Annotated in this window: 47 protein-coding genes and 2 pseudogenes (1 of these 49 running past the window's edge); 23 read left to right on the top strand and 26 right to left on the bottom strand. The window is 64.8% G+C overall.

Annotated features, from left to right (window positions below; all coding sequences use genetic code 11):
- The 7 genes in view from trbJ to trbI are tightly spaced (at most 17 nt apart) and all read left to right on the top strand, a layout consistent with a single transcriptional unit that may run on beyond the window.
- Nucleotides 1–262 carry the end of a P-type conjugative transfer protein TrbJ gene (gene trbJ, locus FHS78_RS15515; protein ID WP_167095287.1) on the top strand. The gene continues 539 nt to the left of window position 1, outside the view, so only the last 262 of its 801 coding nucleotides appear in the window; the start codon falls outside the window, past its left edge; the stop codon is at nucleotides 260–262.
- Nucleotides 259–459, top strand: a complete 201-nt coding sequence (trbK, locus tag FHS78_RS15520) for an entry exclusion protein TrbK (RefSeq protein WP_343041993.1) — start codon at nucleotides 259–261, stop codon at nucleotides 457–459. Before trbJ ends, trbK begins: the two co-directional genes overlap by 4 nt.
- Nucleotides 453–1,643, top strand: a complete 1,191-nt coding sequence (gene trbL / locus FHS78_RS15525) for a P-type conjugative transfer protein TrbL (RefSeq protein ID WP_167095288.1) — start codon at nucleotides 453–455, stop codon at nucleotides 1,641–1,643. Before trbK ends, trbL begins: the two co-directional genes overlap by 7 nt.
- A gap of 16 nt (nucleotides 1,644–1,659) precedes the next feature.
- Complete coding sequence (locus FHS78_RS15530; RefSeq protein ID WP_126280980.1) at nucleotides 1,660–2,319, top strand: conjugal transfer protein TrbF; 660 nt, start codon at nucleotides 1,660–1,662, stop codon at nucleotides 2,317–2,319.
- A 17-nt stretch (nucleotides 2,320–2,336) separates the two neighbouring features.
- The gene (gene trbG, locus FHS78_RS15535; protein WP_167095330.1) at nucleotides 2,337–3,161 is read left to right on the top strand and encodes a P-type conjugative transfer protein TrbG; all 825 of its coding nucleotides are present in this window, start codon (nucleotides 2,337–2,339) and stop codon (nucleotides 3,159–3,161) included.
- Between the two features lie 3 nt (nucleotides 3,162–3,164).
- Complete coding sequence (gene trbH / locus FHS78_RS15540) at nucleotides 3,165–3,617, top strand: conjugal transfer protein TrbH (protein ID WP_167095289.1); 453 nt, start codon at nucleotides 3,165–3,167, stop codon at nucleotides 3,615–3,617.
- Between the two features lie 12 nt (nucleotides 3,618–3,629).
- Complete coding sequence (trbI, locus tag FHS78_RS15545) at nucleotides 3,630–4,931, top strand: IncP-type conjugal transfer protein TrbI (protein WP_167095290.1); 1,302 nt, start codon at nucleotides 3,630–3,632, stop codon at nucleotides 4,929–4,931.
- A gap of 166 nt (nucleotides 4,932–5,097) precedes the next feature.
- On the opposite strand, the gene FHS78_RS15550 is transcribed toward trbI, so the two are convergent.
- From FHS78_RS15550 to FHS78_RS15565, 4 genes are read right to left on the bottom strand one after another with little or no spacing between them, the layout of a single operon-like run.
- Nucleotides 5,098–6,210: an ABC transporter permease gene (locus tag FHS78_RS15550; RefSeq protein ID WP_167095291.1), complete on the bottom strand. Its 1,113-nt coding sequence runs from the start codon at nucleotides 6,208–6,210 to the stop codon at nucleotides 5,098–5,100.
- 4 nt (nucleotides 6,211–6,214) lie between these two features.
- Nucleotides 6,215–7,345: an ABC transporter permease gene (locus FHS78_RS15555; RefSeq protein ID WP_167095292.1), complete on the bottom strand. Its 1,131-nt coding sequence runs from the start codon at nucleotides 7,343–7,345 to the stop codon at nucleotides 6,215–6,217.
- The gene (locus FHS78_RS15560; protein ID WP_167095293.1) at nucleotides 7,342–9,114 is read right to left on the bottom strand and encodes an ATP-binding cassette domain-containing protein; all 1,773 of its coding nucleotides are present in this window, start codon (nucleotides 9,112–9,114) and stop codon (nucleotides 7,342–7,344) included. The genes FHS78_RS15555 and FHS78_RS15560 overlap by 4 nt, the downstream gene beginning before the upstream one ends.
- A complete protein-coding gene (locus FHS78_RS15565) occupies nucleotides 9,111–10,124 on the bottom strand; it encodes an HlyD family secretion protein (protein ID WP_167095294.1) in 1,014 nt (337 codons plus the stop codon). Before FHS78_RS15565 ends, FHS78_RS15560 begins: the two co-directional genes overlap by 4 nt.
- A gap of 573 nt (nucleotides 10,125–10,697) precedes the next feature.
- On the opposite strand from FHS78_RS15565, the gene FHS78_RS15570 reads away from it, so the two are divergent.
- Both FHS78_RS15570 and FHS78_RS19615 read left to right on the top strand, forming a co-directional pair.
- Nucleotides 10,698–11,495: an alpha/beta hydrolase gene (locus FHS78_RS15570; protein ID WP_167095295.1), complete on the top strand. Its 798-nt coding sequence runs from the start codon at nucleotides 10,698–10,700 to the stop codon at nucleotides 11,493–11,495.
- Nucleotides 11,496–11,547: 52 nt separating this feature from the next.
- Nucleotides 11,548–12,210, top strand: a complete 663-nt coding sequence (locus FHS78_RS19615) for a TetR/AcrR family transcriptional regulator (RefSeq protein ID WP_167095296.1) — start codon at nucleotides 11,548–11,550, stop codon at nucleotides 12,208–12,210.
- Between the two features lie 333 nt (nucleotides 12,211–12,543).
- Here the strand turns inward: FHS78_RS19615 and FHS78_RS15580 are convergent, their stop codons facing one another.
- From FHS78_RS15580 to FHS78_RS15625, 10 genes are all read right to left on the bottom strand, one after another.
- A complete protein-coding gene (locus FHS78_RS15580; protein ID WP_167095297.1) occupies nucleotides 12,544–14,634 on the bottom strand; it encodes a heavy metal translocating P-type ATPase in 2,091 nt (696 codons plus the stop codon).
- A 38-nt stretch (nucleotides 14,635–14,672) separates the two neighbouring features.
- Nucleotides 14,673–14,822, bottom strand: coding sequence for a hypothetical protein (locus FHS78_RS19695; RefSeq protein WP_167095298.1), 150 nt, complete (start codon nucleotides 14,820–14,822; stop codon nucleotides 14,673–14,675).
- A gap of 216 nt (nucleotides 14,823–15,038) precedes the next feature.
- Nucleotides 15,039–17,420 (bottom strand): phosphoketolase family protein, encoded by a 2,382-nt coding sequence (locus FHS78_RS15590; RefSeq protein WP_167095299.1) that lies wholly within the window; start codon nucleotides 17,418–17,420, stop codon nucleotides 15,039–15,041.
- Nucleotides 17,421–17,557: 137 nt separating this feature from the next.
- Nucleotides 17,558–18,127, bottom strand: coding sequence for an HdeD family acid-resistance protein (locus tag FHS78_RS15595; protein WP_167095300.1), 570 nt, complete (start codon nucleotides 18,125–18,127; stop codon nucleotides 17,558–17,560).
- 56 nt (nucleotides 18,128–18,183) lie between these two features.
- Nucleotides 18,184–18,390, bottom strand: a complete 207-nt coding sequence (locus FHS78_RS15600) for a hypothetical protein (RefSeq protein WP_167095301.1) — start codon at nucleotides 18,388–18,390, stop codon at nucleotides 18,184–18,186.
- Between the two features lie 34 nt (nucleotides 18,391–18,424).
- Nucleotides 18,425–19,198 carry an enoyl-ACP reductase FabI gene (gene fabI, locus FHS78_RS15605; RefSeq protein WP_167095302.1) on the bottom strand — a complete coding sequence of 258 codons (774 nt, stop codon included), beginning with the start codon at nucleotides 19,196–19,198 and terminating at the stop codon, nucleotides 18,425–18,427.
- Between the two features lie 4 nt (nucleotides 19,199–19,202).
- Complete coding sequence (locus FHS78_RS15610; RefSeq protein WP_167095303.1) at nucleotides 19,203–20,387, bottom strand: acetate/propionate family kinase; 1,185 nt, start codon at nucleotides 20,385–20,387, stop codon at nucleotides 19,203–19,205.
- Entirely contained in the window at nucleotides 20,384–21,811 is a 1,428-nt protein-coding gene (locus tag FHS78_RS15615; RefSeq protein ID WP_425500306.1) for a bifunctional enoyl-CoA hydratase/phosphate acetyltransferase, read from the bottom strand. Before FHS78_RS15615 ends, FHS78_RS15610 begins: the two co-directional genes overlap by 4 nt.
- Complete coding sequence (locus FHS78_RS15620; protein ID WP_167095304.1) at nucleotides 21,795–23,588, bottom strand: PHA/PHB synthase family protein; 1,794 nt, start codon at nucleotides 23,586–23,588, stop codon at nucleotides 21,795–21,797. The genes FHS78_RS15615 and FHS78_RS15620 overlap by 17 nt, the downstream gene beginning before the upstream one ends.
- The gene (locus tag FHS78_RS15625; RefSeq protein WP_167095305.1) at nucleotides 23,585–24,232 is read right to left on the bottom strand and encodes a TetR/AcrR family transcriptional regulator; all 648 of its coding nucleotides are present in this window, start codon (nucleotides 24,230–24,232) and stop codon (nucleotides 23,585–23,587) included. Before FHS78_RS15625 ends, FHS78_RS15620 begins: the two co-directional genes overlap by 4 nt.
- Nucleotides 24,233–24,393: 161 nt before the next feature.
- On the opposite strand from FHS78_RS15625, the gene FHS78_RS19785 reads away from it, so the two are divergent.
- The 7 genes from FHS78_RS19785 (at nucleotide 24,394) to traR (ending at nucleotide 32,385) form a co-directional block, all read left to right on the top strand.
- On the top strand, nucleotides 24,394–24,729 hold the full coding sequence (locus tag FHS78_RS19785) for a phasin family protein (protein ID WP_167095306.1): 336 nt from the start codon (nucleotides 24,394–24,396) through the stop codon (nucleotides 24,727–24,729).
- 57 nt (nucleotides 24,730–24,786) lie between these two features.
- Nucleotides 24,787–25,854, top strand: a complete 1,068-nt coding sequence (locus tag FHS78_RS15635; RefSeq protein ID WP_167095307.1) for an HlyD family secretion protein — start codon at nucleotides 24,787–24,789, stop codon at nucleotides 25,852–25,854.
- On the top strand, nucleotides 25,851–28,643 hold the full coding sequence (gene rbbA / locus FHS78_RS15640) for a ribosome-associated ATPase/putative transporter RbbA (protein ID WP_167095308.1): 2,793 nt from the start codon (nucleotides 25,851–25,853) through the stop codon (nucleotides 28,641–28,643). The genes FHS78_RS15635 and rbbA overlap by 4 nt, the downstream gene beginning before the upstream one ends.
- A gap of 1 nt (nucleotide 28,644) precedes the next feature.
- On the top strand, nucleotides 28,645–29,757 hold the full coding sequence (locus tag FHS78_RS15645) for an ABC transporter permease (RefSeq protein ID WP_167095309.1): 1,113 nt from the start codon (nucleotides 28,645–28,647) through the stop codon (nucleotides 29,755–29,757).
- Nucleotides 29,758–30,268: 511 nt separating this feature from the next.
- Nucleotides 30,269–30,907 (top strand): TetR/AcrR family transcriptional regulator, encoded by a 639-nt coding sequence (locus FHS78_RS15650; RefSeq protein ID WP_167095310.1) that lies wholly within the window; start codon nucleotides 30,269–30,271, stop codon nucleotides 30,905–30,907.
- Nucleotides 30,904–31,545 carry an NAD(P)-dependent oxidoreductase gene (locus FHS78_RS15655; protein WP_167095311.1) on the top strand — a complete coding sequence of 214 codons (642 nt, stop codon included), beginning with the start codon at nucleotides 30,904–30,906 and terminating at the stop codon, nucleotides 31,543–31,545. Before FHS78_RS15650 ends, FHS78_RS15655 begins: the two co-directional genes overlap by 4 nt.
- A gap of 138 nt (nucleotides 31,546–31,683) precedes the next feature.
- Entirely contained in the window at nucleotides 31,684–32,385 is a 702-nt protein-coding gene (gene traR / locus FHS78_RS15660) for an autoinducer-binding transcriptional regulator TraR (RefSeq protein WP_246220538.1), read from the top strand.
- 13 nt (nucleotides 32,386–32,398) lie between these two features.
- Here the strand turns inward: traR and FHS78_RS15665 are convergent, their stop codons facing one another.
- On the bottom strand, nucleotides 32,399–32,719 hold the full coding sequence (locus FHS78_RS15665; RefSeq protein ID WP_167095312.1) for a transcriptional repressor TraM: 321 nt from the start codon (nucleotides 32,717–32,719) through the stop codon (nucleotides 32,399–32,401).
- A 287-nt stretch (nucleotides 32,720–33,006) separates the two neighbouring features.
- Between FHS78_RS15665 and FHS78_RS15670 the strand changes: the two genes are divergently transcribed.
- Nucleotides 33,007–33,819, top strand: coding sequence for an IS5 family transposase (locus tag FHS78_RS15670; protein WP_047170150.1), 813 nt, complete (start codon nucleotides 33,007–33,009; stop codon nucleotides 33,817–33,819).
- A 143-nt stretch (nucleotides 33,820–33,962) separates the two neighbouring features.
- Here the strand turns inward: FHS78_RS15670 and FHS78_RS19790 are convergent.
- The 5 genes and pseudogenes from FHS78_RS19790 to traA all read right to left on the bottom strand — a co-directional run.
- Nucleotides 33,963–34,166, bottom strand: a pseudogene (locus tag FHS78_RS19790) (methyltransferase domain-containing protein); the annotation flags it as partial.
- Between the two features lie 218 nt (nucleotides 34,167–34,384).
- Nucleotides 34,385–34,990, bottom strand: coding sequence for a TraH family protein (locus FHS78_RS15680; protein WP_167095313.1), 606 nt, complete (start codon nucleotides 34,988–34,990; stop codon nucleotides 34,385–34,387).
- Nucleotides 34,991–35,003: 13 nt separating this feature from the next.
- Complete coding sequence (locus FHS78_RS15685) at nucleotides 35,004–36,158, bottom strand: conjugal transfer protein TraB (RefSeq protein WP_167095314.1); 1,155 nt, start codon at nucleotides 36,156–36,158, stop codon at nucleotides 35,004–35,006.
- Between the two features lies 1 nt (nucleotide 36,159).
- The gene (gene traF, locus FHS78_RS15690) at nucleotides 36,160–36,690 is read right to left on the bottom strand and encodes a conjugative transfer signal peptidase TraF (protein WP_167095315.1); all 531 of its coding nucleotides are present in this window, start codon (nucleotides 36,688–36,690) and stop codon (nucleotides 36,160–36,162) included.
- On the bottom strand, nucleotides 36,687–39,989 hold the full coding sequence (gene traA, locus FHS78_RS15695; protein WP_167095316.1) for a Ti-type conjugative transfer relaxase TraA: 3,303 nt from the start codon (nucleotides 39,987–39,989) through the stop codon (nucleotides 36,687–36,689). Before traA ends, traF begins: the two co-directional genes overlap by 4 nt.
- Nucleotides 39,990–40,243: 254 nt before the next feature.
- On the opposite strand from traA, the gene traC reads away from it, so the two are divergent.
- The 5 genes and pseudogenes from traC to FHS78_RS15720 all read left to right on the top strand — a co-directional run bounded on the left by traC (nucleotide 40,244) and on the right by FHS78_RS15720 (nucleotide 43,950).
- Nucleotides 40,244–40,540, top strand: coding sequence for a conjugal transfer protein TraC (traC, locus tag FHS78_RS15700; protein WP_167095317.1), 297 nt, complete (start codon nucleotides 40,244–40,246; stop codon nucleotides 40,538–40,540).
- Between the two features lie 4 nt (nucleotides 40,541–40,544).
- Complete coding sequence (gene traD / locus FHS78_RS15705; protein WP_167095318.1) at nucleotides 40,545–40,760, top strand: type IV conjugative transfer system coupling protein TraD; 216 nt, start codon at nucleotides 40,545–40,547, stop codon at nucleotides 40,758–40,760.
- The gene (traG, locus tag FHS78_RS15710) at nucleotides 40,753–42,660 is read left to right on the top strand and encodes a Ti-type conjugative transfer system protein TraG (RefSeq protein WP_167095319.1); all 1,908 of its coding nucleotides are present in this window, start codon (nucleotides 40,753–40,755) and stop codon (nucleotides 42,658–42,660) included. Before traD ends, traG begins: the two co-directional genes overlap by 8 nt.
- A 569-nt stretch (nucleotides 42,661–43,229) precedes the next feature.
- Nucleotides 43,230–43,617 (top strand): annotated as a pseudogene (locus FHS78_RS15715) (thermonuclease family protein).
- A gap of 84 nt (nucleotides 43,618–43,701) precedes the next feature.
- The gene (locus FHS78_RS15720; protein WP_167095320.1) at nucleotides 43,702–43,950 is read left to right on the top strand and encodes a WGR domain-containing protein; all 249 of its coding nucleotides are present in this window, start codon (nucleotides 43,702–43,704) and stop codon (nucleotides 43,948–43,950) included.
- Nucleotides 43,951–44,001: 51 nt separating this feature from the next.
- On the opposite strand, the gene FHS78_RS15725 is transcribed toward FHS78_RS15720, so the two are convergent.
- Nucleotides 44,002–44,196 (bottom strand): hypothetical protein, encoded by a 195-nt coding sequence (locus tag FHS78_RS15725; protein WP_167095321.1) that lies wholly within the window; start codon nucleotides 44,194–44,196, stop codon nucleotides 44,002–44,004.
- A gap of 67 nt (nucleotides 44,197–44,263) precedes the next feature.
- Complete coding sequence (locus FHS78_RS15730; RefSeq protein WP_167095322.1) at nucleotides 44,264–44,578, bottom strand: DUF736 domain-containing protein; 315 nt, start codon at nucleotides 44,576–44,578, stop codon at nucleotides 44,264–44,266.
- Nucleotides 44,579–44,833: 255 nt separating this feature from the next.
- Here FHS78_RS15730 and FHS78_RS15735 point away from each other — a divergent pair, with 255 nt between their 5' ends.
- On the top strand, nucleotides 44,834–44,977 hold the full coding sequence (locus FHS78_RS15735) for a hypothetical protein (protein ID WP_167095323.1): 144 nt from the start codon (nucleotides 44,834–44,836) through the stop codon (nucleotides 44,975–44,977).
- A gap of 255 nt (nucleotides 44,978–45,232) precedes the next feature.
- Here FHS78_RS15735 and FHS78_RS15740 read toward each other — a convergent pair whose 3' ends face one another.
- The 4 genes from FHS78_RS15740 to FHS78_RS15755 form a co-directional block, all read right to left on the bottom strand.
- Complete coding sequence (locus tag FHS78_RS15740; protein WP_167095324.1) at nucleotides 45,233–45,526, bottom strand: type II toxin-antitoxin system RelE/ParE family toxin; 294 nt, start codon at nucleotides 45,524–45,526, stop codon at nucleotides 45,233–45,235.
- A complete protein-coding gene (locus FHS78_RS15745; protein WP_167095325.1) occupies nucleotides 45,523–45,828 on the bottom strand; it encodes a type II toxin-antitoxin system RelB/DinJ family antitoxin in 306 nt (101 codons plus the stop codon). The genes FHS78_RS15740 and FHS78_RS15745 overlap by 4 nt, the downstream gene beginning before the upstream one ends.
- A 54-nt stretch (nucleotides 45,829–45,882) precedes the next feature.
- Nucleotides 45,883–46,749 carry an adenine nucleotide alpha hydrolase family protein gene (locus FHS78_RS15750; protein WP_167095334.1) on the bottom strand — a complete coding sequence of 289 codons (867 nt, stop codon included), beginning with the start codon at nucleotides 46,747–46,749 and terminating at the stop codon, nucleotides 45,883–45,885.
- Nucleotides 46,749–47,059 (bottom strand): zincin-like metallopeptidase domain-containing protein (locus FHS78_RS15755; protein WP_246220539.1); only part of this gene is annotated, 311 nt, incomplete at its 5' end. The genes FHS78_RS15750 and FHS78_RS15755, both read right to left, overlap by 1 nt.

Genomic DNA, 47,059 nt, shown 5'->3' on the forward strand with positions numbered 1-47,059 from the left:
GACGATGAGCTCTCTCCGCACGATGTCCCAATCGGCCGACGGGCAGATGAAGGCGCTCCAGGTCGGTCATCAGATCGCCGCGCAGCAGGTCGCGCAGTTCCAGAAGCTTCGCGGTCTGGTCTCCCAGCAGACGACGATGATGGGAACGTGGTTCCAGTCCAAGCAGTCCGACAAGGATCTCGCACAGGCCCGGCGCGAGCAGTTCTTCAACGCGCCGGTGAACAACATTCGTGGCGGAGAAACCATGGAGCCGCGCTGGTGAGCCGGCCGGTCGTCATGGCGACGCTCGCAGCCGTCCTCGCTCTCTTTGGTCTCGCGGTGATCTGGTTCGTCGTCACCCCGCGGCCGGACACCGTGGAGTCGTCCGCGCAGGAGCAGCGCCAGCGCGCCGAGGGCTTTCTCGGAGGCGCCCCCAACCAACCTGTGCGCGGCGGACAGGAGATGAAGCCAAGATGGTAGTCACCCGTCCGTCACGCGCGATCGAGATTAGCTTCATCGTCATCGCCCTTATCCTGCTCGCCAGTGCGCCGGCGCTGGCCCAGCAGGGCAGCGTGCTGACGACGCTTGAGAACCAGGTCTCGACGGCCGCCAAGGGCTGGGAGACGACGGTGATGAACGCCGCCCGCTCTTTGTTCTGGATCCTCGCCGGCATCGAGGTGGGCATCGCCGCTGTTTGGCTTGCCCTGCAGGCCGCCTCACTCGATGCTTGGTTCGCCGAGCTCGTCCGCAGAATCATGTTCATCGGCCTGTTCGCCTTCATCCTCGACAGGGGACCAGCCTTCGCCAAGTCGATCGTCGACAGCCTGTTTCAGATCGGCGCCAATGGCGGCTCGGCCTCGCCCGCGAACATCTTCGATGCGGGCATTCGCGTCGCCTCCAAGATGTCGGAGCAGGCGAAGTTCGGCCTGTTCGAAGACAACGCGCTGGCGATCGCCGCCGTCTTCGCCATGGTCATCGTCGTCATTGCGTTCAGCCTGGTGGCGGCGATCTTCGTGGCGGTAATGGTCGAGATGTATGTCGGGCTTCTCGCCGGGATGATCATGCTCGGTCTCGGCGGCTCGTCCTTCACGAAGGATTTCGCGGTCCGCTATCTCGTCTATGCCTTTTCGGTCGGCATGAAGCTGATGGCGCTGGTGATGATCGCCCGCATCGGCTCGGACGTGCTGCTCGGCCTCGCCGAGGCGCCGACGGCGACGTCCGACCAGTTCATCACCACGCTCGCAATCGCCGGTATCTCGGTCGTGGTGTTCATCATCGCCATGTATGTGCCGCCGATCGTGCAGGGCGTAGTGCAGGGCGCCTCGATCTCCGGCGGCATGGAAGCGATCCGTCATGGCGGCCAGGCGGCGACCTTCGCTGCTGGCGGCGCTTTCCTCGGCGCGAGCGCGGCGATGTCCGGAGCGTCGGCGGCGAGGAGCGCCCGAGCTGGCGGCTCTTCGATGGCGGGGGCAGCGTTGCGCGGCATGGCGTCGGGCATCGGCAATGCCGGCTGGGCGGCGGGATCAGCGGCGAAGGAGAAGGCAATCGCGGCGCCCGGTGCCTATGCCGGATCCCTGCTCGGACTGGCAAACGCCAAGCTCGATCAGTCGCGGCAGAAATCGCCGGCGCCACCACCACCGCCACCGCCGATTCAGGACAAGTGAGGGGAGACGCATCAGCATGGCCGCCAGTCCGCCCGACAATCCCTACATCGCCGCCCGCCAGGAATGGAACGAGCGCTACGGCTCCTATGTCAAAGCCGCGGCCGCGTGGCGGCTCGTCGGCATCACCGGCATGCTGATGGCCGTGGTCGGCTTCAGCTACGCGCTCTATCAGAGCACGCAGGTGAAGCTCGTTCCCTACATCGTGGAGGTCGACCGCCTCGGCACCGCGGTAACGGCCGGCTTTCCGCAGCAGATCGAATATGCCGATCCCCGCGTCGTGCGCGCGACGCTTGGCACCTTCGTGTCGAACTTCCGCAGCGTGACGCCAGACGCGGTGGTGCAGAAGCAATACATCGATCGCACCTATGCACTGCTGCGCACCTCCGATCCGGCGACGGAGAAGATCAACGCCTGGTTTCGCGGCAATTCCCCGTTCGAGAAGGCGAAGAACGCGACCGTAGCGATCGAGGTCAACAATGTCGTGCCGCTCTCCAACCAGAGCTACCAGATCGACTGGACCGAATATGAGCGCGACCGGAAGGGCAAGGAGACCGCGGTGCGCCGCTTCCGCGGCATCGCGACCGTGACACTGACTCCGCCGCAGGACGAGGGCGTCATCCGCCTCAATCCGATCGGCTTGTATCTGCGGGACTTTGAATGGACCGCCCAGCTGTGAAAGGCCCGCGCACTCCGATGGCTAGAGAAGGAACGATCATTGCCGCAATCCTACTCGCCCTGTCGATGAGTTTCATCGCAGCGTCGGCGGTCGCCCAGGGTATGAGCGCAAACGAGGCCCGCGGGACGAACATTTCCGGACAGTGGCGCGGTTCGCGCGGGCTCGTCACGAGAGGCTCGGACGGGAAGGTGATCTTCCTCTATGGCGAGATCCAGCCTTCCGTCGTGTGCTCGCCCCTGCAGGTCTGCGATATCGAGCTACAGGCTGGCGAGGTGGTGCGCGACGTGCTCGTTGGTGACACGGTTCGCTGGAAGGTCGAACCCGCGACCTCCGGAGCCGTAGGCGGGCAGGCGATCCATCTGATCGTCAAGCCGGCCGAGCCGGGGCTTGTCACCTCGATGGTGGTGACGACGTCGCGGCGCACCTACCACATCCAGCTCAAGTCGCATCAAAGCCAGTACATGGCACGCATCGGCTTCGAATATCCCGAAGACGTCTCGACCCGCCTGTCCGACATCAACGCCCGGCTCGAGGCGAGCACGATCCCGGGCGCCGGCGTGCCAGCCGAGCAGCTGAACTTCCAGTACAGCGTGAGCGGCAGCGCCAGTTGGCGGCCGACCCGCGTCTATTCGGACGGAGAGAAGACCTACATTCAGTTTCCCCGTTCGGTGTCCGGGCAGGACGCGCCGGTGCTCTTCGTAGTCTCCGGCGGACAGAACCGCATCGTCAATTACCGCATGAAGGGCAACATGATGGTGATCGACTACAACGTCGATCGCGCCGTCCTCGTCTCGGGCGTCGGCTGGCACCAGGACAAGATCACCATCAGCAGGGGAGGGTAGGCGATGAGCGCCCGACACCTCCTCCCCCGGCTTCTTGGAGTCACTCTGGCCGCCGCGCTGCTCGCCGGCTGCCAGACCTTCGGAGCGGAAGGGCTCGTGGCCAGCTCCGCGCCGCAGGAGATCTCCGGCCCCGCCGCCAGCGCCATTGCCGGCGACATGGTCAGCCGCCTTGCCGAGCATGTCGGACCCGGAACCGGGACGATCCTGTTGAAGGCGGACGGCTCGCCGTTCGGCGGCGCGCTCGAGGCCTCGCTGAAGGCGTGGGGCTACGCGGTGGTCAGCGACCAGAAGGCCGAGGGCGAGAAGCTCATCCCCCTCGCCTATGTGATCGGAAGCTATGACGGCCAAGTGCTTGCGCGCCTCTCGACCGGTTCGCTCGACCTTGGGCGTGCCTACACCGCGACCTCTGCCGGTGCGACCCCGACGAGTCCGCTGTCGGTCATGCAGCGCGGGTAAGGGGAGGGGAGCATGGTTCAATCCCTCAAGCTCGGCGGGGAAGCGGCGGAGCCGAAAATCCGGCGGATCAATCGCCTGCCGATCGTGATCGCGATCGCACTCGTCGTCGCCTTTCTTGCCGTGATCATGTACGGTCTGAGCTCGCGCGGACTGTACTTCTCGCGCAACCCGTCGATCGAGCAGGCCGGGGGCGCGCCGGCTTCTACCTATGCCGACCAGCTGAAACGCGGCGTGTCGGACGGGATCATCGGCGATCCCGCGGAAGCGCCGGTGTTTCAGCCGACTCCGCCGGAGCGGATCGATCCGGCAGCGCCCCCGAAACCCGTCGCGGTGCAGCCTGAGCGCGCGACGGCCGAAGGCGAGCCCGAGGCCGTATGGCGTGCGCGGCTCAAGCGAGAGGCCGATGAGCAGTACTATCGCGAGCTCCAGCGCCAGCGCATGGCACGGATGCAGGCCAACGACACGGCCTACGACTCGCCGCTCGCGATCAATGTCGACAAGCTGCGCAGCAGTGGACGGACCGATCCCGGCGCTGCGCAGCCTGCCGGCGCCGGGGCCACAGGTACCGGCGCTACGGCTGACCTTTATGCCGCGGCGCTGCGAGCTGGCCTCGGCAGCCAGAACCTCGACCCGAATGCCCAGCGCACGAAGGAGGACTTTTTCAACGCCGACATCAAGGAGCTCGGCTACCTCCCCAACCAGGTCGTGCCGCAACGCTCCCCTTACGAGCTCAAGCGCGGCTCGGTGATCCCGGCGACGCTCATCACCGGCATCAACTCAGATCTTCCCGGCCGCATCACCGCGCAGGTCAGCCAGAACGTCTACGACAGTGCGACCGGGCACCGCCTCCTCATCCCGCAGGGGACGAAGCTCTTCGGTCGCTATGACAGCAAGGTGTCGTTCGGCCAGTCCCGCGTGCTCGTCGTCTGGACGGACATCATCTTCCCGAACGGATCTACCCTGCAGATCGGCGGCATGGCCGGGACGGATGCCGAAGGCTATGGCGGGTTCAATGACCAGGTGGATAACCACTATCTGAAGACATTTGGCTCCGCGATCCTGCTCGCGGTTATCGGCGCCGGCATCGACATGGCCGTCCCGCAAAACACCAACCCGTTCAACAACGGAAATAGCGCAGAGGATGCCGCACGGCGGAATTTCGCGGAGACCTTCGGACGGGTCGCAGAACGGACGATCAACAAGAATCTCGAAGTCCAGCCGACGCTTGAAATCCGGCCGGGGTACAAGTTCAACGTCCTTGTCGATCAGGACATCATCTTTCCCGGAATCTATCGCGGGCGGGGGGAGGAGTGAAGGATCGGTGGGAATCAGGATTTTCGGCCGCGATTGGTGACAGAGTCGTTGCCGAGCGAATCCAACACCCAGGACATGTCAGTGCGTTGCACGCCAGCCAAATCAACGTCGGGTGGCTGTCCCTCTAGCGAAGTTCAGATCCATCGCTCCCATGACGCCGATCAGTTTATCCAAGACGATTGCGGAACAGCCACGCAGCGAGCGGCAAGGTGACGGCGGCCACAGCCAGCAATGGCAAGAAATTGGAGGCGATATCGCCGAAGGTGGCGCCTTCCAGATAGACGCGGCGGACAATATCGATCCCGAAGCGCAACGGGTTCACATAGGTTGCGACTTGCAGTATCGCCGGCATGTTGCGCACGGGCGTCAGCAGGCCCGACAAGAGCATCAGGGGCATGACCAGCATGAAAGTATAGAGCATGGCCTGCTGCATGGTGAGCGAGACCGCGGAGATTGACAGACCGATCCCGACAGACGCCACCGTGAAGCAGAAAAGCCCGAAATACAGCAGCCATACCGACCCGTTCATCGGAATCTGGAACCAGAAAAGGATGATCAGAAAGATGATCGTCGACTGGATCAGGCCGATAAAGATCGACGGAAGTGCTTTCCCGATCAGGATCTGCAACGGCGTCAGCGGCGTCACCAGCAACTGGTCAAAGGTTCCCTGTTCACGCTCGCGGGCAACCGACAGGGCGGCGAGCATGAGCGTCTGGATCATGCTGAGCGAAGCGATCAGCGCCGGCATCATGTTCCAGCGGGATTCAAGATTGGGATTGAACCAGGAACGGCGGACGATGGTGATGGAGGACCTGTTGCCGAGCGTTTGATTGTAGGAGGTCACGATCGACGAGACATAGGCCGCGGCGGCGCCGGCCGTCGACGAGTTGCGCCCGTCGAGGATGACCTGAAGCGGCGCCTGCTGGTTTGCCGCCAGACGCGCCTCGAAATCCGATGGGATGCTGACGACGAGAAGGGCGTCACCCTTGTCGATCACGCCTGCGATCTGGTCGGATGACGTCAGTGTCGCAACACGCTCGAACACGCCGGTTCCGTCAAGCCGGGCCAGCAGTTGCGTTGCGGTCGCACCCCGGCTGTGGTCCAGGACCGCATAGGGCACATGCGTCAAGTCGTACGTCGCGCCATAACCGAAGAGCAATGCCTGCAGCAGGGCGGGTGCGAAGAGCAGCACGCGGCTGGACGGGTCCTTGACCAGCGCGAGGAGCTCCTTTCGGAACAACGCCAGCGTCCGGAAGAAATAGGTGATCACCGGGTTCATCGCGTCAGTCCAGCTTCTTCCTGAGCGAACGACGGGTCAGCCCGATCAGGACGACGGCGTAAAGCGCGAGGATGGCGCAATCGCGCAGGATATCGGGCCAGTAGTTGCCGGCCAGAAAGAGCGTCTTGATCAATCCCATGAAATGCGTGGCGGGAAGAACCTGGCTGATGATCTGAATGACCACGGGGACGTTGCGCAGGTCGAAGACGAAGCCTGACAGCATCATCGCGGGCATGAAGCTGGTGAGAAGCGCCATCTGGCTGGCGGCGAACTGGTTGCGCGTCGCGGCAGAGATGAACAGCCCGAGGCTGAGCGAGACCATCAGATAGAGAAGCGACGAGACGATGATGACGGGGAGCGAACCACGCATCGGAACATGGAACAGATACTTCGCGGCGAGCAGGCACATGATCAGGTCGATGCCGCCGATCACGACATAGGGCGCGAGCTTGGCCAGCACGAGTTCCAGCGGCCTAACCGGAGTGACGAAAAGCGATTCCAGCGTTCCCCGCTCCCATTCGCGCGCCACCAGCAGCGAGGTCAGGAAGGCACCGATCAGCGTCATCACCAGCACCAGCAGTCCCGGAACGAGATACCAGGTGCTCTCGCCGGCTTCGTTGAACCATGTCCTCTGCACGATGGTGATGTTCGGCGCCGCGGTCGGTTTGTTGCCTGCCTGGTCGGCCAGCTGTTGGGTCGGTATCGCAAGCGCCCCGGCGACATAACCTTCCATCGTCGAAGCGGTATTTGAATCGACACCGTTGAGAAGCAACTGCAATTGCGCATCGCCTGCAGCCAGCCGCCGGGAGAAATCGATTGGTACGCGCAGGATCGCATCGGTCTGGCCGGCCCGGATCATACGCGCGGCCTCAGCCATCGAGGTTACCCAGCTCGGCGCGAGATAGGGCGAGCCTTGCAGCCCGGAGACAACATTACGGGCGGTCGGCGAGCTGTCCTCGAGCACCACCGTCACACGCGCGTCCTTCACGTCGAAGGACAGGCCGTAGCCGAACAAAAGGATCAGCACGACCGGCAGCACGAGCCCGACGACCAGGTTGCTGCGATCGCGCAGCATCTGTCGGGTTTCCTTGCGCGTCAGCGCGACGAGGCGCGTGGAAAAGCCGGATTCGCTCATGCCGCCTTCTCCTTGTTCTCACGGGCGGCGCGACCCTGCTCGACGATCGCGATAAAGGCGCTGTTCATGTCGGCGCCAGCATCGCCCGCCTGCTCACGCACCTCGCGCGGCGTGCCGAGCGCCAGCATCTCGCCGGCGTCCTGAATGGCGATGCGGTCGCAGTATTCCGCTTCCTCCATGAAATGCGTGGTGATGATGATCGTCACCCCGCTCACGGCGAGCGACGTAATGGTGCGCCAGAAGGCCCGGCGGGCAAGCGGATCGATTCCGCTCGTCGGCTCATCCAGAAAGAGGATCTCCGGCTGGTGCAGCAGGCCGGTCGCCATGGCGAGGCGCTGCTTGTAGCCGGCGGGCAGGATGCCGCTTTGGGCCGCGGGATCGAGGCTGAACTGTTCGATCGACGCGGATATGCGGTTGCGCAACGCCTTTCCGCTCAAGCCGTAGGCGCCGCCGAAGAATTCGAGGTTCTCGCGCACGGACAGATTGCCGTAGAGCGCGAACTTCTGCGAGACGTAGCCGATCCGTGCACGTGCCGCGGCGCGTGCGCTGCGAAGGTTCAATCCTGCGACCTCCAGATGACCGCTGGTCGCCGGCAACAGGCCGCAAAGCATCCGGAAGGTCGTGGTCTTGCCCGCGCCGTTTGGGCCGAGCAGGCCGAAAATCTCGCCGCGCGCGACATCGAAGGAGGTGGCGGCAACCGCTGTAAAATCGCCGAACTTGCGCACAAGATCGCGCACGACGATGACCGGCTTGCCGTCATCTTTCGCGGTATGGGCAGCGGATTTCTCCAGTTCCTCCTTCGGCGTGGTCTTAGTTTCCGTTTCGCCTTCCTCTTCCCGCAGGAGCATCATGAAGGCGTCTTCCAGCTCTTCCGCGCGGGGCTCGACCGAAGTGCCATCGAGCAGGTCGTTCAGTCGCGCCTGCTCCGCCTCGGGCTGGCGAATGAAGCGCACATTGCCGCCCTTCGGCACCGCGTCGATGATCAGCTCGGGGACGTCGATCAACCGGGCCTGGAGTTGGCGCGCGGGCATATCCACGGGCGTCGCCGCCGTGAAAGTCAGGCCTTGCGCCCGCTTGCTCAAGGCGTCGGGAGCGCCGTCGGCCAGCAGCTTTCCCTTGTGCATCACGAAGACCTGCGCGCAGCGCTCGGCCTCGTCCATGTAAGCGGTGCTGACGATGACGCTGAGCTTCTCGTCGTCGATGAGTTGCTGCACGATCTTCCAAAGATCGCGGCGCGACAGCGGATCGACGCCGACGCTCGGCTCGTCGAGCAGAAGAAGGTCGGGAGAGCGCACCAGCGTGCAGGCAAGCCCGAGCTTCTGCTTCATGCCTCCGGAGAGCTTGCCGGCCGGCCGATCGGTGAAGCGCGCCATGTCCGTCACCTCGAGCATGCGCGCAAAGCGTTCCTGACGTTCGTCATGGGGAACGCCATGAAGGTCGGCATAAAGGTCGAGATTCTCCTGAACGCTCAGGTCCTCGTAGAGTCCGAAGCGCTGCGGCATATAGCTGATGCGGTCTTGAACCGATTGCGGATCGGCAGCGACGTCGATGCCCAATACACGCAGGGAGCCGGCGTCGGGCTTCAGGAGTCCGGCCAACATGCGCATGAGCGTCGTCTTGCCGGCTCCGTCCGGCCCGACAAGCGCCGTCAGTTCACCGGCCTGCACCGACAGCGAAATCCCGTCGACCGCGGCGATCTCGCCGCCATCGGGGCCCTGGAAGGTCTTGCGGAGGTTCTCGACCGTAACGGTCAAGTTCTGATCGCTCATGAAGCCGTCTCTTTGGGCACGGCCCCGGTCGATATCCGGACCGTCGCCGGCTGGCCAAGACGCAGAACGTTGTCGGTGTCGGAGACGACGATGCGCACCTCATAGACGAGATTGGTGCGAAGCTCCTCGGTCTGCACCGACTTCGGCGTGAACTCGGCAACCGACGAAATGTATCCGATCTTGCCGTCGACTGGCCGATCGGGATGGCTGTCGGTGAAGACGCGGGCCTCCATGCCGGGCCTGATCCTGCCGAGGTCCGGTTCGCTGACGTATACGCGCACCCATTTCGGTTCGGTGAGCGCCAGCGAGAACACGGCCGACGAGGGGGTCACTATGTCGCCGGGTTCATGCAGGCGAGAACGGACGACGGCATCGACCGGTACGCGAAGCTGGCCTTGGTCGATCTGGTGTTTCAAGAGCGCGAGATTGGCTTCCGCCGCCTTCAGTTGCGCTTCGGCACCGGCGATGTCCTCGGCTCGGGGGCCGGCTTGCGCAAGTTCGAGCGCTGCCCGCAGTTCATTGACCTTCGCCCGGGCGACCTGCGCATCCGCGCGCCGCTGATCTACGGTTTGCTGGGTGATCGCACCGCTTGCGGAACGCTGCAGGTCCGTCGCACGGGCGTAGTCCTGATCGGCACGCGTCGCCGACGCCTCGGCCGACGCGAGTTGGGCGCGTGCTTGCTCGATCTCCTCCGGGCGTGAGCCGTTGCGCAGGCGCAGCAGCGTTTGTCGCTGCGCCTCAACCTGACTTGCGGCCTGTTCGGCTTGGAGCGTCAGGGTCTTTGTATCGAGCAGGCCGATGATCTGCCCGGCCGTCACCCGATCGCCTTCCTCGACGCGCAACTCGGTGATCCGGCCGCCATTGTCGAAGGCGAGCGAAACCTGGCGGATGTCGACATTGCCGAAAACCGTCAATTCATTCGGATCGGCGCTGCTGCGATGGCTCCACCAGTACCAGCCGCCGGCGGCGAGCGCGGCTATCAGCAGGAGAATCACCGGGACTTTCTTCATGGCGCGGAGCCTTTGGACAACGCGGATGGCCGCGACAGCAAAGAGACTAAATCTAAATTGAATTTAGAGTTCCTGGCCGCTAAAGTCGAGACCGGCATGTGAGGAAATCGAGTTTGACGCCCGTCTTCCCGCCTATCGTTGTGGGTGCGTCCCATCCGCCCGAAGAGGTTCCTGGCACGGTACGCAGGGGCCGGCGCTGTCCCCTGTCCAAATCGCGCCCTACCTTGGAACATCCGGCCGGCACTGACAGGGGACGTCCTGAGTTTCGTCGAACTTGGATTCTTCTTGCCGTTGCGATAGCGCTCGCAGGATGCGCCACCCGGCCAGGCCCTGAGACGCTTGATCCCGTTGTGGGCCGCACCGCGGGTGCAAAGGCGATCACCGTCTTTGCCGTGACCGATCGTTCCCCGGCAGGCACCACGCCTGCCTTCGGAGCCGGGCGTGGTGCGTTGACCTACGAGCAGTTCACGATGGAGGCAGTCGGATCGGCCGCCGCCGGCAGGGCCGGGGCATCCGCGCTTTCCCGCGAAGGCGATCCTTCAAAAGACTTCATGACTGTCGGGCGGCAGGAGCTTGACCGGAAAACATTCGAGGCGAGCGTCAATCGAATGCGGAAAGCCGAGAGCGACGACGTCGTCGTGTTCGTTCATTCACAATTACAGCTATCAGGAAGCGGTGTTCCGGCTTGCGCAGCTGAGGGCAGAGGCGGGCGCTCAGGCTGTGCCCGTCCTATTCTCCTGGCCCTCGCAGGCCGACTTCAGAGGCTACGTCGCCGATCGGGATTCGGCGACCTACGCTCGTGACGACCTGGTTCAGCTTCTTACGATGCTCAGTCGTTCCCGGCCAAAGGGCCGCGTCACTGTCATAGGCCACAGCATGGGCGCATGGCTCGTCATGGAAGCGCTGCGCCAGTTGAGGCTCCAGGGCCGGAATGATGTCATCGCAGGGCTTCGGGTGGGGCTTGCCTCCCCCGATATCGATGTGGACGTTTTCCGTGCGCAGTCTGCCGTCGTCGGGCGATTGTCACCCCCTTTGACGGTGCTCGTCTCGCCCAACGATCGCGCTCTAGCCGTGTCGAGCCGAATCGCCGGGGGTAACCCCCGTCTCGGTTCGGCAAGGGTGGACGATCCGGAGATACAGAAGATTCCGCTCCTCAACGGTATGCAGATCATCGATATCGCCTCGCTGCCTGCCAGCGATGGCTTCAACCACGACCGCTTCGTGACCTTGGCCGCCCGGTATTCGACCGCGGAGCAGGGCAGCAGGGTGGGCGAGGTCAGGCAGGCCGGCGTCTTTCTGCTCGATGCGACAGGCCGCATCCTGTCGGCTCCGTTCAGCGGAACAGCGCAAATCATTTCGGGGAGGCGGTAGCTATCGCGATGGCCGCCGGGCCGAAGGATGAGTTTTGCAACGAGTGGATGCCATGAAGAAGACAGTTCGCACGCAACGCACCGATGGGGGGGTAACTCATAGCCGCATCCTGGATATGGCTGGCGAACTGTTTGCATCGACGGGTTTTGCAGAAACGACAAACAAGATGATCGCGGCGAAAGCCGGAGTGGATCTTGCCTCGATCAACTATCACTTCGGCAGCCGCAACGGCCTCTATCAGGCCGTGCTGGTGGAGGCTCATCGACGGCTCGTGAGCGTCGAGAGCCTGCAGCAACTGGCCTCGACCGACTTGTCGGCGCGAGAACGGCTGAAAGCGCTTATCCAAATGCTAGTGGAAAACGCTACCTCCGAGCACAGCTGGCACGCACGGGTTCTTAGCCGCGAGTTTCTGTCACCTACCTCCAATCTTCGGGCGCTGATCGAGAGCGAGGTACCGCCTAAGCTGGCGTCCATTCTCAATATCATCGAAGACATCACGGCAATCCCGTCCGGCGATCCAGCCTTACTGCGCTGCCTTGCCAGCGTCATAGCCCCTTGCGCGATGCTGCTGGTCGTCGGGCGAAACGTCTCTCCCGTCGCGGACGAAATACGCGGGATGCCGACCGAGGATCTAGTGGAGCATCTCTACGGTTTTGCGCTCGGCGGGCTTGAGGCGGTTGGTCACCATCGATCGCGCCCCGAGATTGAAAAATGAACGCTGTGCTCGGCGCCAGTGCTCACGATGGCGTCTCTCGATGTCCCGGTGAATTGCTCATCAGAGGCCTATTTGCGAGCGCGCTACCTCTCGCAACAGCTTGTCGAGATTCTCTGCCCGGTCGAGCGTATGCCAACGCGCATCGAGGAAATCGAGCGGGTCATCTTCGAGGCGCATTCTCAAAGTCGACGGCGGCGGTGCGGAGAAGCATCTTAGGGAAAAGCACCGGTGATAATAGATGATACTGACGACCGTCCCCGGCGTCTTTGAGGCGTCTGATTAAGGCCTTCATTGCGATGCGGCGAACTCAGACGGATTTGGTCACCAAGCGGCTCAGTTGGATCCCCTAAGCCTAAGCGCATTGCCGATAACGCTGACCGATGAAAGCGCCATCGCGGCCGCGGCGATGATCGGCGAGAGCAGCACTCCGAAAACGGGATAGAGCACGCCCGCCGCGACCGGCACACCGGCGGCGTTGTAGATGAAGGCGAAGACCAAATTCTGGCGGATATTGTGCATCGTCGCCTCGGACAGGCGCCGCGCCTTAACGATGCCCATGAGATCGCCCCTGAGCAAAGTCACCCCGGCGCTTTCGATGGCGACGTCCGTCCCTGAGCCCATGGCGATACCGACATCGGCGGCCGCGAGCGCGGGAGCGTCGTTTACGCCATCTCCGGCCATCGCGACCACGCGGGCTTGGGATTTGAGCCGGGCGACGACCGCGCTCTTCTGGTCGGGCAAGACATCGGCCTCGACCTCGTCGATACCGAGGCGGCGGGCCACTGCCTCTGCTGTGGTGCGGTTGTCGCCTGTCAGCATAACGATGCGGATGCCGTCGGCATGAAGCGCCTTCAGCGCCTCGGCCGTCGTCGCCTTGATCGGATCGGCGATGGCGAAGATGCCGCCGGCCCTGTCGTCGACACCTATATAGATCGCAGTGGCACCGTCATGGCGGAGCGCATCGGCCTGGCCCGACAGCGCCGCGGTGTCGATGCCGTTCTCCTGCAGGAAGGCGGCGTTGCCGAGCACGATCCGCCGGCCGTCGACCGTGCCGAGCGCGCCCTTGCCGGTCGGGGAATCAAAATCCGAGACGGGCGGGACGGCGAAGCCCCGCCTTTCGGCGGCGGTCACGATGGCGAGCGCCAGCGGATGCTCCGAGGCCGTCTCGACCCCGGCGGCGAGCCGCAGGATATCATCCTCCGCGAAGCCTTTCGCAGCGACGATCCCGGTGACGGCGGGCTTGCCTTCGGTCAGCGTGCCGGTCTTGTCGACGACGAGCGTGTCGACCTTCTCCATGCGCTCAAGCGCTTCGGCGTTCTTGATGAGCACGCCGAGGGCAGCGCCCTTGCCGACGCCGACCATGATCGACATCGGCGTTGCGAGACCGAGCGCGCAGGGGCAGGCGATGATCAGCACCGAGACCGCGGCAACGAGGCCATAGGCGAAACGCGGCTCCGGACCCCAGAGCGCCCAGCCGACGAAGGCGAGGAGCGCGACGAGCATCACAACCGGCACGAACCATCCCGAGACCTGGTCGGCCATGCGCTGAATCGGGGCGCGCGAACGCTGAGCCTCGGAGACCATCTGGACGATGCGGGCGAGCATGGTGTCGCGACCGATCTTCTCCGCACGGATGACCAGTGCGCCAGTCTGGTTCAGCGTGCCGCCGACGACGCGGTCGCCGGCCGTGCGGGTGACGGGCATGGACTCGCCGGTGACCATGGATTCGTCGAGCGAGGAGCGGCCGTCCTCGACCAGCCCGTCCACCGGCACCGTCTCGCCCGGCCGCACCCGCAGCCTGTCGCCGATCGCCACTGCCTCGACCGGCACGTCTTCTTCCGCGTCTACGTCGGTGAGGCGCCGCGCGGTCTTCGGCGCGAGATCGAGCAGCGCCCGGATCGCGCCGGAGGTCTGCTCGCGGGCGCGCAGTTCCAGCACCTGTCCAAGCAGCACCAGAACGGTGATGACCGCCGCCGCCTCGAAATAGACCGCGACCGAACCGTCGGCAGCGCGAAACGCGCCGGGGAAGATGCCGGGCGCCAGCGTGGCGACGACGCTGTAGATCCAGGCGACGCCCGTGCCCATGGCGATCAGCGTGAACATGTTGAGGCTGCGGTTGGTGAGCGAGGCGAAGGCCCGCTCGAAGAACGGCCAGCCCGCCCACAGCACGACCGGCGTCGCCAGCGCGAACTGGACCCAGGTCGAGACCGCCGGCGGCACGAGATGATGCAGCAACGGAACGAGGTGGGAGCCCATCTCCAGCGCGAAGACCGGTACGGTCAGCGCCAGGCCGATCCGGAAGCGGCGCGTCATGTCGGCGAGTTCGGGGCTCGGGCCGGCATCGGTGTTCGCCACCAGCGGCTCCAGCGCCATGCCGCAGATCGGGCAGCTTCCGGGTCCGTCGCGCCGGATCTTGGGGTGCATCGGGCAGGTCCAGATCGTGCCCTCGGGAGCGGATTCCGCTATGGCCGCCGCATGATGATGGGCGTGCGCGCCGTCGTGATCGCCAGGGGGGCCGGCATGGTGATGGTGCGAATTTGCGTGAGCATCTTTGCCGGTGGAGGCGACGGCCGCATCAGCAGCGCCGTGATGCCCGCCGCCGCCATGGTCATGCGCGGGGTGCCTATGCTCGTCAGACGGCATGTTGCGTCCTTTTCCCGGAATGGCCGATTTCGCCGGGATCGACAGCCCTTGTTATCGTCCAGGCGCGTTGAGGTCTGCCCGCGTGGCTCCTCCTGCTTCCGGAAGAGTGGTGCCTAGCATCGCAACTCATGTGGAGCAGACCTTGATCTCGATCAGGTGCTGAGGAGCGATGCGCCACCGGGCCCTCACGCGGTTCCAGGCCAGCGCCAGTCGCGCACCTCCGGCATGTCGACGCCGTGCTCGCGGATATAGCGCCCGTGCTCGATCAGCTTGTCGCGGATCGCCTGCTTGGCATAGACGGCGCTCGCCCCGAGTTTAGAGACCCGGTCGATGACGTCGGCAACGAGATGGAAGCGGTCGAGACGGTTGCGCACGACCATGTCGAAGGTCGTCGTCGTCGAGCCCTCCTCCTCGTAACCGCGGACGTGCATGTTGGCGTGGTTGGTGCGCTTGTAGGCGAGCCGGTGGATCAGCCAGGGATAGCCGTGATAGGCGAAGATCACGGGCTTGTCGGTGGTGAACAGCGCGTCGAAATCCGGGTCGGTCAAGCCATGGGGATGCTGCGATTTCGGCTGCAGCGTCATCAGGTCGACGACGTTGACGACGCGCACCTTCAGCTCCGGGACATGCTCGCGCAGCAAGGTGACGGCGGCGAGCGTCTCCAGGGTCGGCACGTCGCCCGCGCAGGCCATCACGACGTCGGGTTCTTCGCCGCGATCATTGCTGGCCCATTCCCAGATGCCGATGCCTTGCGTGCAGTGCTTGATGGCGGCATCCATGTCGAGCCATTGCGGCGACGGCGCCTTGCCGGCGACGATGACGTTGATCCGGTCCCAGCTCCGCAGGCAGTGATCGGTGACGTGGAGCAGGGTGTTGGCGTCGGGTGGCAGGTAGACCCGCACGATATCGGCCTTCTTGTTGACGACATGGTCGATGAAGCCGGGGTCCTGATGGCTGAAGCCGTTATGGTCCTGCTGCCAGACATGGGAGGTCAGCAGGTAGTTCAGCGAGGCGATCGGCCGCCGCCAAGGCACCTCCTTGGCCATCTTCAGCCATTTCGCATGCTGGTTGAACATGGAATCGACAATGTGGATGAAAGCCTCGTAACAGGAGAACAGGCCGTGACGGCCGGTCAGGAGATAGCCTTCGAGCCAGCCCTGGCAGAGATGCTCGCTCAGGATCTCCATGACGCGGCCGTCCAGGGCCAGATGGTCGTCTTCCGGGATCGTCTCGGCGTTCCAGGCTCGGTCCGTGACCTCGAACAGCGCCTGCAGCCGGTTCGAGGCGGTCTCGTCGGGGCCGAAGACGCGGAAGTTGCGGCTCGCCTGGTTGGCTTTCATCACGTCGCGCAGGAAGGCGCCCATCACCCGCGTCGCCTCGGCTGTGGAGCCCCCGGGCCTCTCCACTACGACGGCGAGGGTCGTGAAGTCGGGCATTCTCAGCGGCTTCTTGAGCGCGCCGCCATTGGCGTGCGGGTTTGCGCTCATGCGCTTTTTGCCTGATGGGGCTAGCGCGGCGATCTCGAGCCGGAGCGCGCCGGCCTCGTCGAACAGCTCCTCCGGCCGGTAGCTGCGCAGCCAGTCTTCGAGCAGCTGCAGATGCCCGGCCTTCGCCATGTCGCTGAAAGGTACCTGATGGGAGCGCCAGAAGCCTTCGGTCTTCAGGCCGTCGACGGTCTTCGGCCCGGTCCAGCCCTTTGGGCTGCGGAAGACGATCATCGGCCAGCGCGGCCGCCCCTTGAGGGCTCCGCCGCGCGCCTTGTCCTGGATCGCCCGGATCCGGTCGAAGGCCTCGTCGAGTGCCGCCGCCATCGCCTCGTGCATCGGGTCGGGCTCGTCGCCCTCCACAAAGATCGGCTCATAGCCGTAGCCTAAGAACAGCGCGCGCGACTCCTCCGGATTGATACGGGCGAGGATGGTGGGGTTCGCGATTTTATAGCCGTTGAGGTGCAAGATCGGTAGTACCGCGCCGTCGGTCGCGGGGTTCAGGAGCTTGTTCGAGTGCCAAGAGGCTGCGAGCGGGCCGGTCTCCGCCTCGCCGTCGCCGACCACGCAGGCCGCGATCAGGTCCGGATTGTCGAGCACAGCCCCGAAGGCGTGGGCGAGCGAATAGCCGAGCTCGCCCCCCTCGTGGATCGAGCCCGGCGTCTCGGGCGCGGCGTGGCTCGGGATGCCGCCGGGGAAGGAGAACTGACGGAACAGCTTCCGCACGCCGTCCTCGTCGCGGGAGATCTCGGGGTAGAGTTCGCTGTAGGTTCCGTCGAGATAGGTGCTCGCCACGACGCCCGGCGCGCCGTGGCCGGGGCCGGCGACATAGAGCACGTCGACGTCGCGCTCGCGGATCACGCGGTTCAGGTGGAGGTAGATGAAGTTGAGCCCAGGCGTCGTGCCCCAATGGCCGAGCAGGCGCGGCTTCACGTCCTCGATCTTCAGCGGCCGGCGCAGAAGCGGGTTGTCGAGCAGATAGATCTGGCCGACCGACAGGAAGTTCGCTGCGCGCCACCACGCGTCCATGGCGGCGAGCGTCTTAGCGTTGAGGCCTGCTCCACATTTCCGCTGAACGACCATTCGAATGTCCTTCCATTTGCTTTATATCTTTTGATTTCTTGAAGATGCGACGCAGAACCTTCGAAATTTGATATGTTTCAGGATAGATCGAGGAAATGATATGTATTTCAGGCGTTACTTCGTACGTCGTGCCTTCTTTATCTCTTGAGGCGCAGGCCCAGAATCACGTAGGCCCAGCCGTGCAGAAGCAGGTCGAGCGACAGGAACAGGCCGATCACCCACAGGCTGTTGACCGGCCAGCCCGTGGCAATGATCAGGCCGGCGATCAACGCGAGAACGCCTGAGGCGACAATCCAGCCCCAGCCGTTGTTCGGCCGGACGGAGAGTCCGACCCAGACGCGCAGCGCGCCCGAGATCACGAGTGCTATCGCAGTCGTCAGGGTGAAAATGACCGAAGCGAGCAGCGGATTCACAAAGATCAGAATGCCGGCGCCGACGTACAGCAGGCTGGCGGCCAGCCAGAGGAAGAACCGGCTCCAGGTCCGGGCGCGGAGGGACAGAACGACGTTCGCCGCGCCCCCTGCGATCATCGCCACGCCCACCACGAATATGGACGCGACTGTCGCCGCGAGCAGGTTCGCGGCGGCGACGAAGCCGCTGAGGATCAGCACGACGCCCAGCGCGACAAACCAGGTCCAGTTGGAGCGGACCCGGGCGAGAGCCTCGCCAAGGGAGTTCGGGCGCGTCGTGTCGGAGGGAAATGTCATGGAACGGCTCCTTCGGAAGGTCGATTGCTGCGAAAGCTGAGCTTCGTCTTGGCGGCTCAGGGTCTTCGGCTCAGGTTTCGGTAGAAGGTTTGGCAGGCGTCGCGCATCATCGGCCAGAAGGCCAGAAACCCGATACCGAGCGCCAGGAGGAGTATGGCGACGAAGACGTTGACGACGCCGAAATTCACGGCGTCGCGGGCGACAAAAAACGCCGTGACCCAACTCGCTAGAGCAAGCGAGAGCCTTGCGAACCAACCGAGCATTGCCACCTCCCTAGCAGAACTCTCGATCGCGCCGTCACGCGACCGTGTGGAAGCCGCCATCGGCATAGACGACCGAGCCGGTGAGAGAACTTCCGGCCTCGCTAGCGAGGAAGGCGGCGACGCGGCCGACATCCTCGACGCCGACCAGCCGGTTTGCCGGGGTGCGCTGGCGCACCTTGTCGAGCAGTTCGTCGAATCGGTCGATGCCGGAGGCGGCGCGGGTCCTGATGGCGCCGGCCGAGATGGTGTTGGCGCGGATCCCCCGCGCGGCGAGATCGGCGGCGAGATAGCGCACGCTCGATTCCAGCGCAGCCTTCACCGGACCCATCAGGTTGTAGTTCTCGATCACGCGGTCGGCGCCGTAGAAACTCACCGTCAGCAGCGCGCCGCCCTCCTTCATCAGCGGAGCGGCGAGCTTGGCCATGCGGATGAAGGAATGGCAGGAGACGTCCATCGCCAGCGCGAAGCCTTCGGCTGAACAATTGACGAGGCTGGTCTGCAGGTCCTCGCGCGGCGCGAAGGCGATGGAATGCAGCAGGAAATCGAGCTGGCCCCAGTCGCGTTCGATGCGCTCGAACACGGCTTCGAGCTGGCCGGGGACGCGCACGTCGCAGGGCACGATGATCGGCGCCGCGACCGCTTCGGCCACCGGCTGCACGAAGGGCAGGGCCTTCTCGTTGAGATAGGTCACCGCGAGCTGCGCGCCTGCCTGCCGGAAGGCCGCGGCGCAGCCGGCCGCGATGCTGTGCTCGTTGGCGATGCCGACGACGAGGCCTCGCTTGCCGGTAAGATCGATGATGGGACGCATGAGGTCAGGTCCTGACGGCGAGGATGGACAGGGCTTCGTCGGCGATCACCCGTTCCTCGTCGGTCGCGATCACGAAGGCGGCGATGCGGCTGGAGGGGCTGCTGATCCGCGCGGCACTGGCTGTGTTGGCAGCTTCGTCGAGCTCCAGACCGAGCCACCCGAGATGGGCGCTCGCATCGGCGCGGATGCGCGGCTGATGCTCGCCGATGCCGGCGGTGAACACGATAGCGTCGAGCCCGCCCAGCGTGGTCGCCAGTCGCGCGACCTCGCCCGCGATGCGGAAGGTGAAGAGGTCGAGCGCCTGCTGCGCCTCCGGCCGATTGCTTTCCAGCAGCTCCCGGCTGTCGGCGCTGATGCCGGAGACGCCGAGCAGCCCCGACCGGCGGTAGAGCAGGTCCTCGACATCCTTCGCAGTGCGGCCTTCCGTGCCGATCAGGTGCAGCAGCACGCCGGCGTCGAGCGCGCCGCACCGCGTCGCCATCGGAATTCCGTCGAGCGCCGAGAAGCCCATGCTGGTATCGCGGCTGGCGCCGCCTTCGAGCCCGCACAGGCTGGCGCCGCTGCCGAGATGGGCGGCGACGACTTTGGCCGTGCCAAGGCCGGGCTCGCGCCGCTCCAGCTCCGCCGCGATGAACTTGTAGGACAGCCCGTGGAAGCCGTAGCGCTTGATGCCCTGGTCGTGCAGCGCGCGCGGGATCGCGAAGCGGCGCACGACATCTGCATGACCGCGATGGAAGGCCGTGTCGAAGGAGGCGGTCTGCGGCAATTCGGGACGCAGGTGCCCCAGCGCCCGGATCAGCCGCAGGCCCTGCGGCTGGTGCAGCGGCGCGAGCGGTGTCAACGCATCGATCGCCTCGATGGCTTTGTCGTCGAGCAGCACAGGTCCCGCAAAGCCGTCGCCGCCATGCACGACGCGATGGCCGATGGCGGCCACGCTGTCCATGTCGAAATGCCAGGAGAGGCGATGGAAGGCCTCTGCCAGCACCGCGTGCAATTCGTCGTCTTCCGCCGCCTCCAGAGCGATGTCGAAGGTGTCCGGCCCTTCGCTCAGCGAGAAGCGCAGCGGCGCGTGGCGGAAGTCGATCATGCCCTTGCCGATGCGGCGCGCGCCGGCCGGTTCCAGCGCGAACAGGCCGATCTTCACCGTCGAGGAGCCCGCATTGAAGGTGAGCAGCAGCCTGTCGGTCATGCGGGCAGGTTCCCGGGGGCGCGCCGCGAGGCGACCAGCTTGGCGAGCGCCGCCGAGGCGATGCGGGTCTTCAGCGAATCCGAGCGGCTGGTCAGGATGATCGGCACGCGCGCCCCGAGCACGAGCCCGGCGGCATCGGCGCCTGCGAAATAGATGAGCTGCTTCGCCAGCATGTTGCCCGCCTCGAGATCGGGCACAAGCAGGATGTCGGCATGTCCGGCGACCGAAGAGACGATGCCCTTCGTCCGCGCCGCATCAGGGCTGATCGCATTGTCGAAGGCGAGCGGCCCGTCGACGCGCGCACCGGTGATCTGTCCGCGCGCGGCCATGACGGTCAGCGCGGCCGCGTCGAGCGTCGAGGGCATCTCGGCATTGACCGTTTCCACTGCGGCGAGAACCGCGACGAGCGGCTCGGGGTTGCCAAGGATATGCAGCAGGTCGATCGCGTTCTGGCAGATGTCGCGCTTATGCTCGAGCGTCGGCTGGATGTTGATCGCGGCATCGGTGACGATCAGCGGCTTGGCATAGGCGGGCACGCTCACGGCGTAGACATGGCTGATGCGCCGCTCCGTCCTCAGGCCGGAGCCGGCCGCCACGACGGCGGCGAGCAGTTCGTCGCTGTGAAGACTGCCCTTCATCAGCATCACGACCTTGCCGGCCACAGCGAGCTCGACGGCCCGCGCTGCGGCGGCGTGGCTGTGCGCGACGGCCTCGATTGCAAGGCCGTCGAGTGAGACCTGCGCGGCGTCGGCAGCGGCGCGGATCTTCGCCTCGGGGCCGATCAGCAGCGGCTCCAGCAGCCCCTCGTCGCGCAGCTCGACGGCGGCGAGGATCGCCTCCGGCGAGCAGGGATGCACGATCGCTGTCCGCAGAGCCGGCAGCGCGCGCGCCTGCCTGACGAATTCCTCGTAGCGGTCGTTGCGCCGGATCGCGACCTCCGGCAGGGCCGTCCTCGGCCAGGAGATCGGGTGCTCGGGCGCGATCACTGTGGCGGTGCCGCTCAGCACCTCCTCGCCGCGCTGGTTGGCGCAGCGTGTGTCCAGCAGGACGATCCGCTTCTCCGGCCGCTTCTCCTGCACCGTGACGGTGACGGTGATGGTATCGCCGGGCGCGACGGGTTTCCTGAAACGCAGATCCTGGCCGAGATAAATCGTGCCTGGACCTGGTAGTCTCGTGCCGAGCACGGCCGAAACGAGCGCTGCCGTCCACATGCCATGGGCGACGATATGGCCGAACAGATCGGTCGCGGCGAACGCAGCGTCGAGATGAGCGGGGTTCACGTCTCCGGAGACGGTGGCGAAGAGATCGATATCGTCGCGCCCGACGATGCGCACCAGCGAGGCGCTCTCGCCGATCGCGAGTTCGTCGAAAGTGCGGTTCGTGAGGATGCTCCGGTCCATCGGATCCTCAGCGTTGCAGGACATAGGCGCCGGGGGCGTCGTCGAGCGGGACGAGGCCCTTTTCGGCATTGCCCATGGCGGGTGGCGAGACGCGATCGTCGGCGGACTGCGCCGCGAGCCACTCCACCCAGCTTATCCACCACGATCCGTCATGAGACGTCGCGTTCTCGACCCATTCGTCCGGGCCGAGAATCGGGTCTTCGTGGGCCTTGGTCGCGATGCGAAAGCGCCGGCGGGGATGGCCCGGCTCGCTCACGATGCCGGCATTGTGCCCGCCGCTCGTCAACACGAAGGTGACGTCGGCATCCGTCAGGTAGTGGATCTTGTAGACGGAGCGCCAGGGCGCGACATGATCACGCTCCGTGCCGACCACGAAGAGCGGCGTGCGGATGTTTTGCAGGGCGGCCGGGCGGCCCTCCACCATCAGACGGCCGACGGCCAGCTCGTTGTCGAGATAGAGCTTCTGCAGATATTCCGCATGCATGCGGTAGGGCATGCGGGTGGAATCGGCGTTCCACGCCATCAGGTCGATCATCGGCGTGCGCTCGCCCATCAGGTAATCGTGCACAAGGCGCGACCAGATCAGGTCGTTGGAGCGCAGGAGCTGGAAGGCGCCGGCCATCTGGTCGGCGGCCAGATAGCCGCGATTCCACATCATACTGTCGAGATAGTGCAACTGGCTGTGGTCGATGAAGAGTGCGAGCTCGCCCGGTTCGCTGAAGTCGGTCTGTGCCGCGAGCAGCGTCAGCGAGGCAAGGCGAGCGTCTCGGGCCTTCGCCATCGCCGCCGCTGCGACCGAGAGCAGTGTCCCGCCCAGGCAATAGCCCGCCGCATGGATCTTCCGGTCGGGCACGATAGCTCCGACTGCTTCCAGCGCCGCCATCACCCCCAGGCGCCGGTAGTCGTCGAGGCTGAGCTCCCGGTCCTGCTCGGTCGGGTTGCGCCAGGAAATGCAGAATACCGTGTGTCCCTGCGCCACGAGATGGCGGATCAGCGAGTTCTGCGGCGACAGGTCGAGGATGTAGTATTTCATGATCCAGGCCGGCACGATCAGGATCGGCTCGGGGCGGACTGTTTCGGTCGTGGGCGCATACTGGATCAGCTCGATCAGATGGTTGCGGTAGACCACCTTGCCGGGCGTGACCGCGACGTCGCGGCCGACGACGAAGTCCTCCGTCCCGACCGGAGGCTGCCCGGTCACCAGCCGGCCGGTATCCTCGATCCAATTCTGGAAGCCCTGGACAAGGTTGGCGCCGCCGGTCTCCTGCATCTTCGCGAGGATCTCGGGATTGGTGAACGGGTTATTGGAGGGCGACGCCATATCGAGCAGCTGACGCGCCGTGAAGGACACCACGTCCTCGTGGTGCGGCGTCACGCCTGGAACCTCATGCGTGACGTTGTGCCACCATTGCTGGTTCAGCAGGAAGGCCTGGGACCAGATTTTGAAGGGGAATTGACGCCAGCTCTCGTCGCTGAAGCGATAATCCCCCGGCAGAGGCTGAATGCAGGGCGGAGCATTGACGTCCGGCGCCGTGGCGGCGAGATGCGCCAGCAGACGGCCCGCCTTGCGGCCAGCCTTGTAGGCGAGCTCGGCGCGCTTGCCCGGCGCCGCGGCGAGATGGATCGACCAGTCGAAGAAGGCGAGCGCCAGGGCCTGGGGTGAGAGGCCGGCGGTGAACTGCGCGCTCAGCGCCTCGCGCATGCGGTCGATCGAGCGGAAGGCCTCAAGGCCCAGCGCTTCCGAATTGGCCGGTGTGGAATCTGGATTGGGGACTATCTGCGACGGGCTCGGTTGTGTCATGACTGGCCTTTCGGACGCGATCTGGCCGCCATGGCGGCCATGCTCGGCAGCGTCTGGTGATCGTCGGGCGCCGCCGCCGGCTCGAGGCAGGCCTGAATCAAGCGGGCGACCATTTTTTCCATGTCTTGGCTGCTGGCATCGCGAAGGCTCGCGACGCCGAGAACGTCGCGCAGCAATGCAATGCCTGCGACACAGCCCATGGCCATGGCCGCTCCCAATTCGCCGTTCGGCTCGCTTTGCAACGCTAACGGCTCGATGAAGTCGTGTTGCACCAGCTCGCGAAGGATAGGGCTCGCGCGAACGCTGTTCAGAGAGCGTACGAAGAGATTGAGTGGGTCGATGCGCTCAGTCGCGGGGAGGCATCTCGCGCGTACGAAAAGCGCGGCCAGCGCAAGGACAGGCTCTTCCGCCTGGGTCGCTTTGTGGAAGTCGCCGTCGAGCGTCGCTCGCACCGCCTGCTTGAACAGCTCTTCCTTCGAGCCGAAGGCGCGGTGGACGAGCGCGACGTCGACGCCGACATCGCCCGCGATGTCGCGCAGCGTCGTGTCGTCGTAGGAATGCTGCGAGAAGCGCATCGCCGCCGCGGCGAGGATGCGGTGGCGCGTGGCATTGGCCGATCGTCTTGAGGTTGCTTCATCTGTCATTGGGGCGCCATCGAAATTGTTTGCCGCGCTGCACAATCTCCGGTATCACGGACTTAGTCAACAAGCGTTGACATGGATCAATGCGGCTATCGCGCGAACGCGAAATGTACTCGGGCTGCGTGGGTTCGCAGCCGTGACAGTCACTTGGAAAGGTCTTTTCGATGCCGACAGAGAAAGCTGCGCCGACCGAAGCCGCCGTAGGAGCGCAGGATGCCGCTTCAGTGCAGAGTCAAATTAATTCAGCTGCGGAACTGGCTAGCCAGTTCGTCGGGGCTCCGTTGCGGATGTATATGACGTTGTCTCGCGGCTGGCTCGAAACAGCATCACGATCTCTAAATGCGCAGGCAGAGCATATCGCTCGCCTTTCCAAGTGCAGGAATCCAGCGGAGGTCCTCTCCTGTCAGGCTGAGTTCACGAGGAAAGCGCTTACAACCTCTTTGGAGGACGGCCAGAAGCTTTTTGACTCCCTGCGGATGGACGACACGCCGAAACACTAGGAAGGAGATCCTGGTAATTTCAGATGCGATTGCGATCGCCAACCGGGGCCGCTTCCGATGAACGACAAAATCAAGAAATGGGGGGCGGCGGCCCTCGTTATCGTCGCCGCGGCGGGCGCATACGTCGCCTGGAGCAAGCTCGACCCCGCGGCTTTACCCGCAGGAATTGTTGCTGGAAACGGTCGGATTGAGGCAGTGGAGATCGATATCTCCACGAGGACCGCCGGACGGATCAAGGAAATTCTGGTCAACGAAGGCGATTTCGTCGAGGTCGGGCAAGTCCTTGCCGTGATGGATACCGAGCAGCTTGAAAGCAGGCGCCGGCAGGCCGAAGCCGATCTTCGGCGCGCGACCATCAGCATTAGTACGGCGCAAAGCCTGGTCGCGCAGCGGGAAGCGGAGAGCGAGGCCGCCGTTGCCGTCGTCGCTCAACGTGAGGCGCAGCTCGACGCAGCGGACCGAAAACTTGCCCGCTCCGAGCAGTTGGTAAAAACCCAAGCCACCAGCCAGCAAGTGCTCGATGATGATCGGGCAAACCAGCAAGGCGCGAAAGCCGCAGTCGGGGCAGCACGAGCCCAACTCGCGGCAACACAAGCCGCGATCAGCGCCGCCAAAGCGCAGGTCGTGGATGCCGAAGCAGCGGTCGAGGCCGCCCGCGCAGCAATCGCCAGTATAGCGTCCGATATCAACGATAGCTCTTTGCGAGCATCGCGGTCCGGACGCATCCAATATCGTGTTGCTCAACCGGGGGAAGTGCTGTCAGCCGGCGGACGCGTTCTCAACCTCGTTGACGTCGGCGACGTCTACATGACGTTCTTCTTGCCGACCACCCAGGCGGGCCGGATCGCGCTTGGGAGCGACGTCCGCATCGTGCTTGATGCGGCACCGCAGTATGTCATTCCCGCCAGTGTGAGCTTCGTCGCCGATGTCGCGCAGTTTACGCCCAAGACCGTGGAAACGAGGGAAGAGCGCGAGAAGCTGATGTTCCGCATCAGAGCGAAGATTTCGGAAGAGCTTCTCAGGAAATACGTTCAGCAAGTCAAGACAGGCTTGCCCGGCATGGCCTACGTCAAGATAACGAAGGAAGCCGACTGGCCTGCGAACCTTGCGAGGCCCGTTCAATGACGGAAACGGCGACCGACACCCCCCTCGATGGGGTGGAACGGGCCGTTCATATCGAGGGCGTCAGTCTTTCCTATGGTAAGACCCTCGCGCTCGATGGTGTCGATCTCGATATCCCCGCTGGCCAGATGGTGGGACTCATCGGCCCCGACGGCGTCGGCAAATCGAGTCTGCTTTCACTGATCGCCGGGGCACGCATTGTCCAGACCGGCAAGATCGAAGTTCTGGGCGGGGATATTGCGGACGCCAGCTACCGTCAAACCGCCTACGCACGTATCGCCTACATGCCGCAGGGCCTGGGAAAGAACCTCTATCCTACACTTTCGGTGTTCGAGAATATCGACTTCTTCGGACGGCTGTTCGGTCACACCAAGGATGAGCGAAAGCGCCGCATCCTCGACCTCACCGCCCGCACGGGCATGTCGCCGTTTGTCGACCGCCCGGCTGGAAAGCTCTCAGGCGGGATGAAGCAGAAGACCAGTCTTTGCTGCTCTCTCATTCATGATCCTGACCTCCTGATCCTCGATGAGCCGACTACTGGCGTTGATCCGCTCTCCCGCCGGCAGTTCTGGGAACTGATCGAAGACATCCGCCGCGACCGCCCCGGCATGAGCGTCATCGTAGCCACTGCGTATATGGAGGAGGCAGCGCGTTTCGATTGGCTGGTTGCGATGAATGACGGCAAGGTCCTGGCAACCGGAACCCCCGGCGAGCTGCTCGCGCGTACGTCCACGCAGAACCTCGACGCAGCCTTCATCGCTTTGCTGCCCGACGAGTTACGCAAGGACCACCGGGAGGTTGTCATTCCGCGGCGGGAAGCGGATGGAGATCTGGAGATTGCAATCGAGGCGGAGCATGTCAGCGTCCGCTTCGGCGACTTCACGGCCGTGGACAATGTCAGCTTCCGAATTCCGCGCGGCGAGATATTCGGCTTCCTCGGCTCGAACGGTTGCGGCAAGACGACAACGATGAAGGTCCTGACGGGGCTTCTACCCGCCAGCGAGGGCCGAGCGCGCCTGTTCGGCCGCGAGGTAGACACGAGCGACATCGACGTCCGTCGCCGTGTCGGATTCATGAGCCAGTCCTTCTCGCTCTATAACGAGCTCACGGTCCGGCAGAATCTCGAGTTGCACGCCAAGCTGTTTCGCCTGTCGTCCGACACGATACCTGAACGAGTCGACGAAATGGCTCGGCGCTTCGACCTTCCCGATGTGATCGACGCGCTTCCGGACGCACTTCCACTCGGTATACGGCAACGATTGTCGCTAGCCGTCGCGATGATCCATTCCCCGGACATCCTCATCCTCGACGAGCCGACATCGGGCGTCGACCCCGTCGCACGCGACGGGTTCTGGCAGATTCTCGCAGAACTGTCGCGGAACGACGGCGTAACGATCTTTGTCTCAACCCATTTCATGAATGAAGCCGAACTCTGCGACCGCATCTCGCTCATGCATGCCGGCAAGGTCCTCGTCAGCGATACGCCCGAGGCAATCATCGCCAAACGATCCGCGAAAAGCCTCGAAGAGGCGTTCGTTGCTTATCTGGAAGACGCCATCGGGGAAAGTCATGAACAGCCTGCTTCGTTCGCCCCCCGGCAGGCTCAGGCGGCGGGTGAGGCGACAGAGGCTCCGAAATCCTCTGATACCTCACCCGTCCGCCGCGTCTTCGATTTACGTCGGATGTTTGCTTATACCCAGCGAGAGGCCCTTGAGCTTCGGCGCGACCCGATCCGCGCCACGCTGGCGTTCCTGGGCACGATCATCTTGATGTTTGTCATTGGCTTCGGCGTCAGCATGGACGTCGAAAACCTGACCTTTGCTGTTCTCGACCGCGACGACACCACAGCGAGCCGCGACTACGTGCAGCAGATCTCCGGATCACGCTACTTCATCGAGCGCCCACCCATCACCGACTATGCCGATCTCGACAACCGAATGCGCAACGGGGAAATCAGTCTCGCGATAGAAATCCCGCCGGGCTTCGGCCGTGACGTTGCGCGCGGCCGGTCCGTTGAAATTGCGGCCTGGATCGACGGCGCCATGCCATCGCGTGCGGAAACGGTCCGGGGATATGTTCAGGGGATGCATGCAACCTGGCTCGCACAAAAGGCACGGGAGCTTTACGGCCGATCTGCGAACCTCAGCGAGTTCAGGCTAGAGGTCAGGTATCGCTACAATCCCGATGTACAGAGCCTCGTGGCGATGGCTCCCGCCGTAATTCCTCTTTTGCTCCTCATGATCCCCGCCATGCTTGCAGCCCTCAGCGTCGTTCGTGAGAAGGAGCTCGGCTCGATCATCAATTTCCACGTTACTCCCGTGACGAAGCTCGAATTCTTGCTTGGCAAACAGATGCCCTATATCGGGCTCGCTTTTGTCAATTTCCTGATGCTGGCGGCCCTCACAATCTTTGTATTTCAGGTGCCCTTTACGGGCAGCTTCTTGACGCTGACCGCGGCCGCACTGCTTTACGTGATCATTTCCACCGGCATGGGTCTCGTACTCTCGACACTCATAAACAGCCAGATCGCCGCCATATTCGCGACTGCACTGCTCACTCTTCTGCCTGCGGTGCAGTTCTCCGGAATGATCGATCCAGTGTCATCTCTGCAAGGAGCAGGCGCGATCATCGGAAAGATCTATCCCGCGACCTATTTCGTGACGATCTCGCGCGGAACATTTTCGAAAGGGCTCGACTTCTCCGACCTCGCCAGCTCATTCATTCCGTTGCTGATTGCCGTTCCGGTTCTCTTGGGACTTGGGGTCGCGCTCCTCAAGAAGCAGGCAGCCTGACATGCACTTCGACAACCTTGCAAACCTCGGCATAAAAGAACTGCGCGGCTTGTTGCGCGACCCGGTGATGCTCGTCTTGATAGTCTATTCCTTCACCTTCTCGATCTATACGGCATCAACAGCGGCGCCTGAGACGCTCCGAAACGCCCCGATCGCGATCGTCGATGAGGATCAATCGCCGGTCTCGTCCAGGATCCTCACGGCGTTCTACCCGCCGTATTTCCTGCCGCCCCATCTCATCTCGGCACACGAGATGGACGCCCGGCTGGATGCCGGCCTCGACACCTTCGCTTTGAACATCCCCCCGAACTTCCAGCGCGATCTCCTCGCCGGTCGCTCGCCTGCGATTCAACTCAATATTGACGCGACCCGAATGACACAAGCATTCACCGGAGGCGGCTATGTTCAATCGATCGTTAGCAGCGAGGTGAGCGAATTCGCCAATCGGTATCGAGGCACAGCGCGGCCTCCGATCGACCTCAATCTGAGAGCTGTCTTCAACCAGGAACTTAACAAGAGCTGGTTCGGCGCCATCAACAGCGTCATCTCCTCAGTCACAATGCTCTCCATCATTCTGACTGGTGCTGCGCTGATCCGCGAGCGGGAGCACGGCACGGTCGAGCATCTCTTGGTCATGCCCGTCACGCCGACGGAAATCATGATCAGCAAGATCTGGTCGATGGGCCTCGTCGTACTTGTCGCATCGGCGTTCTCGCTGACGTTCATCGTACAGGGGGTACTATCCGTTCCTGTGCAGGGGTCGATAGCGCTCTTTCTGACAGGTGCAGCCCTGCAATTGTTCGCGACGACCTCGCTCGGCATTTTCCTCGCGACGGTCGCTGGCTCCATGCCGCAATTCGGCTTGCTGCTGATGCTGGTGCTCCTCCCGCTGCAAATGCTTTCCGGCGGCAGCACCCCAAGGGAGAGCATGCCGGAACTCATTCAGACAATCATGCTCGCGGCGCCGAACACGCATTTTGTGATCCTTGCGCAGGCGGTGCTGTTCCGCGGTGCGGGTATCGATGTCGTGTGGCCACAGCTTGCCGCGCTGTTCGTCATAGGCTGCGTGCTCTTTTACTTCTCACTTCGCCGGTTCAGACAGTTCCTGAAGTAACAGCGACCGAAGGGAACACGGATTTCTAATCACTAAGAGCGAACGTCCGAGCGTAGCCTCGATAAAATGCGAGCCATCGCGGCAAAGGTAGTTCGAGATCGTGCGTGTCCGGACTTCGGCCGCAATGGCGGGCATTGCGGACGGTGAATCGACGAACCGTCATATAAGGGAGGAGCGGCGGTCGTCGCTGCTGCGGCCGCAGTCCACTTTTGCCTGTTGCGAAGCCGGAGAGCTGGCGCGGCGCTCGTGAGACGCGCTTATGACAGGTCCGTATCGAAACTACACGGGACGGGACGGTGCGCATTCCAGCTGACCTGACGGTGCCGAGCTTCAGCGCCACGCTCCAACGCGTCGTCGCGGCGAACAAGACGCTCGTTCCCGGTCACGCAACGCCGTGATGTCACCGAGGGCGTGACCAGCTTGCAGAAACTGTCCCAGCACGGCTTGGTGCGCATTCATGCGCGCGGCCTCGAATATTTGACATGCGTCCAACAAGGTCTAAATTGGACTCATGTCAAACAGTAAGGACAGCGTTCGTCTTAATCCTGACGAACGACGTGAGCAGATCCTCCAGGTGGCTACGTCGCACTATGCCCGCGCGGATCACGAGGCGGTGTCCATCCAGGCCATCGCCAAGGATGCCAACGTGGCGCGGGCACTTGTCTATCATTATTTCCCCGGTAAAGATGCCCTGCTGAGCGCCGTTCTGGAGCGCGAGGCGGAAAAGCTTCTGGCTGCGACCGCGCCGCTCGATGGGCTTTCGCCGCGCGCGAACCTTGAACGCGCGCTCGGCGCTTATCTGGATCATTTCGCCTCCAGCACCGGACGTATACGCGACTTACACGTGCCCCGGTCCACTACCGCCACGCTGGTCAGTGATCTGGTCGCCCGCAATCAAGCGGTTCAGGTCGGTCGCGTGCTGGACCACCTCGATCTGGACGATATTCCCGTGACGCGCGTCGCCATCGCCGCTTGGCTCGGCCTCGTGACCGAGGCTGCGCGGCAGGCTCTCATCCATCCTTCCATACCCAGATCAGAAACCGTCCGCCTGTGCATGCAGGCGTTGAGAGCGGTCACCGGCGTGAACATCGATCGCTCGCCGAAGGAGCCAAGCTCCCCGCGGCTTCAACAGCAGGAAACAGACACATGAAGATCGCGATACTGGGCGCCAACGGGAAGACCGGCACGCATCTGGTACGTCAGGCATTGGCCGCCGGGAATGAGGTCATCGCCTATGTCCGCCGTGTCGAGGCAGTTCCCAAGCAGGCTGGCCTCACAACTGTCAGCGGCCAGCTCAGTGATCTCGAGGAAATGGCGCGTGCCTTTGCAGGGGCGGATGCAGTGGTCTGCTGCATCGGCCCCAAGGTCGGCTTACCGACCATGTTGAAGACCGACCTGATGCGGACGCATCTCGGTCAGATCCTTAAGGCGGTGAAGCAGGCGGGCATCGACCGGTTTGTACTGATGTCGGCCTTCGGGGTCGGAGATACTGCTAGGAAGGCCTCGCTGCCGGCGCGGATTATCTACAAGACGGCGATGGCCTCGATCTTTCGCGACAAGGAGCAGGCCGAGAAACTGCTGCCCGCTTCCGGGCTGAACTGGGCTGCGGTTTACCCGGTCATGATGCACGAGGCGAGGCCGCTCGCGCACGTGACCGTCAAGCGGCTGGAAGAGGTCAACCATGTGCAGGGCCTACCCAAGGTGCCCTTCGCCAACGTCGCCACGGTGCTGCTTGATCTCGCCACCCATCCTGAGCGCCTCGGCCAGCGTTTTTTGATTACCGCCTGAGCCATGGCGATCCAGGCGCTACTGATTTGCGGCTTTGGTCCTCAGGAAATCGCCGATCCGAGTCGCAGGTCATCGCGGCTAGTGTTCGTTGATCGTTGCAAGGATAGGACGGAGCAACCGCGATAGGGAGGAAGATAATTGAGAACCTGGTTCCAACGTCTGACCGACGTCTCTGGCCTGGCGCGCACAGAGCAGATGCTGAAGGAGGCGCTGGCGGAGCTGGTACAGGACCTCGGTTTCGACTGCTATGCTTATCTGAACGTCCAGCCCGTTCGCCTCTTCGCGGTTTCCAATTATCATCCCGAGTGGCAAGGCCGATATCTGACGCGGGACTACGCGAGCATCGATCCTGTCGTCGCCATGGCAAAGCAGCAGATGAAGGCCTTCACCTGGGCGGCCGGCGCGCCTCGCTCCCTGTCGAAGCCGCTGCGCCGCTTCTACTCGGAAGCCGGCGACTTCGGAATCAGGTCCGGGATTTCGATCCCCATCCGGACGGCGTTCGGGCATATGTCAATGCTGACGCTTGCCTCGCACAAACCGTCCCTGTGCCTCGAGACCGATATTGATCAGATCGCGGCGGTGACGGCGGTTGCCCAGCTTCATGCGAAGATGGAGCAGCAGGATGTGGAACCGACAGCCAGCGTTGAGATCGACCTGAAGGCGAAGCAGGCTCTTTGCTTGAAATGGTCGGCCGAGGGAAAGACGATGAAGGATATCGCCTCGATCGAGGGCATGTCGTTCGCCACGGTAAACTTTCACCTGAACAACGCGCGCAAGTCGCTCGATGCCGTAAGCCTGGCGCAGGCAACAGCCCTCGCCACGAAGCTTAAGCTCATCTAACCCCGGCCGTCCCTCAGTCCGCCGGCACCAGCGGGACGTGGCCCAAAACGTCGAGCAGCGTCGAAAGAAGGGTCTGCTGCGCATGCATGTCGATCATCGCGGAGACATAGGCGACGCGGTCGGGACCGACGCTGTCGCAACTGGTAACGGGCCCCGCCTTCCGCCATTCCTTATACTTGGCCTCGGCCGTATCACGGAGAAGTCGGTGAGTCCTGATCGCCTGAATCGTGATCTGTTCAAGATCCGTCTTGGGGAGATGCTCGGTCAGGCCGACGACCGGCCTAAGCGTCACTTTGTGCTCGGGCTGCGAAGCGCAATTAGTGTCGTTTCCCATCTGTCGTCTTCTACAAGGGTAGTCCGCGGTGCGCCCCCGCAAACGTCAATCCCTGATCCCAAGCCGGGGGTTAGAAAACCGCGACTAGACGGTCCCTATGACCTTTAGCACCGGAGCACCTGGACATACGTCACAGGCCCCCGGCCACGATGGTCAGAGGACCCTGGCGCCGTAACAGCCGACGCCAACCGCTAGTCGAGGGCTTTCTAAGAGCCCGTCCCGAAAGGGTTGAGCGACTGGGGCACTCGTGATTCCAAGGGGTTGTTCAGGCCATCTTGGAGCGAGCGATGTGGACCCCAGCCACTCGCCGGCAGCATAGTCGCGCGGGACTTCGATATGAAACGGATTTGACGGATGCGGAGTGGCGGCTGATTGCGCCGTTGCTACCGGCGCCGAAGCGGACGGGCCGGCCGCTCTCCTGGCCGCTGCGCGAGATCGTCAACGCGATCTTTTACGTCATGCGCGGAGGCGTCGCCTGGCGGCTTCTGCCGAGCGACCTTCCGCCCAAGAGCACGGCCTATCGCTGGTTTGCGGCCTGGCGAGACGGGGGCGTGTTCGAGGCTCTCAACCATGCGCTGCTGATGATCGATCGCGAACGCAGCGGTCGGCCGGCCTCGCCCAGCGCCTGCATCATCGACAGCCAGAGCGTGAAAACGAACGAAGCCGGTGGGCCCCGTGGCTACGACGCCGGCAAGAAGATCATGGGTCGCAAGCGCCACGCCCTCGTCGATACCGACGGGCGTGGCCTCGTCCTCTTCGCCCATCCCGCCAGCGTGCAGGATCGCGATGGGGCGGGCCCGCTGCTGGCCGCCTCGCGCCGCCCGTTCCCCTTCATCGAGAAGGTCTTCGCGGACGCTGGCTACCAAGGCCCGCGTGTCGCGACCGCCACCCGCATCGCCGTCGAGATCGTCCGGCGCAAGCCCGATCAAATCGGCTTCGCCGTTCAGCCCCGGCGGTGGGTCGTCGAGCGCTTCTTCGCCTGGATCAATCGAAATAGACGGCTCTGGAAGGACGCCGAAGCCACCATCGCCTCCGCGACGGCCTTCCTCTACGCAGCCGCCGCCATGGTTCTTATCCGCCGCATCGCGCGAGCGTCATGAGTTCCGGGACGGACTCTAAGGCCCCGGGCAGCGCGTACTGCCCTGGCGCCCTTATAGAGCGGAGATGCCCCAATCGCTAGAGCAAAGCGGTAAATCGCGCAGAAAGCGATGAGCAAAAACTAGTTTGAGCGACGGCTGCTTCGCTAGAGCCTGGACAGGACCATCACGAGGGTCGCAACAGCGTCGAAAGAGCCGACTTCAAGCGCCAGTTCGCACATATCCGCCTCAAGGAACGTCACCGTTCGAGCGTTCAGTCGAGGCCTCGCGACTTGTTCTGCCGATCCGTCGAAACCAACGACACTATGGCCCAATGCAGTGAGATCACGCGCGACGGGGATTTCTGGACCGCAGCCGAGATCCTCCCGCGGGCTAGCAGGCTGCCTATGAGGCGGTCAGCCCATTTAAACTAACAGCTGATCCCCTGAATCTTTTGAGGTACGCATCTGTAATCTCGTCGTAGCCTTTGGTGACGAGGTACTTTGGGTCGCTGATCATAGTGCGACATTCGCAGTCGAATAGTTGGTCGTTGAGCTTTGAAGTCTGCGGCGGGTGCCATTTCAATTTATCACTGCGACTTCGGCCGGTTGCCGCCGATCCCGGACAAATCGATGCGGATGCCGGCCCTGTTGGGATCCTCAGGCTCGGGGCGAGCCGGCCCCGCCGGATCCCGCGCGGCTGTCCCTTTCCGATCCTCTTCCGCAGGCGTGGGCACGGCGAGCTTCACTTCGCCAGGATCGGGCTCGCTAAAGATAGCCTTTCCCTCGAAGCTACCGGTCTTCCAGGCGTCGATCGCATCGTCGAAGGCCTCGTCGACGGCGTTGCCGTACCATTTGGTGACGATCCGGTAGACCTTGGCGAAGAGCTTCGTGCCCATGCGGATATTGGCGCAGGCGTCGACCAAATCGGGCTTCAGCTCCGAGATGTCGGACACGCCCACCCCGGCCGGATATTGGGTGACGCCGACGCGCACGACGGCCTTGCCGACATGCTGGCGGACGAGCGCCATGGCCTCCTCCGCGGTGCCCGGCCGCGGCACCAGCACGACGCGCGTGCCGGATCGGACACTGACCGCCAGCGGATCGGTCGAGCCCGCCTCGGCGATGAACTTTTCGACGATCGCCGGCTTCAGGCCCGGATCGGCGCATTGCTGGATGAGGGCGGCGTCGACCATGAGAACTCCCTGTTCATCGATTGAAAGCGGCGACGAGCGGAACGTCGAAAAGGCGCGCCCAGGCGAGCGTGCTGGCATTCTGGATGGCCATGATCGAGGTGCCAGCGGTCCACCAGCCATTGCCGGTAGCGACGATCGCGTTCGGTTGGTAGAGCATCGACTGCAAATTGGGCCAGACGACGAGCTGCTCGTAACAGATCAGCGGGGCGATCCGCCGGCCAGCGAGCTCGACGGTCGGGTTGGCGAACAGATGCGCCCTCGCCCCTCCATCCTGTCCCAGCCAGCGGCGCCAGGGCTGCCACATGGAGACCGGAACCGGCATGCGCTCGCGGTAGAGGATTCCGGCCTCCTGCGCCGAGATCGCGACAAGGACGTTGTCGTAGCCCTGCGGGTCGATGACGGCCGCGCCGGCGATCACGACGATGTCGCTGCTTGCAAGCGCCTCGCGCCAGAGCCGGTCGACGCTCGGCGTCCAGAACCCAAGCGCGCTCTCAGGAAGCACGACGATCCTGCCACCCTGTCCTCCGGCTCGCGTGACCGAAGCGATCAGATCGCGCTGCCGCTCGAGCGTGCCGTCGCGTCCGAGGCTCTGGCCCATATCGAGGTCGAGACCCCGGAACCCCTCGGGGAGTGCCGGAGGCGTCCATGTGGCGGCCGACCACAGCCACATCCCGCCGAGCACGATGGCGGCGATCGGCCAGGCGCGCGTCGTCATCGCGGTGAGCCCGGCCGCGGCGGCCGCCAGTCCCATCCAGCCCCCTCCGGGAAACAGCACGCCTGCGGCTGTCAGCGGATGCGCCCAACCCACGATCCCGAAGGGCGGCACCGCCATCAGCACGGCCGCGAGCGCGAACCGCACCGCCCGCCCTCCTCCCGGCCGGCTCGTCCAGAGCAATGCATGGACGGCGACGAAAGCGAACGACGCGACCAGCCAGAGTAACAGGCCCGGCCACAGGTCGGCGCCGTAGAAGTTGGCGACGCCCTGCGGCAGGCCCCGCGAGGCGGCCAGGGAGTAAGCCGCCGCGACCAGCGCCGTGACGAAGCGGCTGCGCGCCGAGGCCCACAGCGCCGGGAACAGCATCGCGAGCGGCAGCGTCAACGGATCGCCGCTCCAGCCGATGACGCCGACGAGCGCGGCGATCACGATCAGCGCCAGACCCCGCGCCATGTCACGGCGCGAAGGTGAGGAGCGGACGAGCGCGACCGAGCAGGCCGCTTGCCGGTATCGGCCCGAAATACCGTGAGTCATAGGAGCCCGCAAAATTGGAGTGGAGAAACAGGAAGCCGCGCGGCACCAGCCCGCCGTCGAAGGGCGCGAGCGCCCTGCCCGCGGCGTCCTCTCGCTGAACATCGGCATGGGGGATCGGCCGCCCGTCGACGGAGACGCCGGCGCCGATTTCGGTCGCCTGCCCTTCGGTCGCAACGACCGTCTTGATCAGCGGGCTGAACCAGCCTGGGCAGAGGCCTCGGCCGAGATAGCCGCGCTCGCGCGCCATGCGAAACGCGGCGCCGTCGGGCGGGCAGATGAAGACGAGATCGCCCACGGCGGGCGGCCCATCGAGCGGCTCGATCCGCCACAGGCCGAGCGGATAGCTGCGCGTCAGATTGATGCGCAGCCCGCCAAGCCAGGCGATGCCGGCCAGCATGACGAGAGACGCAATCGCGGCCGGGAGGACGGCGATGATGCGCCGGCGCCTCATTGCTTCATCACCGGCGTCTGCCGCTGCGTCTGGCGCAGGTTCTCCGATTGCTTCAGCGTCGCTGCTGTGCGCTCGTGGGCGGCGAGCTGCTGCGCGGTGCGCATGGTCGGCCAGGCCTCGGCGAGCTTCTGCCGCTCGCCCGGAGCGAGCCCGTCTGCCGCCTTGTCGAAGACCTTGCCGGAGGGTTCGCGTGCGGCATTGGTGAGCAGCGTGCGCTCGCCGAACCGCTCCGCTATGGCTTTGTTGAAGCCGTCGATCTCGCCCTTCACCTCGCGGCTGGAGATCGCGTAACCGATGGCTGCCGGCAGGTCGTTGCGGTCGATGGCGTCGCGCACCCGCTCGAGGACGCGGTGCGCCGCCGGCGACAAGGCCGGGATGTCAATCGACACGCGATGGCGCATCGCCTGCTCCTCGGCCTGGAGCTTCTGCACGGCGGCCTCGCGCAGGTTGATATAGCGTTCGATGTCCCGCTTCAGCGCGGGGACATTGAGCTCGGCGACGCGCCGCTCCTCGCGATCGGCCTTGCCGGCGAGAAGGCCGGTCCTGCCCTTCAGGGGGCCGAGTGCCTGCGGTTCTGAGACCAGTCGGTACAGCGTCGTCTTCGCCGCGGTGCGATCCGAGAGGACCGCGTCGAAATTCATGGCGCGGAACGCCGTCTCCGGATCGGCGAAGACATAGCGGAAGCGGGTCGAGACCTCGTCCCACTGCTTCGTGACGGCAGGATCGGAGCGCAGCTTATCCTCGACCGTGTCCTGGATCGATTTGGTGAAAAGGGTAACGCCGGCGACCATCGCTGCGGTCTCCTTCGGGCTATGTGTCTGACGGGGATCGAACAGGCCGAGACGCGCGCCGATGCCGCGCAGGCGCTGAGTGAGATCGGTGAGCTTCTGTTTCTGTCGGACCGTCCAGTCGAGGCGATCGCGCAGCAGCGTGCGGGCGACCTTGACGATGTGCAGGCCGCGGTTCTCGGCGAAGCGGAGCGCCTGCCGATAGAGCGTGCCGCGCTCGTAATCGAGCGTGGTTTCCTTCGCGTTGCGCCGGGACAGAACCTTGGCAAGCCCGCCATGGAAGCTGAAGGAGCGTCGCCCGTAATAGAGCGCCATGTCCTCGCGGTGCCGGGTCAGCGCGACATAGGTCAGGTGGCGGTCGAGCGAGAGCGAGGCGAGCACCTTCACGCGGGCGACGGTGGCGCCCTGGGCCTTGTGGATCGTGGTGGCGTAGCCGTGGTCGACATTGCGATAGAGGTGCTGATCGACTGTGACCTGACGGCGCTGATCACCCTCGCCGATCGCCGCAACGATGCGGTTCGGCGTGGCCTCGACCACCTTGCCGATCATGCCGTTCTTCACGCCGAGCGCGCTGTCGTTCTTCAGGAAGACGATCTGGTCGCCTACATCGAACCTACGGGCGCCGTCCTCGGTGCGGAACGCGTGGCCCTCACCCACGAGTCCACGTTCGACCAGCTTCTCGCGCGCCATCGTGTTGAGCATGCGCACATCGCGGCGCAGATGCGCCAGGATCAGCGAGCTCTTCGAGGCGTCATAGTCGCGGTTCCAGTCCGCGATCAGACTGGCGACGGCTTCGGCCTTCAGAACCGAGCCGAGCACCCTGCCCTGCTGCTGATAGGCGGAGAGCGCCTCCGCGATCCGGCCGCGCGCCAGATCCATCGAGGCGGCGCGCATCCATTGCTCGCGCTGCCGATAGATGGTCTCGAGTTCGGCATAGCCGATGCGCTCGACGATGGCGCGGAACGCCGCCCCCGCCTCGATCGGCTGCAGCTGCTCGGGATCGCCGACCAGCACCAGCTTTGCACCGGCCCTCACCGCCGCCTCGACGAAGCGCGCCATCTGCTTGGAGGCGACCATGCCGGCCTCGTCGAGCACGAGGACGGTGCGGGCGTCAAGCGTGTCCCTGCCCTGCTTCCAGCGCAGCTCCCATGACGCCAGCGTCCGGCTCGCGATGCCCGCTTCCTTCTCCAGACCCTCGGCTGCCTTGCCCGCGAGCGCCGCGCCGACCACGCTGTAGCCGGCGAGCTCCCAGGCTTCCCGCGCCGCCTTCATCATGGTGGTCTTGCCAGCGCCGGCGCGGCCGACGACGGCCGCGATCCCGCCCGGTTTCGTCACACGCTCGATCGCCGTGCGCTGCTCCTCCGACAGCCGTTCATGCCCGGCGAACACCTGCTCCAGCATGCGCTCGCGAACGCCATGCGAGCCGCGCTCCGACAGCCAGATCGCCTGCCGCGCCATTCCGGCCTCGAGGCGGATGAGTTCGCGCGTCGTGTAGCGCGCCGGCAGTCGTTCGCCGGTGGCGAAGTCGACGCTCTCGCGCTCGATGCGGAGGAGCTCCGGGCTCTGGAGGATGCGCGCCATCAGCTGCTGGAAGGTGCCGGCATCGTCGACATAGCGGTGCAGCACCTTGGCGATGTCGCGCTGGTCGAAGACGCTCTTCTCCGACGACAGCAGGTCGAGCACGATCTCGGGACGGTTCAGAATTCGCCGGCGGTTTTTGGTGCGCTGCGTCTCGAACAGCGCCAGCCGTTCGAGATCTGCGGCCTCGCCGTTTTCTGCAGACTTGCGCTGGATCGCCTTGGCGCCAACGCCGATATGGGTGGTCGGCACCAGGTCGATGCCGCGCTCAGCGTAGGAGCGGCCGTCGACGCGAATCTCCAGGCCAGCAAGCGCCAGATGCTGGTTCTGCAGGTCGAGCCAGCCGTTGCGCTGCTCCAGGAACTCGGTTTTCTCGCCCGACCAGAGCCGATAGATGATTTTGCCCGCCTTGTTGCGCAGCACCTCGCCGTCGTCGCCGATCACGGGGATGCGCTTCGGGCCGAAGCCATCCTCCGTCAGGGGCCGCAGCGTCGTCATCAGGTGGACGTGCGGATTGCCCGGCTCGTCGTGATAGACCCAGTCGGCGACCTGCCCGCGCGCCAGCACCTGCTCGAGCACGAACTGCCGCATCAGCGCGATGTTCTGCTCCTTAGACAGCTCCACCGGCAGCGCGATGATGAATTCGCGGGCGAACTGCGCGTCCTCGCGTTTCTCGAACGCTTCGACCCGGTTCCAGAACGCCTCGACGGCGCCGGCGACTGAGCGGTCGGCGATCAGCGCCCGCGCCCATTCCGGTGCGTCGGCCGGCAACAGGAATTCCTCATGGGCGAGATTGCGCTTGTTGGAATAGTCGACCGTGCGCGCCTCGGCCTCGTACTCCATTCGGGCGCAATGGCGATACGCGGCCGACAGCACGGCACTGCGGCCTTTGCCGCGGCCGATGAGCTGGGGCGTGAAATGCGTGATCGCCACGATGACGGCGTCTCCCGGTGCAACCTCGAACGGCGTGTTCGTCGGGAGAGGCCGGCCTCGCCGGGGCCGGCGCAGCACGTCGCGCCAGCGACGTATTACTGCGCCCTTGGATGCCGCTCCTTCGGAACGGCCGGGATGATCTCAAGTGGCGTCGGCTTCGCCGACTAGCTTTTTTACTAGTCGCCGCTGGCGCTCATCCGGGGAAAGCTGGGCCTCAACCCAGCGGATACGGGACGGTGGAAGGGTCAACCGGAATGAAGAAGCCGTCGCGACAGATCAGGGAGGAAATCGCCAGGCTGCAGGACCAGCTCCGGCAGGCCGAGACGCGCGAGGCCGAACGCATCGGCCGGATCGCGCTGAAGGCCGGGATTGGCGAGATCGAGGTCGAGGAGGCGGCGCTGCTCTCGGCCTTCGAGGAGGTGGCGAAACGGTTTCGCGACGACGCCGGCGCGTCGAGCGGGAGAAAGGGCGTCGCTGGCCGGCAGCCAAATGGCGGGGCGTCCACGACGCTCGCGGCTGGCGCGGCTCAGGGCGGCGATCGCGAGGCTTGAGCGCATGCGCCGGTCGAGCTCATCGGACGCACGCAAGAAGGACACGCGCGAGAAGATCGAGCTCGGCGGGCTGATCGTGAAGGCGGGGCTGCGCTACGAGAAGCGCGCGCTGTTGCTCGGCATGCTGATCGACGCACAGCGCCGCATCGGTGAAGACCAAACCGAGCGAACGCGGCTCAGCGCCATCGGCGCGGAAGCCTTCGGGCGCGATCATGAATAGGGTGCTGCTCGCCGGGCTGCAGGCGGCGATGATGATCGCCGTGGCGATCACGACGACCGGCGCCGAGCACTGGCTGGCGGGCTTCGGCAAGACCGAGGCCGCGCGCCTGATGCTCGGCCGTGCCGGGCTCGCGCTCCCCTATGTGCTATCGGCCGGGCTCGGCCTGATCCTGCTCTTCGCGGCGGCCGGCGCGATCGGCATCCGGGCGGTTGGATGGGGCGTCGTGGTCGGGAGCGCGGCTGTCATCGGCATCGCCACCATCCGCGAAGGCGCGCGGCTGGCCGCTCTGGCGGACCGCGTGCCGGCGGGGCAATCTGTGCTGGCCTATGCGGATCCGGGAACGATGATCGGCGCGGCGATCGCGCTCGTTTGCGCGATGTTCGCGCTGCGCGTCACCATCAAGGGAAACGCCGCTTTCGTCGCGGCGTCTCCGCGCCGGATCAAGGGCCGGCGCGCGATCCATGGAGAGACCGACTGGATGCGGATGGAAACGGCCGGCAAGCTGTTCGGCGACGCCGGCGGCATCGTCATCGGCGAGCGCTACCGGGTCGATCGCGATTCCGTCGCCGGCATCGCGTTCCGCGCCGACAGCCGCGACAGCTGGGGCAGCGGCGGCCGCTCGCAGCTGCTCTGCTTCGACGGCTCGTTCGGCTCCTCGCACGGCATCGTCTTCGCCGGCTCGGGCGGCTTCAAGACGACGTCGGTGACGATTCCCTCGGCGTTGAAATGGGGTGGCGGCCTGGTGGTGCTCGACCCCTCATCCGAGGTCGCGCCGATGGTGATCGGCCATCGGCGCAAGGCGGGCCGCAAGGTGGTGGTGCTGGACCCGGCTGATGCCGCCACCGGCTTCAACGCGCTCGACTGGATCGGACGCTTCGGCGGAACGAAGGAGGAGGACATTGTCGCGGTCGCGACCTGGGTAATGACGGACAACGCGCGCCAGGTCTCTGCGCGCGACGACTTCTTTCGCGCCTCCGCGATGCAGCTTCTGACGGCGCTGATCGCGGACGTCTGCCTGTCGGGTCATACGGAAAAGAAGGACCAGACGCTCCGGCAGGTCCGCGCCAACCTATCGGAGCCGGAGCCGAAGCTGCGCGAGCGGCTGACTAGGATCTACGAACAGTCGGGATCGGAGTTCGTGAAGGAGAATGTCGCAGTCTTCGTCAACATGACGCCGGAGACCTTTTCCGGCGTCTACGCCAATGCGGTGAAGGAGACGCATTGGCTGTCTTATCCAAACTACGCCGCGCTGGTCTCTGGTCACAGCTTCACCACCGACGAACTCGCCGACGGCGGGACCGACATCTTTATCGCGCTCGACCTGAAGGTGCTGGAGGCGCATCCGGGGCTCGCCCGGGTCATCATCGGGGCGCTGATGAACGCGATCTACAACCGCAATGGCGAGGTGAAGGACCGCACGCTGTTCCTGCTCGACGAGGTGGCGCGGCTCGGCTTCCTGCGCATCTTGGAGACCGCGCGTGACGCCGGCCGCAAATACGGCATCACCATGACGCTGCTGTTCCAGTCCATCGGCCAGATTCGCGAGGCCTATGGCGGCCGCGACGCCACCTCGAAATGGTTCGAATCGGCGTCATGGATCAGCTTCGCCGCAATCAACGATCCCGAGACCGCCGACTACATCTCGCGACGTTGCGGCGACACCACCGTCGAGGTCGACCAGCTCAGCCGCTCGTCGCAGATGTCGGGCGCGTCGCGGACGCGCTCGAAGCAGCTGGCGCGCCGCCCGCTCATCCTGCCGCACGAGGTCCTGCGCATGCGCGCCGACGAGCAGATCGTGTTCACGGCCGGCAATCCGCCGCTGCGCTGCGGGCGCGCGATCTGGTTCCGCCGCGAGGACATGAGAAGCTGCGTCGGCGAAAACAGGTTCCACCGGAAATAGGCGGTTCAGGGAGGAGCGCTTTGAGACGGCTGCGCATCGGCGATAGCGAAGCGGAGGCCACCGCGGGCGACATCGCGGTGCGGCTGGCCGACGCCTTTACGCACCGCGAGCATCTGCTTTGCCTGCGCCAGCCCGCTGGGTGCGCGAGGGTTGCCGTCGCAACAGGGCGCCCGGTCGACCCCGGGCGGCCTCGTCCCGCGAGCTGGATCGTCACCGCATGGCGGAGACCGCGTAGCGGGCTCCGGGAGCGACGCGCAGCGGCGCGAGTAGAGCGAGTCCGCCGCTGGCGGCTCGCCGAGATGCCTCGCCCCTCGGCATGACCTTTTCCAGGACTGCAGCTCGTGACGCGTACGCCATCCTGCCCATCGGATCTGCTCCGGAATCCACTGAAGAAAGAACGCCGCGTTGGAAATATGGTCCCGTGCAGAAAGACAGTGCCGCCGACCGGGTCCAACGCCCGGCTTGAACATCGATCCAGTAGAATGAGGAGCCTCCTAGCGAAGGGCGCCGTGGCCGCCACAATCATCCTCGCCGCATTGCATTGGGCATCCCGCGCAGGTGCCGAGCCGATGTTTGGCACGGCTTCCGGACCTGTCGCCGATAAGGTGACGGCCGTATTGTCCATTTGTGGGAGCGCTCGACGGTTTAGCTGCGTGGTCGACGGCGACACCTTCTGGCTCGGCCGGCAGAAGGTCCGGATCGCCGACATCGACGCGCCGGAGCTCACTCCGCCGCGCTTGCGAACATGAAAGAGAGCTCGGCGAGACGGCGAAGTACCGCCTGCAGGCGCTGCTCAACGCGGGGCCGTTTTCGCTGGCCGCAGGCCCGCGGGACGAAGATTCTTTCGGCCGCAAGCTGCGCACGGTCCTGCGGGCGGGCCGCTCGATCGGCGCGCGCCTGGTCGCCGAAGGGCTGGTTCGCCGTTGGTATGGCGGCCGTCGCAGCTGGTGCGACTGACCCATCAGCACAACGAATCGATCCTAGCGGATCGATTCGGAAAAGCCATTGGACGGTGCCTCCGCAGGAGGCGAGAATCCGCCCATGACCGACACGGAGAGCCTGCCCGTCCATCTTCGTCGTATCGACCCGACGCAGAACATGCGGCGCTTCTATATGCTCGCGATCCAGCCGACCTTGTTCGGCGGCGCGTCGGTCATCCGCAACTGGGGACGGATCGGCACCAATGGCCAATCGATGATGCAGACCTTTGATCGGCCCGACGAGGCGGGCGACGCGCTGAGCCGCCTCGAGCGCCGCAAGAGACGGCGGGGCTACCGCGAGGCGGACTGAAGCAAGCCCACGAGAATAGCCGACAAGCGAAGCGCTGCCGGCCGAAAGTCGTCACACCGGCCCATCCAGGCCTCCGGCCGCTTTCAGCCGGGTTTCGTCCATGTGGTCGATGATTTCATGGTCGTCCGACTTCCAGGCGAGGTGGCCGTTGCGGACTTCCTCGCGCGTCGCCGAAGTGCCGTTAGGCCAGAGCACGATGTCGTCGCGATGCGGCTTTCGGCGCTGTGATGATCGGGATCGCGTCATCAGGAGCTTCTCGTGTGCCGAAACAGGGAAGGCCCCGCCTTGCGGCGGGGCCCTCTTGTCGCCCGGGTCAGTCCCGGTTCGGCCGGGACCAGATGAGCTGAAGGCCTTCCTCGCCTTCGACTTCGACCAGGGTTGCGTAGATCGGGGCAGGGAAGCTCGGATCGTCGAGCTTGACCGAGAGGTAGTCGCGGTCCGTCTGCTCGGAGTGCTTCTGCCAGGCGGCGCCGAGCTCGACATTCGCTGCGGCGAAGATGCGGAAGTGGGGGCCTTTGTCGGAGGGGTTCTCGATGCGGACCAGCCGAGCTTTGACGTTCAGGGTCAGGGTGCGGATCGTCCCCGAGAAGCCGTTGCCGTTGACGGTGAAGTTGCCGATGGTAGCCATGTTCGTGTCCTCTTTCGTTTATCGGGCCGCGGCCATCGCGACCTCGATGGCTGTCGATGACCGGAGGCGATCGGGCCGCACCCGAAGGGCCGCAACACAGTGGAGGGCGGCCAGGGCGAGGCTTTCTTGGCTCGCGAGGAATGGGCGCGCAGCGCCCAGGGGAAGAAAGCTGAGAAAGGCCGTTGCGGTCATGAGAGATCGAGGCGGCGCGCAGCGCCGACGGCCTTCGGTCAGACATGCCAGATCGAGGACGCAGTGGACGCGAACAGACCGAACGATGGGGACACAGTGCGCTACCGGCAAACCACACCGCATGGCGACGGCGCGGCCGCCATCCCGGAAGACCCGGCCAACATCAGCAAGGCCGCACCGGCTTCTCCGCACCGTCAGGGCCGCTGACGCCGCGCGCTCGAGCGCGGTCGATGTTCAACCGGGGGAAAGGCCGCAGCCGAGCGACGGGCTTCTCGGCTCATCGCCGGCGACCCTCCCGGTCCCCTCAACGCCAATGGGCGGGAAGCGAGGTGCTGGTCCGGTCTCGGCGCCGCCCCTCCGGCGCGATGACGCTCCAGGAATGCCCGCCGCGCGGCGGGGCGTTCGGCAAACGACCTGAGGCGGATGTGCAAAGGTCGGATCAATGGGGCGGACGGCGCCGCCTCAGCCTTGCGGAAGCTCGTCCGGCCACCTTTGGGCACCGTGCAGAACGCGGAGAATCCGGATCGACTCGGTGGTCACGGCGTAGGCCGCGACATAGGGCGTGCCGGTGATGACGAGTTCGCGCGTGCCGGCGACGCGGCCGGGACGGCCGCTCTCCGGGAAGTCGACCAGACGGCGCGCGGACGCCGCGATCCGCTCGTCGACGGCGATCGCCGCGCGTGGATTGTCGGCTTCGATATGGGTGAAGATGCCGTCGCGATCGGAGAGCGCGAAGGCCGACCAGACGAGTTTCACGATCCGCCGGCGGCCTTGCGCCGGGCCGCGGCGCGGCGCTCGGAGAAATGCGTCTCGGCCTGCTCGTCAGGGACGTCGGGCCGCGTGTCCTGCAGCGCCTCCTGCACCTTCTCCCGGAACCAAGCGTCATGCGCCTCGCTGTTGGTGACGAGCTCGAGCGGCAGGGCGCCCTCATTGGCGGTCCGGGTGAGCAGGATGCGCACGGCGTCCGACACTGTCAGCCCCATGCCTTCGAGAACCGCGGACGCGCGGTCCCGCACGTCGGCGTCGATTCGAGTCTGGACAAGCGCATTCGCGGCCATAATCGCCTCCTTGCCAAGGCAATGTAATGCAATTGAATGACGAATGCCAGCCCGTCACAGGCCGCACATGCCTTCGCATTCATTCGGCCAGAGGTCGAGCTGGCCGCTGTCCGCTTCGGTCGAGAGGTCCGCCTCGTCGAGCGGAACGGCCGAACGGTGCAGATAGACCTCGCCGCGGATACCGCGCAGGCCGGCGCGGATGATGCGGTCGACCTCGACCGCATCGGCCCAGGCCGCCGGATCGTGATTACGCATGGCGCGCCAGACCGCATCGGAATGGAACGGACAGCCGATGCAGGCGCTTTTGGGCGGCCGCGGATAGCCGTGGCGGTCGAGCCAGCGCAGGCAGTCGCTGCGCGCCATTCGCCGCTCGACGAGCGGCCAGCGATTCACGCGCCAGCGCTCGAAGCTCGGCTTCATCCGGACGATTTCGTCCGTCGAGATGCCGATCCACTGCTCAACGACAGGGACAGCGGGGGATCGCTTGCGGGTCAGGCCGGCGAGCTCGCGCACCTTGCGGCGGATCGGGTCGATCTTGTAGTCGCCGGTGCATTGGCGCCGGATCATGCCGATCGAGACCTGGCCGCGCCGGTTCGTGGTGCGCGTGAAGGCGGGGATCGACGCCCAGCGCCGCCCGCACCCGGCGGCGATCAGGTTGTCGCGGATATTGCCTGCCGAGACGATGTGGACCGGGAACGGCAGGACGTTGGGCGACATCAGCCAGGCGAGGTGCTCATACACGGCGTCGGGCTCCCAGCCGGTGTCGGCGAAGATCGCGCAATCGGGCATCGGCCCGATTTCTTCATGCGCCGCCAGCAAGGCGAGCGTCGTCGATTGCACGCCGGCGCCAAGGCTGAGCACGCGCAGGCGGATCGAGGAGAGCTCGGCGCCCTCCCCTTCTGCAGCCGGAGCGGAGAGCATCACGCCGCCTTCGGCACGGTCTCTGCCTGTGGCTGCAGACCATGCAGATAGGCGCAGGCCCGTTGCGCGTGCGCGGCGGCCGAGAAGATGAAGCGCTTGTCGTTGGCGAGGACCGCGAGCCAGGATGCGAGGTAGCTCGCATGGTCGGCGCGCGGCTCGAGCTCGGGGACGATGCCGAGATCGGCGCTGACGAAACAAGCGCCCAGATCCGCCACATATCCTGACAGTCCAGCCCCAATCTGAAATTTTTCCGCAGTGAAGATGAGGTTGATCATGCTGCCATCTCCTCTGCCTGGGGCTGCTGAGCGTG

The organism is Parvibaculum indicum (assembly GCF_011762095.1).
In the GTDB taxonomy this organism is placed as follows: domain Bacteria; phylum Pseudomonadota; class Alphaproteobacteria; order Parvibaculales; family Parvibaculaceae; genus Parvibaculum; species Parvibaculum indicum.

Coding starts and splice junctions, on each gene's coding strand:
- FHS78_RS15560 (WP_167095293.1), bottom strand. CDS start 9,114: ATGAGCGATCAGAACTTGACCGTTACGGTCGAGAACCTCCGCAAGACC.
- FHS78_RS15620 (WP_167095304.1), bottom strand. CDS start 23,588: ATGACACAACCGAGCCCGTCGCAGATAGTCCCCAATCCAGATTCCACA.
- FHS78_RS15725 (WP_167095321.1), bottom strand. CDS start 44,196: ATGACGCGATCCCGATCATCACAGCGCCGAAAGCCGCATCGCGACGAC.
- FHS78_RS15680 (WP_167095313.1), bottom strand. CDS start 34,990: ATGGTCGACGCCGCCCTCATCCAGCAATGCGCCGATCCGGGCCTGAAG.
- FHS78_RS15600 (WP_167095301.1), bottom strand. CDS start 18,390: ATGCTCGGTTGGTTCGCAAGGCTCTCGCTTGCTCTAGCGAGTTGGGTC.
- FHS78_RS15655 (WP_167095311.1), top strand. CDS start 30,904: ATGAAGATCGCGATACTGGGCGCCAACGGGAAGACCGGCACGCATCTG.
- traC (WP_167095317.1), top strand. CDS start 40,244: ATGAAGAAGCCGTCGCGACAGATCAGGGAGGAAATCGCCAGGCTGCAG.
- FHS78_RS15595 (WP_167095300.1), bottom strand. CDS start 18,127: ATGACATTTCCCTCCGACACGACGCGCCCGAACTCCCTTGGCGAGGCT.
- FHS78_RS19785 (WP_167095306.1), top strand. CDS start 24,394: ATGCCGACAGAGAAAGCTGCGCCGACCGAAGCCGCCGTAGGAGCGCAG.
- rbbA (WP_167095308.1), top strand. CDS start 25,851: ATGACGGAAACGGCGACCGACACCCCCCTCGATGGGGTGGAACGGGCC.
- FHS78_RS15565 (WP_167095294.1), bottom strand. CDS start 10,124: ATGAAGAAAGTCCCGGTGATTCTCCTGCTGATAGCCGCGCTCGCCGCC.
- FHS78_RS15665 (WP_167095312.1), bottom strand. CDS start 32,719: ATGGGAAACGACACTAATTGCGCTTCGCAGCCCGAGCACAAAGTGACG.
- trbI (WP_167095290.1), top strand. CDS start 3,630: ATGGTTCAATCCCTCAAGCTCGGCGGGGAAGCGGCGGAGCCGAAAATC.
- FHS78_RS15615 (WP_425500306.1), bottom strand. CDS start 21,811: ATGTCCTGCAACGCTGAGGATCCGATGGACCGGAGCATCCTCACGAAC.
- FHS78_RS19615 (WP_167095296.1), top strand. CDS start 11,548: ATGAAGAAGACAGTTCGCACGCAACGCACCGATGGGGGGGTAACTCAT.
- traG (WP_167095319.1), top strand. CDS start 40,753: ATGAATAGGGTGCTGCTCGCCGGGCTGCAGGCGGCGATGATGATCGCC.
- FHS78_RS15730 (WP_167095322.1), bottom strand. CDS start 44,578: ATGGCTACCATCGGCAACTTCACCGTCAACGGCAACGGCTTCTCGGGG.
- FHS78_RS15685 (WP_167095314.1), bottom strand. CDS start 36,158: ATGGCGCGGGGTCTGGCGCTGATCGTGATCGCCGCGCTCGTCGGCGTC.
- FHS78_RS15750 (WP_167095334.1), bottom strand. CDS start 46,749: ATGCTCTCCGCTCCGGCTGCAGAAGGGGAGGGCGCCGAGCTCTCCTCG.
- FHS78_RS15645 (WP_167095309.1), top strand. CDS start 28,645: ATGCACTTCGACAACCTTGCAAACCTCGGCATAAAAGAACTGCGCGGC.
- FHS78_RS15530 (WP_126280980.1), top strand. CDS start 1,660: ATGGCCGCCAGTCCGCCCGACAATCCCTACATCGCCGCCCGCCAGGAA.
- FHS78_RS15580 (WP_167095297.1), bottom strand. CDS start 14,634: ATGCACCCCAAGATCCGGCGCGACGGACCCGGAAGCTGCCCGATCTGC.
- FHS78_RS15550 (WP_167095291.1), bottom strand. CDS start 6,210: ATGAACCCGGTGATCACCTATTTCTTCCGGACGCTGGCGTTGTTCCGA.
- FHS78_RS15625 (WP_167095305.1), bottom strand. CDS start 24,232: ATGACAGATGAAGCAACCTCAAGACGATCGGCCAATGCCACGCGCCAC.
- FHS78_RS15745 (WP_167095325.1), bottom strand. CDS start 45,828: ATGGCCGCGAATGCGCTTGTCCAGACTCGAATCGACGCCGACGTGCGG.
- fabI (WP_167095302.1), bottom strand. CDS start 19,198: ATGCGTCCCATCATCGATCTTACCGGCAAGCGAGGCCTCGTCGTCGGC.
- FHS78_RS15555 (WP_167095292.1), bottom strand. CDS start 7,345: ATGAGCGAATCCGGCTTTTCCACGCGCCTCGTCGCGCTGACGCGCAAG.
- FHS78_RS15610 (WP_167095303.1), bottom strand. CDS start 20,387: ATGACCGACAGGCTGCTGCTCACCTTCAATGCGGGCTCCTCGACGGTG.
- traD (WP_167095318.1), top strand. CDS start 40,545: ATGCGCCGGTCGAGCTCATCGGACGCACGCAAGAAGGACACGCGCGAG.
- FHS78_RS15635 (WP_167095307.1), top strand. CDS start 24,787: ATGAACGACAAAATCAAGAAATGGGGGGCGGCGGCCCTCGTTATCGTC.
- FHS78_RS15650 (WP_167095310.1), top strand. CDS start 30,269: ATGTCAAACAGTAAGGACAGCGTTCGTCTTAATCCTGACGAACGACGT.
- traF (WP_167095315.1), bottom strand. CDS start 36,690: ATGAGGCGCCGGCGCATCATCGCCGTCCTCCCGGCCGCGATTGCGTCT.
- FHS78_RS15720 (WP_167095320.1), top strand. CDS start 43,702: ATGACCGACACGGAGAGCCTGCCCGTCCATCTTCGTCGTATCGACCCG.
- FHS78_RS19695 (WP_167095298.1), bottom strand. CDS start 14,822: ATGACCATGGCGGCGGCGGGCATCACGGCGCTGCTGATGCGGCCGTCG.
- trbH (WP_167095289.1), top strand. CDS start 3,165: ATGAGCGCCCGACACCTCCTCCCCCGGCTTCTTGGAGTCACTCTGGCC.
- trbG (WP_167095330.1), top strand. CDS start 2,337: ATGGCTAGAGAAGGAACGATCATTGCCGCAATCCTACTCGCCCTGTCG.
- trbL (WP_167095288.1), top strand. CDS start 453: ATGGTAGTCACCCGTCCGTCACGCGCGATCGAGATTAGCTTCATCGTC.
- FHS78_RS15670 (WP_047170150.1), top strand. CDS start 33,007: ATGTGGACCCCAGCCACTCGCCGGCAGCATAGTCGCGCGGGACTTCGA.
- FHS78_RS15590 (WP_167095299.1), bottom strand. CDS start 17,420: ATGGTCGTTCAGCGGAAATGTGGAGCAGGCCTCAACGCTAAGACGCTC.